Origin of the sequence: Streptomyces sp. NPDC002265 (assembly GCF_040296125.1) — a bacterium.
Taxonomy (GTDB): Bacteria; Actinomycetota; Actinomycetes; order Streptomycetales; family Streptomycetaceae; genus Streptomyces.
In genome coordinates this window covers 1-43841 of sequence record NZ_JBEOWS010000036.1, presented here as the reverse complement: position 1 = coordinate 43841, position 43841 = coordinate 1, and the positions used below count along the sequence as shown (strand labels likewise).

Annotated in this window: 42 protein-coding genes; 19 read left to right on the top strand and 23 right to left on the bottom strand. The window is 72.7% G+C overall.

Annotated features, from left to right (window positions below):
• Window positions 1-77: 77 nt before the first annotated feature.
• From ABT085_RS09610 to ABT085_RS09600, 3 genes are all read right to left on the bottom strand, one after another.
• A complete protein-coding gene (locus ABT085_RS09610) occupies window positions 78-701 on the bottom strand; it encodes a cytochrome b/b6 domain-containing protein (RefSeq protein WP_351604014.1) in 624 nt (207 codons plus the stop codon).
• Window positions 685-1419 (bottom strand): molybdopterin-dependent oxidoreductase, encoded by a 735-nt coding sequence (locus tag ABT085_RS09605; RefSeq protein ID WP_351604012.1) that lies wholly within the window; start codon window positions 1417-1419, stop codon window positions 685-687. The genes ABT085_RS09610 and ABT085_RS09605 overlap by 17 nt, the downstream gene beginning before the upstream one ends.
• A gap of 109 nt (window positions 1420-1528) precedes the next feature.
• Window positions 1529-2431 carry a hypothetical protein gene (locus ABT085_RS09600; RefSeq protein ID WP_351604018.1) on the bottom strand — a complete coding sequence of 301 codons (903 nt, stop codon included), beginning with the start codon at window positions 2429-2431 and terminating at the stop codon, window positions 1529-1531.
• Window positions 2432-3326: 895 nt separating this feature from the next.
• Here ABT085_RS09600 and ABT085_RS09595 point away from each other — a divergent pair.
• Genes ABT085_RS09595 through ABT085_RS09580 form a run of 4 tightly spaced genes read left to right on the top strand, consistent with a single transcriptional unit; the run spans window position 3327 to window position 5533 of the window.
• Window positions 3327-4220 (top strand): DMT family transporter, encoded by an 894-nt coding sequence (locus tag ABT085_RS09595; RefSeq protein ID WP_351604010.1) that lies wholly within the window; start codon window positions 3327-3329, stop codon window positions 4218-4220.
• Window positions 4221-4259: 39 nt separating this feature from the next.
• A complete protein-coding gene (locus tag ABT085_RS09590) occupies window positions 4260-4775 on the top strand; it encodes an NUDIX hydrolase (RefSeq protein ID WP_351604008.1) in 516 nt (171 codons plus the stop codon).
• Window positions 4776-4802: 27 nt separating this feature from the next.
• Window positions 4803-5195 (top strand): YidH family protein, encoded by a 393-nt coding sequence (locus ABT085_RS09585; RefSeq protein WP_351604006.1) that lies wholly within the window; start codon window positions 4803-4805, stop codon window positions 5193-5195.
• A complete protein-coding gene (locus ABT085_RS09580; RefSeq protein ID WP_351604004.1) occupies window positions 5192-5533 on the top strand; it encodes a DUF202 domain-containing protein in 342 nt (113 codons plus the stop codon). The genes ABT085_RS09585 and ABT085_RS09580 overlap by 4 nt, the downstream gene beginning before the upstream one ends.
• Before the next feature lie 40 nt (window positions 5534-5573).
• On the opposite strand, the gene ABT085_RS09575 is transcribed toward ABT085_RS09580, so the two are convergent.
• The gene (locus ABT085_RS09575) at window positions 5574-6518 is read right to left on the bottom strand and encodes an NADP-dependent oxidoreductase (protein WP_351604002.1); all 945 of its coding nucleotides are present in this window, start codon (window positions 6516-6518) and stop codon (window positions 5574-5576) included.
• Window positions 6519-6775: 257 nt separating this feature from the next.
• Here ABT085_RS09575 and ABT085_RS09570 point away from each other — a divergent pair, with 257 nt between their 5' ends.
• Both ABT085_RS09570 and ABT085_RS09565 read left to right on the top strand, forming a co-directional pair.
• The gene (locus ABT085_RS09570) at window positions 6776-7810 is read left to right on the top strand and encodes a phosphotransferase family protein (RefSeq protein ID WP_351604000.1); all 1035 of its coding nucleotides are present in this window, start codon (window positions 6776-6778) and stop codon (window positions 7808-7810) included.
• Between the two features lie 6 nt (window positions 7811-7816).
• Window positions 7817-9031 carry an acyl-CoA dehydrogenase family protein gene (locus tag ABT085_RS09565; RefSeq protein ID WP_351603998.1) on the top strand — a complete coding sequence of 405 codons (1215 nt, stop codon included), beginning with the start codon at window positions 7817-7819 and terminating at the stop codon, window positions 9029-9031.
• A 58-nt stretch (window positions 9032-9089) separates the two neighbouring features.
• On the opposite strand, the gene ABT085_RS09560 is transcribed toward ABT085_RS09565, so the two are convergent.
• The 3 genes from ABT085_RS09560 to ABT085_RS09550 form a co-directional block, all read right to left on the bottom strand.
• Window positions 9090-9683, bottom strand: coding sequence for a TetR-type transcription factor C-terminal domain-containing protein (locus ABT085_RS09560; protein WP_162468763.1), 594 nt, complete (start codon window positions 9681-9683; stop codon window positions 9090-9092).
• An 88-nt stretch (window positions 9684-9771) separates the two neighbouring features.
• Complete coding sequence (locus ABT085_RS09555) at window positions 9772-11442, bottom strand: class I adenylate-forming enzyme family protein (protein WP_351603997.1); 1671 nt, start codon at window positions 11440-11442, stop codon at window positions 9772-9774.
• Window positions 11439-12203 (bottom strand): SDR family oxidoreductase, encoded by a 765-nt coding sequence (locus ABT085_RS09550; RefSeq protein WP_351603995.1) that lies wholly within the window; start codon window positions 12201-12203, stop codon window positions 11439-11441. The genes ABT085_RS09555 and ABT085_RS09550 overlap by 4 nt, the downstream gene beginning before the upstream one ends.
• A 176-nt stretch (window positions 12204-12379) precedes the next feature.
• Between ABT085_RS09550 and ABT085_RS09545 the strand changes: the two genes are divergently transcribed.
• Window positions 12380-13633: an exo-beta-N-acetylmuramidase NamZ family protein gene (locus ABT085_RS09545; protein WP_351603991.1), complete on the top strand. Its 1254-nt coding sequence runs from the start codon at window positions 12380-12382 to the stop codon at window positions 13631-13633.
• An 81-nt stretch (window positions 13634-13714) separates the two neighbouring features.
• Complete coding sequence (locus ABT085_RS09540) at window positions 13715-15034, top strand: serine-threonine protein kinase (protein ID WP_351603989.1); 1320 nt, start codon at window positions 13715-13717, stop codon at window positions 15032-15034.
• A gap of 24 nt (window positions 15035-15058) precedes the next feature.
• Here ABT085_RS09540 and ABT085_RS09535 read toward each other — a convergent pair whose 3' ends face one another.
• Window positions 15059-17845, bottom strand: a complete 2787-nt coding sequence (locus ABT085_RS09535; protein ID WP_351603988.1) for a penicillin acylase family protein — start codon at window positions 17843-17845, stop codon at window positions 15059-15061.
• 221 nt (window positions 17846-18066) lie between these two features.
• Here ABT085_RS09535 and ABT085_RS09530 point away from each other — a divergent pair, with 221 nt between their 5' ends.
• Both ABT085_RS09530 and ABT085_RS09525 read left to right on the top strand, forming a co-directional pair.
• Window positions 18067-18672, top strand: a complete 606-nt coding sequence (locus tag ABT085_RS09530; protein ID WP_351603986.1) for a hypothetical protein — start codon at window positions 18067-18069, stop codon at window positions 18670-18672.
• 229 nt (window positions 18673-18901) lie between these two features.
• Window positions 18902-19969, top strand: a complete 1068-nt coding sequence (locus tag ABT085_RS09525; RefSeq protein ID WP_351603984.1) for an RNA ligase (ATP) — start codon at window positions 18902-18904, stop codon at window positions 19967-19969.
• Window positions 19970-19988: 19 nt separating this feature from the next.
• Here the strand turns inward: ABT085_RS09525 and soxR are convergent, their stop codons facing one another.
• Window positions 19989-20495: a redox-sensitive transcriptional activator SoxR gene (gene soxR / locus ABT085_RS09520; RefSeq protein WP_351603982.1), complete on the bottom strand. Its 507-nt coding sequence runs from the start codon at window positions 20493-20495 to the stop codon at window positions 19989-19991.
• 133 nt (window positions 20496-20628) lie between these two features.
• On the opposite strand from soxR, the gene ABT085_RS09515 reads away from it, so the two are divergent.
• Window positions 20629-21090 carry a MaoC family dehydratase gene (locus ABT085_RS09515; RefSeq protein ID WP_351603980.1) on the top strand — a complete coding sequence of 154 codons (462 nt, stop codon included), beginning with the start codon at window positions 20629-20631 and terminating at the stop codon, window positions 21088-21090.
• Here ABT085_RS09515 and ABT085_RS09510 read toward each other — a convergent pair.
• The 3 genes from ABT085_RS09510 to ABT085_RS09500 form a co-directional block, all read right to left on the bottom strand.
• Window positions 21081-21722, bottom strand: a complete 642-nt coding sequence (locus ABT085_RS09510; RefSeq protein ID WP_351603978.1) for a TetR/AcrR family transcriptional regulator — start codon at window positions 21720-21722, stop codon at window positions 21081-21083. The two genes, ABT085_RS09515 and ABT085_RS09510, sit on opposite strands and share 10 nt — an antisense overlap.
• Window positions 21723-21794: 72 nt before the next feature.
• The gene (locus ABT085_RS09505; protein WP_351603976.1) at window positions 21795-22040 is read right to left on the bottom strand and encodes a YiaA/YiaB family inner membrane protein; all 246 of its coding nucleotides are present in this window, start codon (window positions 22038-22040) and stop codon (window positions 21795-21797) included.
• A 69-nt stretch (window positions 22041-22109) separates the two neighbouring features.
• A complete protein-coding gene (locus ABT085_RS09500; protein WP_351603974.1) occupies window positions 22110-23261 on the bottom strand; it encodes an acyl-CoA dehydrogenase family protein in 1152 nt (383 codons plus the stop codon).
• Window positions 23262-23334: 73 nt separating this feature from the next.
• Between ABT085_RS09500 and ABT085_RS09495 the strand changes: the two genes are divergently transcribed.
• The 3 genes from ABT085_RS09495 (at window position 23335) to ABT085_RS09485 (ending at window position 25763) form a co-directional block, all read left to right on the top strand.
• Window positions 23335-23976, top strand: a complete 642-nt coding sequence (locus tag ABT085_RS09495) for a TetR/AcrR family transcriptional regulator (protein ID WP_351603972.1) — start codon at window positions 23335-23337, stop codon at window positions 23974-23976.
• Between the two features lie 36 nt (window positions 23977-24012).
• A complete protein-coding gene (locus ABT085_RS09490; protein WP_351603970.1) occupies window positions 24013-24735 on the top strand; it encodes an ArsR/SmtB family transcription factor in 723 nt (240 codons plus the stop codon).
• A gap of 74 nt (window positions 24736-24809) precedes the next feature.
• Window positions 24810-25763, top strand: coding sequence for a DMT family transporter (locus tag ABT085_RS09485; protein WP_502982703.1), 954 nt, complete (start codon window positions 24810-24812; stop codon window positions 25761-25763).
• Window positions 25764-25773: 10 nt separating this feature from the next.
• Here the strand turns inward: ABT085_RS09485 and ABT085_RS09480 are convergent, their stop codons facing one another.
• From ABT085_RS09480 to ABT085_RS09445, 8 genes are all read right to left on the bottom strand, one after another.
• Complete coding sequence (locus tag ABT085_RS09480) at window positions 25774-26856, bottom strand: Zn-dependent alcohol dehydrogenase (protein WP_351603968.1); 1083 nt, start codon at window positions 26854-26856, stop codon at window positions 25774-25776.
• 137 nt (window positions 26857-26993) lie between these two features.
• Window positions 26994-28382 carry an aldehyde dehydrogenase family protein gene (locus tag ABT085_RS09475; protein WP_351603966.1) on the bottom strand — a complete coding sequence of 463 codons (1389 nt, stop codon included), beginning with the start codon at window positions 28380-28382 and terminating at the stop codon, window positions 26994-26996.
• A gap of 106 nt (window positions 28383-28488) precedes the next feature.
• The gene (locus ABT085_RS09470; RefSeq protein ID WP_351603964.1) at window positions 28489-29886 is read right to left on the bottom strand and encodes an ABC transporter ATP-binding protein; all 1398 of its coding nucleotides are present in this window, start codon (window positions 29884-29886) and stop codon (window positions 28489-28491) included.
• 186 nt (window positions 29887-30072) lie between these two features.
• Window positions 30073-30465 (bottom strand): hypothetical protein, encoded by a 393-nt coding sequence (locus tag ABT085_RS09465; RefSeq protein ID WP_351603962.1) that lies wholly within the window; start codon window positions 30463-30465, stop codon window positions 30073-30075.
• Window positions 30458-31321: a heavy metal-binding domain-containing protein gene (locus ABT085_RS09460; protein WP_351603960.1), complete on the bottom strand. Its 864-nt coding sequence runs from the start codon at window positions 31319-31321 to the stop codon at window positions 30458-30460. The genes ABT085_RS09465 and ABT085_RS09460 overlap by 8 nt, the downstream gene beginning before the upstream one ends.
• A gap of 1 nt (window position 31322) precedes the next feature.
• Window positions 31323-32186, bottom strand: coding sequence for a heavy metal-binding domain-containing protein (locus ABT085_RS09455; RefSeq protein WP_351603958.1), 864 nt, complete (start codon window positions 32184-32186; stop codon window positions 31323-31325).
• A 163-nt stretch (window positions 32187-32349) separates the two neighbouring features.
• Window positions 32350-34581: a molybdopterin oxidoreductase family protein gene (locus ABT085_RS09450; protein WP_351603957.1), complete on the bottom strand. Its 2232-nt coding sequence runs from the start codon at window positions 34579-34581 to the stop codon at window positions 32350-32352.
• 144 nt (window positions 34582-34725) lie between these two features.
• Window positions 34726-35343 carry a TetR/AcrR family transcriptional regulator gene (locus tag ABT085_RS09445; protein WP_351603955.1) on the bottom strand — a complete coding sequence of 206 codons (618 nt, stop codon included), beginning with the start codon at window positions 35341-35343 and terminating at the stop codon, window positions 34726-34728.
• Between the two features lie 357 nt (window positions 35344-35700).
• Between ABT085_RS09445 and hmgA the strand changes: the two genes are divergently transcribed.
• The 4 genes from hmgA to ABT085_RS09425 all read left to right on the top strand — a co-directional run bounded on the left by hmgA (window position 35701) and on the right by ABT085_RS09425 (window position 40291).
• Window positions 35701-37017 carry a homogentisate 1,2-dioxygenase gene (gene hmgA, locus ABT085_RS09440; RefSeq protein WP_351603953.1) on the top strand — a complete coding sequence of 439 codons (1317 nt, stop codon included), beginning with the start codon at window positions 35701-35703 and terminating at the stop codon, window positions 37015-37017.
• Window positions 37018-37043: 26 nt separating this feature from the next.
• Window positions 37044-37793: a GntR family transcriptional regulator gene (locus ABT085_RS09435; protein ID WP_351603951.1), complete on the top strand. Its 750-nt coding sequence runs from the start codon at window positions 37044-37046 to the stop codon at window positions 37791-37793.
• Window positions 37794-37819: 26 nt separating this feature from the next.
• Complete coding sequence (locus ABT085_RS09430) at window positions 37820-38977, top strand: type ISP restriction/modification enzyme (protein WP_351603949.1); 1158 nt, start codon at window positions 37820-37822, stop codon at window positions 38975-38977.
• Between the two features lie 105 nt (window positions 38978-39082).
• Window positions 39083-40291: a CaiB/BaiF CoA transferase family protein gene (locus ABT085_RS09425; RefSeq protein ID WP_502982702.1), complete on the top strand. Its 1209-nt coding sequence runs from the start codon at window positions 39083-39085 to the stop codon at window positions 40289-40291.
• Between the two features lie 9 nt (window positions 40292-40300).
• On the opposite strand, the gene ABT085_RS09420 is transcribed toward ABT085_RS09425, so the two are convergent.
• The 3 genes from ABT085_RS09420 to ABT085_RS09410 form a co-directional block, all read right to left on the bottom strand.
• The gene (locus ABT085_RS09420; protein WP_351603944.1) at window positions 40301-40570 is read right to left on the bottom strand and encodes a hypothetical protein; all 270 of its coding nucleotides are present in this window, start codon (window positions 40568-40570) and stop codon (window positions 40301-40303) included.
• 115 nt (window positions 40571-40685) lie between these two features.
• Window positions 40686-41501 carry an anti-sigma factor gene (locus ABT085_RS09415; RefSeq protein ID WP_351603940.1) on the bottom strand — a complete coding sequence of 272 codons (816 nt, stop codon included), beginning with the start codon at window positions 41499-41501 and terminating at the stop codon, window positions 40686-40688.
• Window positions 41498-42040, bottom strand: a complete 543-nt coding sequence (locus ABT085_RS09410; RefSeq protein WP_162469923.1) for an ECF RNA polymerase sigma factor SigK — start codon at window positions 42038-42040, stop codon at window positions 41498-41500. The genes ABT085_RS09415 and ABT085_RS09410 overlap by 4 nt, the downstream gene beginning before the upstream one ends.
• Before the next feature lie 205 nt (window positions 42041-42245).
• Between ABT085_RS09410 and ABT085_RS09405 the strand changes: the two genes are divergently transcribed.
• Complete coding sequence (locus ABT085_RS09405) at window positions 42246-43781, top strand: DUF4331 domain-containing protein (protein ID WP_351603937.1); 1536 nt, start codon at window positions 42246-42248, stop codon at window positions 43779-43781.
• The last annotated feature ends 60 nt before the right edge of the window (window positions 43782-43841 follow it).

Below are 43841 nucleotides of genomic sequence, written 5' to 3'. Positions count from 1 at the left end.
CGGCACCGGTGCCAGCGCCGGCCGGCCGGGGAGCGGGCGGGCTCGCCGCGTTCACGCACCCGCGGCGTGTCCCGTCCTCAGGGCCGCCACAGCGGATGTTCCCGCTCCGCCCACTCCGGGCTCACCGATCCCGTGCGCATGCCGCGGCGGGCCTCCGGATCGCCCAGGGCCATGCCGATGTGGCCGGCCACGACGACGCCGAGGGTGAGGGCGAGCCAGTCGTGCACGAAGGTCGCGCTGGTTCGCCAGACCAACGGCGTGAGGTGGGTGAACCACATCAGCAGGCCCGTGCCCAGCATCACCAGCACCGCCCCGGCGATCCAGGCCGCGTAGATCTTCTGGCCGGCGTTGAACTTGTCCGCCGGACGGGACGCGCGGCGCCGGTCCCGGGCCAGCACCGCACGCAACCAGACCAGGTCGTGCGGTCCGAAGCGGTTCAGCCGGCCCAGGTCCGCCCGGAAGGCCCGGGAGGCCAGCGCGGCCAGGACGGGCACCGGCAGGGCGAGCCCGGCCCACTCGTGGACCCGGACCACCAGCTCGCGGCGGCCGACCAGCTCGGCGAACTCGGGGACGTACAGGAAGGACGCCGTCACCACGCAGACGCCCGTCAGCACGGCGGTGGCGCGGTGCGTCCACCGCTCGGCACGGGTGAAACGGTGCCGGCGGCCCGTGGCGAGCGCCGGGTCAGCTCGTAGGGGCATCGTCACGTCCGTTCGAACGGCCCACCCAGGCGTCGACGTCGTAGCCGCGGTCCTCCCAGTAGCCGGGGTGGACGTCCTCGGTGACGGTAATGCCGGAGAGCCACTTGGCCGACTTGTAGAAGTACATCGGCGCGACATAGAGGCGCACCGGGCCGCCGTGCTCGTGCCCCAGGTCCTTGTCCTGCATGCGCAGCGCCACCAGGATGTCGGCGCGGCGGGCCTGGTCGAGGGTGAGGCTCTCGGTGTACGTGCCGTCGAAGCAGCTGAAGCGCACGGCCCCGGCCTTCGCGCGCACCCCGGCCGCGTCCAGCAGATGGGACAGCCGTACGCCCTCGAAGGGCGTCCCGGGGACCCGCCAGCCGGTGACGCACTGGACGTCCCTGACCAGCCGGGTCTGGGGCAGGGCGCGCAGGTCGGCGAGGGTGTAGCCAGCCGGGCGGTCGACCAGGCCGTCGACGGTGAGGCGGTAGTCGGCGGCGCTCTTGTGCGGGACGGACGCGGCGACCGAGTAGTAGCGGAACCCGCCGCCGTTGGGGAGCAGGCCCGTCAGGCCCGTGGGGTCCTTGTCGGCCGCGCTGCCGAGGAAGGCCTCCAGGCCGCGTTGCAGGGTCGGCGCCGTGAGCACGCCGAAGGCGCCCAGGCCCAGGGTGCCCAGGAAGATCCGGCGGCCGATCGGCGTACCGCGTTCCCCGGGTGGTTCAGGTGGTTCGGAAGTCACCCCTTCATTCGAACACCGGCGACCCCGATGGGGCCAGGAATCCGCGGCCCCCGTCAGATTTCCGTAACCACTTCTCACCGTGCCCTCAGATACGGCCGGCCGGGCGGCCTCAGCCCGTGCCGAAGGCGCGGTCGCGGGCGGCCCGGAAGGCCGCGCGCGGGTCGCGGTCCGGGTACGTCCAGGGTGCGGGGGTGGCGTACGCCCCGATCCGCTGGAACAGGGCGGCCGCCTCGGCGGCACGGCCCGCGTGGTGCTTGGCGTGGGCGAGGAAGTTGAGGTCGACCAGGCAGCGCGGGTGGCCGTCGTGCTCCCACTCCAGCCACCACTCGAAGGCGGCCCGCGCCACCTGCCCGGCCCGGGGCCCGGTCCAGTGGTCAGAGGCGGCCGGGTCGGCGGGCTCGGCCCCGACGGCGGCCAGCACCCGGTAGCGCTCGGCGCGCGCGACCACCGGCAGCACGGCCAGCGGGGAGTCGGCGGGGGCGCGCCGGGCGGACGTCTCGGCGAAGTCGTAGACGGCGTGCCGCGGGTCGGGGCCCGCCTCGGCGCGGCGCTCGGCGAGCCGGGCGACCATCAGATGGTGGGCGTGGTGGTGCTCGGGGCAGCGCTTGCGCACCTCCTCGAAGGCCGCGGCCGTGTCCGCCTCGCCGCCGCGGGAGCGCTCCAGCATGAGCAGGCCGAGCCAGGGGGTGGGGTCGGCGGGCGCGAGCCCGGCGGCGGTGTGGCAGGCGTCGCGTACCCGGTCCTGCCGCTCCCGGCCGCGTACCGCACGCCTGACCAGGGCCAGGGCGAGCAGGACCGCGGCGTCGGCGGAGCCGGGTTCGGCGCTCAGCCAGTCGCGGGCCCGGGCGGCGCTGCTGGGATGCCGGGCGAGCACGGCGACGCGATGACCCCGGCGCTCCCAGTCGTCCCCCGTCCGGACCAGCAGCGAGCGGGCGGCCTGCCAGCGCCCCTCGGCCAGCGCGGCACGGGCGGCCGCGAGTTCGGTGTCGTCCAGGGCGGCGTCGAGGGCCAGGCGCGGGTGCGCGGCGCGGCGGCCTTCACCGGCACTGGAGCCGGGGCCGTGGGGGCCGAGGCCGGGACCGGGTTCGGTACCGGGGGCGGTTAAGCGGCCGGGACCATGGGGGCCAGGGTCGGGACCGGGTTGCGCGCCGGGGGCGGGTAAGCGACCGGGACCATGGAGGCGGGGCTCGGGGCCGGGTTCGGTACCGGGGGCGGACAAGCGGCCGGGACCATGGGAGCCAGGGTCGGGACCGGGTTGCGCGCCGGAAGCGGGTAAGCGACCGGTATCGGCGCCCGGGCCGGGACCGGCGCCGCGGCCGGGTTCGGCATAGGGGCCGGGATCGCGGCCGGGTGAGCGGCCGGAGTCGTCATCGGGGGGAGGCGGGGATAAAGGGGACACCGCGGGTCGTACCTCGTGCTCCTCTGGTCGCTCGCACGCCTTCGTGCAGCCTCGCACGCCGTCGTGCCGCCTCGCGCCGCCGCGCCCGCTTCCTCGCGCGGCACGGCCGGGTACCGGCACACCATCGGCCGATCGCCGACAGCAAACCCCCAGCCGACACGCACCGTCAAGCCGCTCGATCACACGGATTCATCAACCCGACCCGGCGCGGCGGCACTTGTGGCGCGGGCCGGCGGACGGCGCGGCCGGCGGACGGCGGGCGTCCGGTGGGCTCCGGCCCGTCCGACGTGGCACAAGCCATGGCGGGGCGGCACCCGGCGGCGCACGATGACGGTACGGCCGCGCCGCCACCCGTGCTCGACCGGGCGTCGCGGCCGCGTCCAGCGCCCGGTTCCGGGTCTCGCCGCAGGGCGATGTTCCGGGCGCTTCCCGGGGCGGCGGCTGCCCCGGACCGCTAGAGTCGGCCATCGACGACCCGTGGCCCGGCCGGATGATCGAGGTACGCAGCGTGTCGGTTCTGGTTCTGGTTCTCGCCGTCAGCGCCGCCTGCTGCCTGGGCTTAGGGTTCGTGCTCCAGCAGAACGCCGCCGCGCAGGCACCCCTCAGCGACTTCCTCTCCCCGCGACTGCTCCTGGACCTGATGCGGGTACCGCGCTGGCTGGGCGGGATCGCGCTGATGGTCGCCGGCATGGTCCTGGGCGCGACAGCCCTGGGCAAGGGCGAGATCTCCCTGGTCGAGCCGCTGCTCGCGACCAATCTGCTGTTCGCCCTCGCGCTCTCCCGCCGGCAGACCCGGCAGCCGCTGGGCCGCCAGGGCTGGGCGGGCCTCGGGCTGCTCGCGGGCGGGGTGACCGCGTTCATCGTGGCCGGCGAGCCACGCGGCGGCCACGCGGTCACCGATCCGGTACGGCACTGGCTGATCATCGGCGCCATGGTCGGCGTCGCCCTGCTGCTCACGACGTACGCGAAGCGCTCCAGGCTCAGCGCGGGCCCGGTGCTGCTGGCCGTGGCGGCCGGACTGCTGTACGGGGTGCAGGACGCGCTGACGCGGGTCAGCGGGCAGCGTTTCTCCGCGGGAGGCCTGGCCGAGGTGCTGTCCGGCTGGCAGCCGTACGCCGTGCTGGTGATCGGGGTGACCGGTCTCGTACTGGTCCAGAGCGCGTTCGAGACGGCGCCGCTGCGGATGTCCCTGCCCGCCCTGACCGCGGCCCAGCCGCTGGCCGGCATCCTCTGCGGGGTGGGCTTCCTCGGCGACCGGCTGCGCACCGACACGGGAGCGCTGGCCTGGGAGGCCGCGGGGCTCGCGGCGATCGTCGCGGGCATCGTGCTGCTGGGTCTGCACCCGGCGATGCCCGACGGCACCGGGAAGCCGGAGCAGCTGCGGGACCTGCAACCGCGCTGAGCTCCCCCCGGTCACCCCGGCCCCTGCTTGGATGGGCCCATGAGCGCTGCTGACGAAATCCTCGACATCGTCGACGAGAACGACCGGGTCGTGGGACAGTCCCCGCGCGGCGAGGCCTACGCTCAGGGCCTGCGCCACCGCTGCGTCTTCGTCCAGGCCCGCGACGCGACCGGCCGTCTCTTCGTCCATCGCCGCACCCCGACCAAGCTGGTCTTCCCCTCTTTCTACGACATGTTCGTCGGCGGGGTCGTCGGCACCGGCGAGGCGTACGACGACGCCGCCCTGCGCGAGGCCGAGGAGGAGCTGGGGGTGAGCGGACTGCCCCGCCCCGAGTTCCGCTTCAAGTTCCTGTACACCGACGGCTCCGGCCACAGCTGGTGGTCGGCCGTCTACGAGGTCCGCTGCGAACTGCCGGTGCAGCCCCAGGTGGAGGAGGTGGCCTGGTACGACTTCCTGCCCGAGGAGGAGGTCGAGGCGCGCCTGGACAGCTGGGAGTGGGTGCCGGACGGGCTGGCGGCGTACGAGCGGCTCAGGGCGTACCGTGCCGACGGCTGACCGGCGGCCCCGGGTAGTGTCCTTGGCGTGATCGAGTTCGTGCGCAACGTCCGCCTGTGGTTCGCACCCCAGCAGATCCGCGAGGAGGGCGGTACGCCCGACTACCGGTTCTCGCTGGCCAACGAGCGCACGTTCCTGGCCTGGCTGCGCACCTCCCTGGCACTGATCGGCGGCGGTTTCGCGGTCGACCAGTTCCTGCCGGACCTGCGCTGGGCCTGGCGGGTCGGGCTCGCGCTGGCGCTGCTCGCGGCGGGCGTGCTGTGCTCGCTGCGCGCGGTCAACCACTGGGTGCGGTGCGAGCAGGCGATGCGCCGGGGCGAGGACCTGCCCGTCTCCCGCTTCCCGGCCCTGCTCGCCGCCCTCGTCGCGGTGGTGGCCGTCGCGATGGTGATCGTCGTCCTGGTCGGCTGGGACGGATGACCGGCGCCCCGCCGCCACCTGCCCCGGTCCGCCGCCCGGAGCGCGATCCCGGGCTCCAGCCCGAGCGCACCCGGCTGGCCTGGCGGCGTACGACGCTGGCCAGCACCGTCGCGACCGTGCTCGCCGTCAAGGCCGCCCTGCACCAGGGCCGGAGCGCCGCCGCGATCACCGTCTGCATCCTGTGCTGTGTCCTCTGGCTGGCGTTCCTGTCCGTCGCCCACCGGCGCATCCGCGCCCTGGCGAGCCACCGCCCCAGGACGCTCGCCCCACGGCACGCCACGGCGGCGGTCCTGTGCATGGTCGCGATGGCCGTGTGCGCCGCGGCACTGATCGTCTAGGGCCTGCACATGCCGGCAGGACGGTCGGGCGTGGCGCGGCTCAGGCCTCCGCCGGCTCCTGGTCCACCGTCACCACGATCTTGCCTCGGGTCCGGCCCTCCTGGTTGAGCCGGTACGCCTGCTCCGCCTGCGCCAGCGGGAACGTCCGCGAGACATGCACCGAGACGACGCCCTGTTCGGCCAGTTCCGCGAGCTGCCGCAGGTCCTCGGCGTCGGGGCGCGTGAAGCAGTAGCGGCCGCCGTAGCCGGCGACGTCCGGGTCGGCGATCGAGGCCAGCCGGCCCTCGGGAGCCAGCAGGTTCGCGGAGGTACGGGTCGTGTCACCGCCGACGGTGTCGAAGACCGCGTCCAGGCCGTCGGGCACCAGGGCGCGTACCCGTTGGGCCAGGCCCTCGCCGTACGCGACCGGTTCGCCGCCCAGCCCGCGTACGAAGTCGTGGTTGGCCTCGCTCGCCGTACCGATCACCCGCGCCCCCAGATGGCGGCCCAGCTGGACCGCGAGCGAGCCGACTCCGCCCGCCGCCGCGTGCACCAGGAGGGTCTCGCCGTGCTTCACCTCCAGCGCCTTCGTCAGCACCTGGAAGGCGGTGAGCCCGGCCAGCGGCAGGCCGGCGGCCTCCTCGAAGGAGAGGTTGCGGGGCTTGCGGGCCAGGGTGCGCACCGGGGCGGCCACGTACTCGGCGAGGGTGCCGCGGGAGAGGAAGTCCTCCCGTACGTACCCCATGACCTCGTCGCCGACCAGGAACTCCGTGACGGCCGCTCCGGGTCGTACGACCACGCCCGAGACGTCCCAGCCGGGGATCACCGGGAAGACGGTGTCGAGGATCCCGTCGAGGTGGCCCTCGCGGCACTTCCAGTCGACCGGGTTGACGCCCACCGCACGTACCTTGACCAGGACCGTGTCGGGCCCGGGCTTGGGGTCGCGCACCTCCCCGTACGTCATGACCTCGGGACCGCCGTACCGGCTGTAGCTGATGCCCTTCATGGGACCGACCCTCGGGCCGCCCCGGACGCCACGCAAGCCGGATGACCCGATGGGCGGCGTTCGCGTGGCAGTCTGGCTGTGGCCCGGCAACGTCCTGCCGGCGGCCGAAAAGCCACCCCCGGCGGCTCCCCGTGGTCCGCCGCAGGGGGCTCTCGGCCTAGGGTGGCTCAGATCACCTTCGGCGCATCCACTGGACTACATACCGACCGGTCGGCATCATAAGTCGGGTCCCGTTCACGCGCCCGTAGGAGCGATGTATGAGCCCCGACCACCCGCCCGGACTCGATCTCGACCGGCTGCGCGACCTGCTCGACCGCGAGCGGCCCGGTCTGGTGCGCGGCCCCCTGACCGGCCGGCTGATCGAGGGCGGTCGGTCGAACCTGACGTACGAGGTCGCGGACGGCGAGTCGAAGTGGGTCGTACGGCGTCCCCCGCTCGGCCATGTCCTGGCCACCGCGCACGACATGCGACGCGAGCACCGCGTGATCAGCGCGCTGCACCCGACCGCGGTGCCGGTGCCGCGTCCGGTGCTGCTGTGCGAGGACGAGGACGTACTCGGATCGCCCTTCTACGTCATGGAGTTCGTGGCGGGCACCCCGTACCGCACCGCCGACCAGCTCGCCCCGCTCGGCGCCGAGCGCACCCGCAACGCCGTGCTGTCGCTGGTCGACACCCTCGTCGAGCTGCACGCGGTCGACCCGGCCGAGGTGGGCCTGGCGGACTTCGGCCGCCCCGAGGGCTTCCTGGACCGGCAGCTGCGGCGCTGGGGCAAGCAGCTCGACGCCTCCCGCAGCCGCGACCTGGCGGGCATCGACGAGCTGCACGCGGCTCTCGGCCGCGAGCTGCCGCGCTCCCCCGCGCCGGCCGTCGTGCACGGCGACTACCGGCTCGACAACGTCCTGATCGGCGAGGACGACACGATCAGGGCCGTCCTCGACTGGGAGATGTCGACGCTCGGCGACCCGCTGACCGACCTGGGCCTGCTGGTGATGTACAGCATGCGGCTCGGTCTGCCGCACTCGCCCGTCTCCACCACCGCCGAGGCCGCGGGCCACCCGGCGCCCGCCGAGCTGATCGAGCGGTACGCCGCCCGGTCGGGCCGCGACGTCTCGGCCGTCTCCTGGTACACCGCGTTCGCCTGGTTCAAGCTCGCGGTGATCCTGGAGGGCATCCACTACCGCTACACGCTGGGCCAGACCGTCGGCCGCGGCTTCGACCGCATCGGCGAACTCGTCCCGGTCTTCATCGAGCACGGCCTGACCACGCTGCACGACGGTCTCCAGGAGGGCTGATCCATCATGGACTTCGCGTTCGACGCACGCACCGAGGAACTGCGCGCCAGGCTCCTGGCCTTCATGGACGAGCACGTCTACCCGGCCGAGGCCGTCGCCGAGGAGCAGCGGGCCGCACTCGCCTCGCCGTGGGACACCCCGGCCGTGGTGGCGGAGCTGAAGGCCGAGGCGCGCAGGCAGGGGCTGTGGAACCTGTTCCTGCCCGACGCCGAGTACGGCGCCGGCCTGACCAACCTCCAGTACGCGCCGCTCGCCGAGATCACCGGCCGCTCGCCGCACCTGGCGCCGACCGCGCTGAACTGCGCCGCGCCGGACACCGGCAACATGGAGGTGCTCGCGCAGTTCGGCGACGAGCGGCAGAGGAAGCAGTGGCTGGAGCCGCTGCTCGCCGGTGAGATCCGCTCGGCGTTCGCGATGACCGAGCCGGAGGTGGCCTCCTCGGACGCCACCAACATCACCACCCGCATCGAGCGGGACGGCGACGAGTACGTCGTCACCGGCCGCAAGTGGTACATCTCCGGGGCGATGAACCCGGACTGCAAGATCTTCATCGTGATGGGCAAGACCGACCCGGACGGCGCGGACATCCGGCGCCAGCAGTCGATGGTGCTGGTCCCGCGCGACACCCCGGGTGTCACCGTGAAGCGCGCCATGCAGGTCTTCGGGTACGAGGACCACTCGCACGGCGGTCACGCCGAGGTGGTCTTCGACCACGCGCGCGTGCCGGTGTCGAACCTGGTCGGCGAGGAGGGCGGCGGTTTCGCCATCGCGCAGGCCCGGCTGGGCCCCGGCCGGATCCACCACTGCATGCGGCTGATCGGCATGGCGGAGCGGGCGATCGAGCTGATGTGCCGCCGGGCCGTCCAGCGCACCGCCTTCGGCAAGGCGCTGGCCCAGCAGGGTGTGGTCCACAACTGGATCGCGGACGCGCGCGTGCAGGTGGAGCAGCTGCGGCTGCTGGTGCTGAAGACGGCCTGGCTGATGGACACGGTCGGCAACCGGGGCGCCCACACGGAGATCCAGTCCATCAAGATCGCCACGCCTCGCGCGGTGGTCGGCATCATCGACCGGGCGATCCAGCTGTACGGCGCGGGCGGTGTCAGCCAGGACTTCCCGCTGGCCGAGCTGTACGCGGCGGCGCGCACGCTGATGATCGCCGACGGCCCGGACGAGGTGCACCAGCGGTCGCTGGCCCGCCGGGAGCTGAAGAAGTACCTGTAGCAGCCCCGCACAGCACGGAAGGCCCCGGCGGTGTCGCCGGGGCCTTCCGTGGTTCGCGTCAGGGGCGCAGCGCCCGCAGCAGCAGATCGGCCAGGTGGTCGGCGAGCTCCTGGGGACGCATCGGGCCGTCGGGGCGGTACCAGGTCGACAGGTGGTGGATCGAGCCGAAGTGGTAGTCCACGACCAGGTCGGCCGGGGTCGCGGTGGAGAACACCCCGGCGGCCTGGCCCTCCTCGACGAGCGCGCGGAAGCGTTCGTGGTACCGCCGCCGCTCGGCGCGCACCTGCTTGTTCTTCTCGGGGCTGAGGTGGTGCATCGAGCGGAAGAAGATCGACGCGTCGTCGAGGTTCTCGATCGTCGTGACGACGACGTCCGCCGCGGCGCCCCGCAGCCGCTTCTCGATCGGCTCGTCGGCGTCGGCGAAGGCGTCGAGCCGCTCCTGCTGGACCCGCAGCACGCGCGCGTACACCTCGTGCAGCAGGTCGTCCTTGGAGCCGAAGTAGTGGTAGAGCGCCCCCTTGGTGACGCCGGCCGCCTCGACGATCTCCTGGACCGAGGTGCGGTCGTACCCCTGCTCGGCGAAGAGCCGGGTGGCGGCGGCGAGCAGCCGCTGCGGTACGGGGGGCCCGTCGCCGTCCGTCGTCCTGGGCACTGCCGCCACCTGCCTTCCTCTATGCCTTGTCGGCCCTGCCTCGTCGGCGGGCCTTCACCGGCTGTCGTCCACTGACTGTCGTGCGCGTCTACTTGCCGTCGTGCGCGTCGCGGGAACGCAGTTCCCGACGGAGGATCTTCCCACTCGCCGTCTTGGGCAGTTCGGGCAGGATCTCCACCTGGCGCGGATACTTGTAGGCCGCCAGTCTGTCCTTGCAGTAGGCGGTGAGCGTATCCGCATCCGCGTCGGCACCGGGCCGCAGGCTGATGTACGCCTTCACCGTCTCCCCGCGGTAGCCGTCGGGCACCCCGACGACGGCCGCCTCGCGCACCGCGGGGTGCGTGTACAGGACGTCCTCGACCTCGCGCGGCCACACCTTGAAGCCGGACGCGTTGATCATGTCCTTCTTGCGGTCGACGACGTACAGCCAGCCCTGTTCGTCCATGAACCCGATGTCGCCGGTGCGCAGCTCGCCGTCGGGGAAGGTCTCGGCGGTGGCCTCGGGGCGCCGCCAGTAGCCGGGAACGACCTGCGGTCCGCGTACGACGATCTCGCCCTGCTCGCCGAAGGCCACCTCGGCGCCGGTGTCGTCGAGGATGCGTACGACCGTGTCGGGGCCCGGCACCCCGACGGCCAGCGTGCCGGAGACCGGGTCGACGGGCGCCTCCAGGCCGGGCGGCACGGAGGCGCAGGGCGCGGTGCACTCGGTGAGCCCGTAGCCGTTGCGGATGTACGGTCCGAAGCCGGCCCGGAACTTCTCCACCAGGGCGGGCGGCAGCGGGGCGCCGCCGGAGGAGATCTGCGCGAAGGAGGAGAAGTGGTCCGGGGTGGCGGCCGGGTGGGCGGCCAGCGCCATGAAGGCGGTCGACGGGCCGACGGTGTAGTGCGGCCGGTGCTCGGCGAACGCGTCCAGCACGACGCCCGGCTCGAAGCGGTAGGTCAGCACCAGGGTGCCCGCGCTGTCCAGGCAGGCGCCGAGCTGGCAGACCATCCCGGTGATGTGGAACAGGGGCGCCAGCGCGTAGTAGACGGGCACCCCGGGCAGGTCCAGGCCGGTGCGCTGGCGCTCGGCGTTGTACATGATGTTGCCGTGCGTGTTGGTGGCGCCCTTGGGGGTGCCGCTGGTGCCCGAGGTGTAGCTGATCAGCGCGATGTCGTCGGGGCCGGGCTCGCGGCCCTCGGGGGCCTTGTGGCCCTGCCGGGCGACGGTGGTGAGGTCGTCTGCGTCCGGGGCCTGCGCCGCCCGTTCGAAGGTCAGCACGCGGGTGTCGCCGCGGGTCTGGAAGTCCAGCTCGCAGGCGGTGAGCACGATCCGCACCGGGGAGCCGGCGGCCGTCTCGCGCAGGTACCCCTCCCAGGCCCGGTCGGCGCAGATCAGCGCGGTCACCTCGGCGTCCCGCAGGACGTGCGCGACCTCGCCGGACTTGTACATGGGGTTGACGGGTACGACGGTCGCGCCCGCCTTCCACGCGCCGAGCACCGCGATCACGAACTGCGGGGAGTTCTGGAGCAGGACGGCCACCCGGTCGCCGCGTTCCAGGCCGCGGGAGGCCAGATGGCCGGCGACGGAGTCGCTGAGCTCGTCGGCCTCGCGGTAGGTGAGCCGGCCGTCGAAGTAGGCGAGGAAGTCCCGTCCGGGTGTCTCGTCGGCGGCCCGGTGCAGGGCGTGCACCAGGGAGTCGGCCGGGTGGACGGGGGCGCGCTGGGCGTCGTTGAGGAGGGCGACCCAGGGCTTGCCGGCGTAGCGGGAGGCGGTCACTGTCCGGCCTCCCACTTCTGCTGGATGTGGTTCATGGTGGTCAGCCAGCGGTCCGGATCACCGGCCCGGCCCTGGTAGTAGGCGGCGACCTCGGGGTGCGGGAGGATCAGGAAGCGGTCCTCCTCGATGCCCTTGAAGAGGGCGTCCGCGACGGCCTGCGGCTCGATCGCGGTCGGCTGGAGGACCAGGTCGCCCGCGCTGCCGGTGGCGGCCAGCATGTCGGTGCGCACCCCCTGGGGGCAGATGGCGTGCACCTTGATCCCGCGGTGGCGGTAGGTGAGCGACAGCCACTCGGCGAAGGCGTACGCGCCGTGCTTGGTCACGCTGTACGGTGCGGCGCCGATCATGGTGAGCAGTCCGGCGGCGGAGACGGTGGAGACGAAGCGCCCGCGGCCGCGCTCCAGCCAGCCGGGGATCAGCGCCTCGGCCGCGCGGACGTGGGCCATCACGTTGACGTCCCAGGCCAGGGCCCACACCGGTTCGCCCGCCGCCTCCGAACCGCCGGAGCCGACCCCGGCGTTGGCGCAGTAGACGTCGACGGTGCCGCCGAGCGCGTCCCGGGCGTCGGCGACGATCGCGGAGGCGTCGCCGGGGATCGCGATGCCGCCGATCTCGTCGGCCACGGCCCGCGCCTTGTCCGCGTCCAGGTCGTTGACGACGACCCGGGCCCCCTCGGCGGCGAAGCGGCGGGCCAGCGCGGCCCCGATCCCGCCCCCCGCTCCGGTGACGACCACTCCGGCATCCTGCACGGCTTCCACCATCGGTCTCCTTCGACACGACGAGAATCGGCTCTGCGACACCAGACTAACCGGTCGGTATGTGCCAGAGGAAGGGCCGTTGCCGCACGCTGGGAGCGGCGGCGTTGCCGGGTGCGGCGTCCGCCGCCCGCACGATCCGCACCGGACGGCCCGTCACGTCACCCCCACGGAGGATCCGCATGCGCCTCTCCAGACGCACCGTACTCGCCGCGGCCACGGCGGCCACAGTGTCCACGGCGGCCACAGCATCTCTGACCCCCGCCACTGTCACAAAGTCGCCCCGAGAAAAACTGCGCACCGGCTTCGAGCGGCTCGCCGCGGACGGCTACGCACGGCTGAAGGGGCAGCGGGTCGGCATCGTCACCAACCCGACCGGCGTCACCCGGGACGCCCGGCACATCGTGGACGTGATGCATGCCGACGAACGGGTGAACCTGCGTGCCGTGTTCGGACCCGAGCACGGCTTCCGCGGCACGGCGCAGGCGGGCGGGTCCGAGGGCCGCTACGACGACCCGGCGACCGGGCTGCCGGTGTACGACACCTACCTCAAGAGCGGCCGGCCGCTGGCGGCCGTGTTCACCGCCTCCGGCGTCGACACGGTCGTCTTCGACATCCAGGACGCGGGCGCCCGCTTCTACACGTACATCTGGACCCTGTACGACTGCATGGAGGCCGCGCAGCTCGCGGGCAAGCGGTTCATGGTGCTGGACCGGCCCAATCCGCTGACCGGGCGGGCGGCGCTGGGGCCGGTGCTGCACAAGGAGTTCGCGACGTTCGTCGGCCGGCAGCCGATCGCGCAGGCGCACGGCATGACGGTCGCGGAGCTGGCGCGGCTGTTCAACGCCGAGTTCCTGACCGCGCCGGTCACCCTGGACACCGTGCTGATGAGCGACTGGAAGCGATCGCAGTGGTACGACGCGTCCGGGCTGCCCTGGGTGCCGCCGAGCCCGAACATGCCGACGCCCGACACCGCGCTGGCGTACGCGGGCACCTGTCTCTTCGAGGGCACGAACCTCTCGGAGGGGCGCGGCACCACCCGGCCCTTCGAACTGCTGGGCGCCGAGGGGATCGACGGGCGGTGGGCCGCCGCCGTGAACGCGCTGCGCCTGCCGGGCGTGCGCTTCCGTGAGGCGTACTTCGCGCCCACCTTCTCCAAGTTCCAGGGCAAGACGGTCGGGGGCGTGCAGATCCATGTGCACGACCGGGGCGGGTACGACCCGGTGCGCACCGGGATCGCGCTGCTGGTGACCGCCCGGCGGGTCTGGGACGGCTTCGCCTGGCGGTCCGACCACTGGATCGACAAGCTGACCGGCTCCGACCGGGTGCGCACCGCGATCGACGCGGGCGCGGACACCGACGCGGTGGTGGCGGGCTGGCACGAGGAGCTGGCGGCGTTCCGGCGGGTGCGGGAGAAGTATCTGTCCTACGGATGAGCCGTGACGTATGGCCAATGTCCCCCGTTGGCAGGACCATGCGCCCAGAGCGCACCGGCACGGGGGACGAAGGGGTCCGTGATGGCAGATCCGGCGATGAGTGTGACGCCGTACTGGGAGCTGACCTTCGACGCGGACGGTGACGTGTCCGGTCCGGAGCGGGACCGGCTGCTGGCCGAGGCGCCCCGGCGCGGGGTGCGCGACCTGGTGGTGTTCGCGCACGGCTGGAACAACGACCGCTCGGGCGCGACCCGGCTGTACAGCAGCTTCTTCGCCCCGTTCCCGCGGCTCGCGCCGTCGGCCCGGATCGGGTACGTGGGGGTGGTGTGGCCGTCGATGCGGTTCTGCGACGAGCCGATCCCGGACTTCCCGCGCTCGGCGGCGGCCGAGGTGCCCCGGCGTCCGGTGCTCGACAAGGACACCCGGCACGCGCTGCTGGAGACCTTCCCGGGCCGGGGGATCCTGGTGGAGCAGCTCGCGCGGCTGCTGGAGCAGCGGCCGCGCGAAGAGGCCGAACTGGCGGAGTTCGGGCGGCTGGTGCAGCTGCTGGTGGAGGTGGTGCCGCCCGGACCGCAGGCGCTCTTCGCCGCGGACACACTGGCGGAGGGGGTGCCGCAGGACGAGCCGGAGATGTTCACCGGGTCCGCGGCCGCGATGTGCGAGACGTTCGCGCAGGCCCTGGCCGGCCTCGAATCCCCGGACGCCCTGGCGCAGTTCACGATGCCCGACCCGTGGGACGGGGCGCTCGAACTGCTGCGGCAGGGCACGTACTACGCGATGAAGCGGCGGGCCGGGACGGTGGGCGAGCGCGGGCTCGGCCGGTTCCTGGGGCAACTGGCGGACGCGGCACCGCAGATGCGGGTGCATCTGGTCGGGCACAGCTTCGGCGGGCGGCTGGTGTCGTTCGCCCTGCGCGGGCTGCCCGAGGGCGTGCGCACGGTGAAGTCCGTGACCCTGCTGCAAGGGGCCTTCTCGCACTACGCGTTCGCCGCCCGGCTCCCCCACGACCCGCGTGCGGGCGGTGTGCTGCAGGGCCAGAACCAGCGCGTCGACGGACCCCTGGTGTGCTGCCACTCCGGCCACGACACGGCGCTGGGCACGCTGTACCCGCTGGCCTCCCGGATGGCGGGCGACGCGCAGGGCGTCGTCGAGGGCTTCGGCCTGGGCGGGCTGCTGGGCGACAAGTGGGGGGCGATGGGCCACGACGGGGTGCAGGCGGTGCCGGGCACGCGGGCGCTGACGCTCGCCGAGGCGCTGGCCGGTCCGCTGCCCGGGTCCGGATGCGTCAACGTCGACGCCTCGGCGGTGGTCTGCCGGGGCGGCCCGCCGAGCGGTGCGCACAGCGACATCGTGCACCCGGAGCTGGCGCGGGTGGTGCTGGCGGCGGGCCGTATCCGCTGAACCGGCCCGCCGCCGCTCAGGGCGTCACCGGTGCGAGGTGAACTCCACCACCTGCTGGTAGGTGGGCCGGTTCTGCCAGCTGATGTTGCCGTGCTTGATACCGCCGAGGGTGCGCTGGACGATCGAGTCCGCGCACCACTGGTTGCCCGCGGCGCACAGGTCGTCGCCGGGGTAGACCTGGGCCGCGGTCATGGCGGCCGCCTGCTTCAGGGTGCCGATGAGGATGTCCCGGCAGGAGGTCAGGCTGCCGCCGCCGCAGTACTTTTGCGCGAGCGGGCCCGCCACGGTGTCGCCGAGCACCGCCCGGACGTCCTTGTCGACATAGCTCCACCAGCCGTACTGGAAGGAGCTTCCGGCGTGCGAGCCGGTCGGGCCGTGCGCGGCCGACGGGGTCTCGTCGATGGGCAGGTTGGCGGTCAGGGCGGTGTAGAGCGGGGTGCCCAGGCCGGGTTCGAACTCGGCCTTGACCAGCAGCGGCCACCAGGCGTCCAGGATGCGGATCGCGTCGGCGTCGGCGTACGTCTTGGAGCCCGAGGAGGTCTCCGTGCGCTTGGCGCCGGCGGTCAGCCAGGTCTGGAGCTTGGTGACCGCCGCGGCGGCCGTGGTGTCGGTCACCGTGGAGCTGTTGACCACCCTGAGCAGGTCCGGCAGCACGTCCTCGGCCCGCAGGTCGGCGAGGGCCGCGTCCGCCATCGCCTTGACGAGGGCGACCCGGGTCACCCCGCCGGCCGCGACGAGCTTCTTCACCCGGTCGTCCAGCAGGTTGCCGCGGTGCACCGAGCCGTCGCCCCAGGAAGCGGTCGTGTAGTCCTTGGCCTGCTTGTTGTTCCAGGAGATGTAGTAGTCCTGGTCGACGGAGTTGGGGTGGGCGGAGGCGGGGGTGTAGTCGGCGGTGTTGGTCGCCGGGTCCCAGTTGCGCCACTCGTAGGCCGCCTGTGCCCACACCGGGAACTCGGCGTCGACGCCGCTCGCGCGCACCGGGTTGTCGCCGCTGTTGTAGTACGCGGTGTGCGTGGAGTCGGCGTAGAACCAGTTGAAGGTGTAGTTGATGTGCTGTGCCGCGGCCTGGAAGGCGGCCGGGCCGTTGACGTAGTCGGGGTCGTTGAGCATCTGGAAGCCGATGATCGAGTCGGCCTCGTGCAGGTAGGAGGAGCGCAGGGTGGTGTAGGCGACCTTCTTGCCGCCGACGGTCGCCCGGTACTCCACGGGGCCGTACTTCGTGCGGTAGACCCGCATCGTGTAGGAGCCGGCCGCGGTGCCGTCGGCGGTCGTCGGCTTCCAGGCGTTCTTCTGCTCGACCTTCTCCATCGCCGTGCAGGTGCCGTGGTAGAGGTAGTGGTAGTCGTCCTGGCACAGTTCGACGGCGTAGGTGTCGATGATGTCCTGGCCGGACGTCGTGGCGCTCCACGCGTAGTCCTGGCCGCGGCCCAGTTCGACGTACATGCTCAGGCCCGCGAAGGAGGCGCCGCGGGCGCTGATGCCGGGTCCCTGGATCTCCTGGAGCATCAACAGCTGTGGCGCGAAATAGCCGGTCTGCGGCCCGAACACGGCGATCGGGTGGCCGCTGGCGGTGGATCTGCCGCTGACCACGAGGGCGTTGGACATCCCGCGTCTGGCCGAGCCGAGCGCGGTGGCCGCCGCGGTGGTGGCGGTGGTCGCCGCCGTGGCGGTCGCCGCGCTGCCCGTACGGTCGTACACCAGCGGTTCCTGGGTCACCGTGCCGGTGTCGGGCAGGGCCTCGCCCTGCGGGTCGTCGGGCTTGGCGGCATAGGGGAAGCTCTCGCCGTCGTGGACGGTGAGGGCCGCCTCGGCGTCGTTGCGCTCACGGAAGGACTCCCAGAGCGCGGTACCGTCGGCCACCCCGTACTTGGCCTGGGCGGCGAGCAGGGAGACGGCGTTGTTGACCTCGCCGCCCCCGCCGGAGCCGAACAGCGAGCCGATCACGGAGGCCAGCGCCACCAGGTCGGTGATCTTGAAGTGGTCGATGGTGCCGGCGTTGGTGATGGAGTCCTTGTGGCCGGTCAGGACGTACTCGCCGGGGAAGTAGCGGCCGCTGTCGGAGGCGTCGATGTAGGAGTTGATGCCCGCCAGGTAGGCGTTGGCGTCGGCGAGGGCCTGCTGGCCACGGGTGCCGTTGTGGGCGACGGCGTTGTCGATCTGGGCCTGGAGGTCGGCCTCGGTGTACGGCGCGTTGCGGTAGAACTCCTGCTCCAGGCCCTGGTTGGAGGCCGCGCCGCCCGCGAACGTGGTGAGCTGGCCGCGTCCGACATGGCGGAAGACGTCCATCAGCCACAGCCGGTCCTCGGCCGCGGCGTAGCCGGCACCGAACTCCGTGCCGTAGCGGGTGGTGCCCGTGATGTGCGGTACGCCCGTCTTCTTGTCGCGCACGATCGTCACGTCGGTGCGGCCCGCGGGGCTCTCGGTGGAGGCGACCTGCCCGGAGGCGACACCGAACGACGCGTCGTTGAAGAACGTGTTGATCTTGTCGGTGGTCAGCGCCGAGTAGCCCTTGGCCAGGTTGGCGTAGGGGCCGAGCTGGTCCTCGGCGTGCGAAGGCTGGGTGCCGAAAGCCTGGTTGAGGAGGATCTGCGCGAGGGTGGCGTTGCCGTTCTCGCCCGGCGGCAGGATGTCGGAGCACTGTCCGCCGCAGTAGTCGGTGACGGTGGCGGTCTCGGCGGCGACCGCCATCTGGGAAAGCGGTGACAAAAGTCCGGCAATGAGGACGCATACGGATGCCGTCTTCAGGAACCCGGGAAATCTGCGGGGAGTTCTCAGTCTGTCGAGAGGTGCGCGTGGGGTGCGCCCAGGCATGGCAGCTCCTAAGGACGGGGATTGGCCGGAGGTTACCGCCGGTATCCCCGGGATTGAAGATGAACATGCGTCACTTTTTCGAGTCGTCGCTCCGGCTTATGGGAGGCGATCGGAAATCGGATGGAGCCGATTCGGGTGTCGACACGTCTATTCGGCGACGTCCGCACGACGACGCCGAAGTGACCGAAGTACAGGTGCAGATGTGACGGAGGTGCAAGGCGATGGCCGGTTTCCGGAGTCTGGCGAGACAGGTGCGCGATCCGCGCTGCGATCTGGCGCTGCGGCGCTACTCGCTGCGCAAGTGCCTTGAGCGGTTCGCTCCGTACGGGCACAGGGCGACCTGGGACCACCTGTGCTCCCGGTCGGGGTTCGGCCCCGAGGACCGCTCGCCCGATCCTGCGCGGCTCGTGGCCGCGTTGGACGAGCTGGAGGAGGCACGGGCGGTGTGGCTCGACTACGAGGGCGGGTTCGCCGAACGCCGCAGGAAGGAGAAGCACGACGGGCTGCGCAGGCCGGGCAGCGTGGACGACTGGCACCGGCTGACCTGGGGCGGATTCGGTGTCGCCTGGTGCGACAACCCCCGGCTGCACCCGCGTGCGCCGCTCGGTGAGGTACTGCGCAGTCTGATCGCCGCGCTGGAGCGCGCGCCGGGCTCGGCCTGCCCGGTGTGCGACGGGGAGCGCCTGTTCTGGAAGTACGACCTGGACCACGAACCGTCGTCGGGCCCGGTCTGCGCGGACTGCGGCATACTCGTCCCGCGGCCCGTCCTCACACCCGAGGCCCTGGCCTTCGCCAGGCGGGGCCGGGCGATGCTGATGTCGGCCTGAGAGCACGCCGGGGGTGCGCCGGGGATGCCGCACCCCCCTCATGTCCCCTACGTGGTCGCGCTCCGCGCCGTTCTGTCCCGCTCCGTCCCGTCCTGCGCCGCCGCGCCGGTCGCAGGCGGGGGCCGGGAGGCTAGCAGCTGCTAATCGGGTCGCTCCAGCGCTTTCCCGCGCGGAGAGTTGGGGGGCGAGGGGGCCCGTCAGGGGCGCCCCGGAGGCCCGAGGAGCCATCGTGTCGACGCTGCGCGTCACCGCCGAAGTGCTGACCGTCCACCCGCACCCGAACGCCGACGCTCTCGAACTGGCCCAGGTGGGCCTGTACCGGGCCGTTGTCGCCAAGGGCGCCTACCGCACCGGCGACGCGGCCGTCTACATCCCCGAGCAGTCCGTCCTTCCGGCCGCGCTGATCGAGGAGCTGGGGCTGACCGGCCGGCTCGCGGGCGGCAACCACGACCGGGTCCGGGCGGTGCGGCTGCGCGGCGAGCTGTCGCAGGGCCTCGTCTGCCGGCCGCGCGCGCTGGGGGACGTCGACCTGGCGCGCGCCGCGGCCGACCGCACCGACTTCGCCGAGCGGCTCGGCGTCGTCCAGTGGGTGCCGCCGGTCCCGCCGACGATGAGCGGGGAGGTCGAGTCCGCCCCCGAACTGATGCCCTGGGTGGACATCGAGAACATCCAGCGCTACCCGGACGTGTTCGCGCCGGGCGAGCCGGTGGTCCTGACGGAGAAGCTGCACGGCTCGGCCTGCCTGCTGACCTACCACGCCGAGGAGGACCGCACCTATGTCTCCTCCAAGGGCTTCGGCGCCAAGTCGCTGGCCCTGAAGGAGGATCCGCGCAACCTGTACTGGCGGGCCGTGCGCGCCCACGGCGTCGCCGAGGCGGCGGCCCGGCTCGCCGGACGGCTCGGGGCGCGCCGTGTGGGGATCTTCGGCGAGGTGTACGGGGCGGGCGTGCAGGATCTGACGTACGGCGCCGACGGCCGCCGGGAGAGCCTGGGATACGCCGTGTTCGACGTGTCCGCGGAGATCGACGGCACACTGGTCTGGCTGGACGCGGCCGGACTGCTGGCCGGGGAGCTGCCGTTGGTGCCACGGCTGTTCGAGGGGCCGTACGACGTCGGGCGGGTGCTGGAGGTCGCGACCGGGCGCGAGAGCGTGTCGGGGCGGGAACTGCACCTGCGGGAGGGCGTGGTGATCCGGCCGGCCACCGAGCGGTACAGCCCGGTGACCGGCGGGCGGGCGATCGCCAAGGCGGTGAGCCCGGCCTATCTGACCCGCAAGGGCGGCACGGAGTACGAGTGAGCCACGGCCGGGGGGCGGCTCAGGAGCAGGCCTTCGGCTCCTGAGCCGCCTCCCGGGCGGCCTCCCGGGACGGGCGTTCCACCATCAGGCGCGAACCCGTCTGCCGTTCACCGAACACGTCGTCCGGGTTGGACAGGACACAGGACTCCAGGGACAGACAGCCGCAGCCGATGCAGTCGGTGAGATGGTCGCGCAGCCGGTTCAGCTGCTTGATCCGCTCGTCCAGTTCGGCCCGCCAGGTCTCGGAGAGCCGCGCCCAGTCCTCTCGGGTCGGCGTGCGCTCCTCGGGGAGCTGGGCGAGGGCCTCGCGGATCGTGGCCAGCGGGATGCCCACCCGCTGGGCGGCCCGCACGAAGGCCACCCGGCGCAGGGCGTCGCGGGTGTAGCGACGCTGGTTGCCCGCGGTCCGGCGACTGCTGATCAGCCCCTTGGACTCGTAGAAGTGCAGCGCCGAGACGGCGGCGCCGCTACGGGCGGCGAGCTGGCCGACCGTGAGCTCGTGGATCTTCTCGGGAATCTGGGGCACTCCTCGGAGCCTACCCAAACCCGACACCCCGGTGGTCCGTTGACAGCCGCCCGGGACCCGACCATGCTAAGCAGTTGCTTAGACATAAGCGGGAACACCTCAACGGGACATCCGTGATGCGAGAGGCCGGGACATGGCAGAGCCGAGGATCTTCACGTCAGCCGACGAGCTGAAGGCTGCGGTGGGCGAGCAGCTGGGGTACACCGACTGGCTGGAGGTCGACCAGAAGCGGATCGACCTGTTCGCCGAGGCCACGGGCGACCACCAGTGGATCCACGTCGACCCGCAGAAGGCGGCCACGGGCCCCTTCGGGACCACCATCGCCCACGGGTATCTGACCCTGTCGCTGCTGCCGCTGTTCGGCCCTCAGCTGATCTCGGTCGAGGGCGTGAAGATGGGCGTCAACTACGGCACCAACAAGGTCCGCTTCCCCGCCCCCGTACCCGTCGGCTCGCGGCTGCGTGCGACGGCGACCATCACCGGCGTCGACGACGTGCCCGGTGGCGTACAGGTCGCCGTCGCCTTCATCGTGGAGCGCGAGGGCGGCGACAAGCCGGTGTGCGTGGCGGAGTCGGTGTCCCGGTACTACGTCTGAGCGGGCGGCTGCTTCGCCCCGACCATCCGCAGCACGAGGTCGGCGTACAGCGCGCCGACCTCGTCGGGCGTCTGCGGGCCGTCGACGTTGAACCAGCGGGCGACGTCGATGCAGAGGGAGAGCACGGCGATGGTGGTCCCGTGCACGTCCGGCACGTCGAACTCGCCGCTCGCCACCCCCTCCTCGACGATCCCGCGCACCTCCGCGTCGACCTGGCGGCGCAGGGCGAGGATCTCGGCACGGGCGTCCGGGCCGAGCGAGTCCAGTTCGTACTGCACGACGCGCGCGGTGGTGCGCCCCCCGGCGTGCCAGCGTACGAAGGAGCTCACGGCGTCGGCGAGCCTCCGGGTGGCACTGCCCTCGCCCCGGGCCGCCGTGCGCAGGATGTCGAGCGCCTTGTCGTGGCCGATCCGGCTGATCCGGTGGAGCAGCTCTTCCTTGGTCTTGTAGTGGATGTAGAGGGCGGCCGGGCTCATGCCCGCGCGGCCCGCGATGTCACGGGTCGTCGTCGCGTGGTAGCCGCGCTCGGCGAAAGCCTCCACGGCGGCCACCAGCAGCCGCCGGGCCGCGTCAGGGGTGACCTCGCCCCACGCCTCGGCCTCGCCGCCGGCCGTGTCCTGCGCCGTACTCATCGCTCGCTCGCCCCTCTCGGTACCGGAGCTACACCATACCGCCGAAGCTGAGCGCCCGCTTAGTGTGCCCGCTCAGAGCTTCTCGAAGGGGCTGTACGGCCGGGCCGCGGCCTCCTGCCGGTCGCGGACGACCTTGGCCAGGGTGAAGGCCGAAGTGACCAGATAAAGGACGGCGGTACCCAGAAAGGCCCGGACCCAGGGGTCGGCGTGCAGCTTGAAGATGCCGATCGCGGTGGCGGCCATGGCGAGGGAGAAGGAGGCGACGGCCTGGCCGTAGAAGGCGGCCGTGTTCTGCTGCTTGCCGGATGCGTCAGTCATACGACGAGCATCTGCGGACGTGGCCCACGCCACATCCGCCGGAGTACTCAGGGACGTACGGACAGGTACTCAGAAGGCCGAGACCCCGGTCAGGGACCGCCCGATGACCAGCTTCTGGATCTGGCTGGTGCCCTCGTAGAGGGTCATCACCCGGGCGTCGCGCAGCAGCTTGCCGGCCGGGTACTCGTCGATGTAGCCGTAGCCGCCGAAGACCTGGAGGGCGTTGTTCGCGGCGCGCACGGCCGCCTCCGAGGCGAACAGCTTGGCCTTGGAGGACTCGGTGGCGAAGGGCAGCCCGCGGTCGATCAGGTCGGCGACGCGCCAGGTCAGCAGCCGGGCGGCGTCCACGTCCACGGCGATGTCGCTGAGCAGCTCCTGGACGAGCTGGTGGTGGGCGATGGTCCTGCCGAACTGCTCGCGCTCACCGGCGTACCTCACCGCGACGTCCAGCGCCGCCTGGGCTATGCCGACACAGCCCGCCGCGACCGACATCCGGCCCTTGGCGAGCGCGGACATGGCGACCGCGAAGCCCTTGCCCTCCGGCCCGAGCATCGCGGACGCGGGGACGCGGACGTCCTCCAGCACCAGCTCGGCGGTGGCCTGGCCGCGCAGACCGAGCTTGCCGTGGACCGGGCGCCGGGTCAGGCCGGGGGCGTCGGCCGGCACCAGGAAGGCGGAGACGCCGTGGTGGCCGGGGGCGTCGGTGGAGCGGGCGAAGAGCAGGACGACATCGGCCCAGGTGCCGTTGGTGATGAACATCTTGGTGCCGTTGACGACGTACTCGTCGCCGTCGCGGACCGCGCGGGTGGCGAGGTTCCCGGCGTCGGAGCCGGTGCCGGGCTCGGTCAGCCCGAAGCAGCCCACGTACGCGCCGGAGGTCAGCCCCGGCAGCCAGCGCCGCTTCTGCTCCTCGTCGCCCCAGGCGGCGATGGTCTTGGCGACCAGGCCGAGCGAGACCGAGACGATCCCGCGCACCGACGAGTCGCCGCGGCCGAGCTCCTCGGTCACCAGGCAGTACGCGAGATGGTCGCCGCCCGAGCCGCCGTACTCCTCGTCGATCGTCAGTCCCAGGAAGCCGACCTCGCCGAGCTTCTTCACGATGCCCCGGTCGACCTCCTCGGCCCGGTCCCAGGCGATCGCGTGCGGGGCGACCTCGCGCTCCACGAAGTCCCGGGCGAGCCGCCGGACCGCGGTCTGCTCCTCGCTGAGCTCCAGGTTCACGCCGAGTCACTCCCCATCACAGACATTTAAATTAGCACTGCTAGTTTAAGGTTGCAGCCCTACTATGTGCGCCATGGCCCGACCGCGCAAGCCCCTCCTCAGCACCGACCGGATCGTCGGGGCGGCCCGCACGCTCGTGGACGCAGAGGGCCTGGCCGCCGTCTCCACCCGGCGCCTCGCCGCCGAACTGGGGGTGAGCGGGCCTTCCCTCTACAACCACTTCCGCACCAAGGACGAGATCCTGGAGGCGGTCGCCGACTCGGTCAGCGCCCAGGTCGACCTGTCGATGTTCGAGGACGGCCGGGACTGGCGGACCGCCCTGCACGACTGGGCCGTCTCCTACCGGGCCGCCCTGCGCGCGCACCCGAACATCGTCCCCGTACTGGCTCACGGCCCCGGCCGCCGCCCGGCCGGTCTGCGGCTCGCGGACGCGGTCTACGGCGCGATGGTCGCGGCGGGCTGGCCGCCCGCGCAGGCCACCTCGATCGGCGCGCTGATGCGGTACTTCGTCATGGGCTCCGCGCTCGGCTCGTTCGCCGGCGGCTTCGTGGACGACGCCAGCGCCTACGACCCGGCCGACTACCCCCACCTCGGCCAGGCCCATCTCCTCGCCGAACAGCAGGAGAAGATCGACGAACGGGCCTTCGAGACCGGCCTGACGGCCCTGCTGGACGGCCTGGCGCAGCAGTACGCGCAGGTACGGCAGAGCGTGTAGCGGACAGTTCGGCGGGCGCCGAAACGTGCGTGTCCCATGCTGGAACGCATGACCACCACCGACCGGCAGGCCGCGGCACTGGCCCGGTTCGCCGCGCTGATCGCCGACGAGACCCGGGCCTCCTGTCTGCTCGCGCTGCTCGACGGGCGCGCGTGGACCGCCGGGGAACTGGCCCGGCACGCGGGCGTCGCCGCGTCGACGCTGAGCGAGCATCTGAGCCGCCTGGTCGCGGGCGGGCTGCTCACCGAGGAACGGCAGGGGCGGCACCGCTATGTCCGGCTGGCCGACGCCCGGGTCGCCCACCTGGTGGAGGATCTGGCGGCCTCCCTCGCGCCCCGCGCCGCCCGGCGGCCGCGCAGTCTGCGCGAGTCGAGCGCCGGGTCCGCGATGGCCCGCGGCCGCACCTGCTACGACCATCTCGCCGGGCGGCTGGGCATCGTGGTCACCGACGCGCTGACCGCGCGCGGGCTGCTGCTCCAGGACACCGGGTTCGCCCTCACGGACGCGGGTGTGCACTGGTTCGCCGCCGCGGGCATCGGCCTGGACCGGCACGGCCGACGGCCGCTGGCCCGCGCCTGCCTCGACTGGACCGAGCGCCGCCCGCACCTCGCCGGGGTCGCGGGCGCGGCCCTGTGCCGGCACGCCCTGGACACGGGCTGGTGCGTGCGCATCGGCACCGAACGGGCCGTGAAGGTGACGGCGGCGGGCGAGCGCGCACTGTCCGAACTGCTGGGCATCGAGGCGTCGGCACTGCGCTGAGCGGCGCCCGCGCACCCGGCTCCCCGTCCGGAATCCGCCGGTCGGGCCATCCGTCCCCACCTACTCTCAGGAGCATGATGAACACCTCACCGCCTGCCCGTACGGGGCTGCTCGCCGCCGGGGCGGCCACGATCACCGTCGTGCTGTGGGCCTCCGCCTTCGTCTCGATCCGCAGCGCGGGCGCCGCGTACTCGCCGGGCGCGCTGGCGCTCGGACGGCTGCTGACGGGCGTGCTCGCACTGGGTGCGCTCTGGGCCGTACGGCGGGAGGGGCTGCCGCCGCGGTCGGCCTGGCGCCGGATAGCGGTGTCCGGGGTGCTGTGGTTCGGGTTCTACATGGTGGTGCTCAACTGGGGCGAGCAGCAGGTCGACGCGGGCACGGCGGCGCTGGTCGTGAACATCGGCCCGCTGCTGATCGCCGTGCTCGGCGCGCGGCTGCTCGGCGACGCGCTGCCGCCACGGCTGATCGCGGGCATGGCGGTGTCGTTCGCGGGTGCGGTGACCGTGGGCCTGTCGATGTCGGGCGGGGGCGGCTCCTCGGCCCTCGGGGTGGTGCTGTGCCTGCTGGCCGCGATCGCCTACGCGGGCGGGGTGGTGACCCAGAAGCCGGCCCTGGAGCGGGCGAGCGCGCTCCAGGTGACGACGTTCGGGTGCCTGGTCGGTGCGGTGGTCTGCCTGCCGTTCGCCGGACAGCTGGTGCGGGAGGCGGGCGAGGCCCCGATGTCCGCCACGCTGAACATGGTCTACCTGGGCCTGTTCCCGACCGCGCTCGCCTTCACGACCTGGGCGTACGCCCTGGCCCGTACGACGGCGGGCCGCATGGGCGCGACGACGTACGCGGTGCCCGCGCTGGTCGTCCTGATGTCCTGGCTGGTCCTGGGCGAGGTCCCGGGCGTGCTCACGCTGGCCGGCGGGGCACTGTGCCTGGCGGGCGTGGCGGTGTCGCGGTCGCGGTCGCGGCGGCCCGCCGTCGCACCCGCTGCCGCTCCGGCCGCCGCGCCACGGCCGGAGCAGGAGCAGGTGTCCTGAGCCGCGGGCCTCAGAACACCACCAGCGCCCGGCCGCCCTTGCCCGCCAGCATGTTCTCGAACGCCGCCGGGATGCCGTCCAGGCCGATCCGTTCGGTGACCAGGGCGCCCAGGTCGAGGCGGCCCGCGCGGACGTGCTCGGCCAGGACGGGCAGGTCGACCGCCGGGTTCGCGTTGCCGTAGACGCAGCCGGAGAGGGTGCGGCCCCAGTGGAAGAGCTCCAGGGCGTTGAAGGTGACCTGCTGGTCCTTGCCGCCGATGCCGACGACCGTGGTGCGCCCGCCGCGGCGGGTGGACTCCCAGGCGGTGCGGATGGTGACGGCCCGGCCCACGCACTCGACGGCGACGTCGACGCCCGCCCGGCCGGTCAGGGCGCGGATCTCGCGGGCGGTGGTGTCGGAGGCGACGACGTAGTCGGTGGCGCCCGCCGCGCGCGCCAGTTCCTCCTTCGCCGGGGAGACGTCGACGGCGATGATCCGTGAGGCGCCGGCGATCCGGGCCGCCTGGAGCGCGGCGAGGCCCACTCCCCCGGCGCCGAACACCGCCACCGTCTCGCCGCGCCGCACCTGCGCCGAGTGGTGGACGGCTCCGTAACCGGTGAGGACCGCGCAGCCGAGGAGGGCCGCGTCGGCGAGCGGCACGCCCGGCGGGGCCGGCAGCAGGCAGGACTCGGGCACCACGGTCTCCTCGGCGAACGCGGCGACGTTGAGACCGGGATGCAGTGCGACGCCGTCCACGGTACGGGCGTACACGTCCCCGGCGCCGTTCAGGGCGTTGGCGCACAGCCAGACCTCACCGAGTGAGCAGGCGTGACAACTTCCGCAGGCGGGCGCCCAGTTGAGGACGACCTCGGCGCCGGCCGAGAATCCGGTCACCCCCTCGCCGACGGCTACGACCGTGCCCGCGCCCTCGTGGCCGAGGACCGCGGGGACCGGCACCCGCATGGTGCCGTCGGACAGGGACAGGTCGGAGTGGCAGACCCCGGCGGCGGCGAGCCGCACCCGGACCCGGCCGGGGCCGGGCTCGGGCAGCTCGATCTCGGTGATCTCCAGTGCGGATCCGATGGCGGGCAGGACGGCGGCACGGACAGCCATGACGGGTGACTCCCCTGGAACTGGACGGACGGGAACTGGACGGACCGGAACCGGATGGACCGGGACGGGAACCGGGCGGGCCGGGACGGGAACCGGGCGGGCCGGGACGGGAACCGGGCGGGCCGGGACCGAAATGCCTAGAACTGGAGGGACTTGGTCTGGAGGTACTCGGACAGGCCGTGCGTGCCGAGTTCACGGCCGACGCCCGACTGCTTGTAGCCGCCGAAGGGGGCCAGCGGGTTGAACCGCCCTCCGTTGATGTCGACCTGGCCGGTCTCCATCCGGCGGGCGAAGGCCACCGCCTCCTCCTCGTCCCCGGCCCAGACGGCGCCCGCGAGACCGTAGACCGTGCCGTTGGCGATCCGCAGCGCCTCCTCCTCGTCCTCGTAGCGCAGGATCGACAGGACCGGCCCGAAGATCTCCTCCTGCGCGATCGCCATGTCCGGGGTGACGTCGGCGAAGACCGTGGGAGCGACGAAGTACCCCCGTTCGCGCGGGGACTCGCTGCCGCCGGCGACCAGCCGCGCGCCCTCCGCCACACCCTTGTCGATGTAACCGCGCACCCGCTCCTGCTGCTTGGCGTTGACGAGCGGGCCGATCCGGTCGCCGTACTTGGCGGCGGCCTCGGCGGCGAGCGCGACCGCCTCCTCGTACTGCTCGGTGTGCACCAGCATGCGGGTCCACGCGCTGCACGTCTGACCGGAGTTGGACATCACGTTGGCGACGCCGACCTTCACCGCCCTGGCGAGGTCGGCGCCGGGCAGGATGACGTTGGCGGACTTGCCGCCGAGCTCCAGGGCCACTTTCTTGACGGCGGCACCGGCCGCGGCACCGATCCGCCTGCCGACGGCCGTCGATCCGGTGAAGGAGACGAGGTCGACGCCCGGGTGCTCGGCGAGCGCCTGTCCGGCCACCGGTCCGAGGCCGGTGACGAGGTTGAAGACGCCCGCGGGGACCCCGGCCTCGTGCACCGCCTCGGCGAAGAGCTGGGCGGTGAGGGGGGTGTCCTCGGCGGGCTTCAGGACGACCGTGCAACCCGCCGCGAGGGCCGGGGCGACCTTGGCGACGATCTGGTGGAGGGGGTAGTTCCAGGGGGTGATCGCGCCGACCACGCCGACCGGCTCGTGGTGGACGGTGGAGTTGCCGACCTTCTCCTCGAAGGCGTACGTCGCCGCGAGGTCGGCGTACGAGCCCGCGACCGCGACCGGGACGCCCGCGTGGACGGCCCGCGAGAACTCCAGGGGCGAGCCGAGTTCCGCGGTGACGGTCGCGGCGATCTCCTCCGCGCGGGTCACCAGGACGTCCCGCAGGGCGCCCAGCCGGGCGGCCCGCTCGGCGGGCGCGGTGGCGGCCCAGCCCGGCAGGGCGGCGCGGGCGGCCCGTACGGCGGTGTCGACGTCCAGGGCGGTACCCGCGGGGACCGTGCCGAGGACCTGCTCGTCGGCCGGGTTCACGACCTCGATCACGTCCTGGCCGGCGGCGGGGCGCCAGGCGCCGTCGATGTACATGCCGTCGTGTGCCTTCATCGTGCTTCCTCCCGGGCGGGCGGCGACTCTTCGTCTTCCGGCACACAAACTAGCGGTGATAGTTTTTGGGCGCCAGACACCACTCGCCCAGGATGCCGCAACGGCCTCATTCCTCCAGGTCCGGCAGCCGGTCCGGGGCCGGACAGATCCGGTCGCCGTGCTGGTCGAACACGAACAGGTGAGCCAGGTCGACCAGGAGCGGGACGTGCATACCGTGCCGGAGGTCGAAGTCGGGGGTGGTGCGCACGACGAGGTCGCCGGGCAGGCGCCCGTCCGGCGAGGTCACCGCGGCACCCTGCGGCGCGGAGCCGTGCGGCGCGGAGCCCTGGGAGGGAAGGCCGCGGGAGACGGAGCCGTGCGGCTCGGGGTCGTCCGCGGCGAGGACCGGTCCGGCCCGCAGGGCTCCCGCCCGCCCCCGCAGCCGGTCCAGGACCGTTCCCTCCCGGCGTCTGCGGCGGACCGGCCGGACGGCGGCCCGCGGAGCCTCCAGATCGGGTACGACGGCGGGCCGCGACCCGGTGTTGAAGTGGACCAGCACCTCGTGCCCCTGGAACTCGACGTGCTCCACCAGGCCGGTGATCGGCACCTCGCCGGGCCGGGCCTCGGCGCGCGAGGCGATCCGCACCGCCTCCGAACGCAGCCCGACGATCACCTCGCGGCCCTGCTGCACCCGCAGCAACTGGTGGTCCAGGCACAGGGGTTCGGGCAGCCGGAGGAACTGCTTGCCGAGACTGAGGGTCATCGCCCCGTCGAGCGGCGCGCGGACCAGGCCGCGCAGCAGATTGATGCGGGGGGTGCCGATGAAGGCCGCCACGAAGACGTTGCGGGGCAGCGCGTAGACCGAGCGCGGGGTGGCGACCTGCTGGAGCACCCCGCCGCGCAGCACGGCGACCCGGTCACCGAGCGACATGGCCTCGGCCTGGTCGTGGGTGACGTAGACCGTGGTGACGCCCAGCTCCCGGGTGAGCTTGGAGATCTCCGCCCGCAGGTGGTTGCGCAGTTTCGCGTCGAGGTTGGACAGCGGCTCGTCCATCAGGAACGCCGACGGATGCCGGGCGATGGCCCGGCCCATGGCGACCCGCTGGCGCTCCCCGCCGGACAACTGGCCCGGAAACCGGTCCAGGAGGTCCTCGATGCCCAGCATGCGGGCGGTGGCGTCCACCCGCGGACGGGGGTCCGCGCCGGGCGCCTCGATGCGCAGCGGGAAGCCGATGTTGTCCCGGCCGGTCATGCTCGGATAGAGGGCGAAGTTCTGGAAGACCATGGCGATGTCCCGCTCGGACGGCGGCAGGTCGTTGCCGTGCTTGCCGTCGAGGAGCAGCACGCCCTCGTCGATGTCCTCCAGGCCGGCGATCATTCTGAGCACCGTGGACTTGCCGCAGCCGGACGGTCCCAGCAGGACCAGGAACTCACCGGGCGCGATGTCCAGCGAGAGCCGGTCCACCACCCGGACGCCTCGCGTGTAGGCCTTGCTCACGTCGTGCAGGGAGATGGCGCGTGTCATGAAGGTGTCCCTGGGGGCTCACTCGGGCGCTGGTGCTCCGCGGTCGATTGTCCCGTGCGTGTCGTACGGGGCTGTGAGTCACGGAAGTTAACGGACCGTGCCTGGCAGGGGGAAGACACCTGACGTGATCGGGGTGATCCGTCCACTGGGTGAGAAAGTGGACGATCGCGTTCAGGTCAACGGCGGTCAGGCCAGGAAGCGTTCCACGGCCTCGCGGGCGCGGGCGTTCGAGGCCGCGGCGTCGGCCAGGGCGGCGGCCAGGGCGTCGATCCACTCGTCCAGGCCCACCTGACGCCGGGAGAGCGTGATGTTGCGCACCTCGTGGCAGATCTCCCCGGTCACCCGGCCCCGGTCGTTGCGCAGCGAGAGCCGCCGCTCCCCGAGCGTGACGTCCAGCGCGGCGACCGAACCCTCGTGACCGGCCAGCCGTTCCGCGAGGGAACGCCTGCGCTCGGCCCGTACGGCGCCGGGCGGCAGCGAGTCCGCCAGGTTCACCGCGAGCACGTTGACATAGAGGTTCAGGTCCGCGCTGTCCCGGCGCAGCGCCGCGGCCAGCAGTTCCACGTCGGGCTCAGGCATCGAGGCTCAGCACCATGGTCGGCCGGTCGATGATGTGGTCGTCGCGCAGCGGGCGCACGGCCGTCCCGATGGCGAAGAACTCGGTGGTGTGCGCGCCCCAGGTGTGCGAGTGCTGCCTCAGCTGGACCGCCACGATCCCCTCGGCCTCCAGCGCCTGCCCCTCCGCCTGCATACGGCTCATCGCCAGCTCGCGCGCGTCGTAGAGGGCCTGGGTGAACTGCTCGATCTCGACGTTGCGGCCCGTGGTGCTCAGCGTCTGGGCGAAGCGCTGGTGCGCGACATGGTAGACACACGACCCCATGACCATGTCCAGCGGCGCGTACCCGGCCCGGATCAGGGTCCAGAAGTCCTGGCCGGACAGGTTCGAGGTGAAGGGCTTGCCCTTGTTGTTGAGCCAGGTCCCGGTCTCGCCCGGGTCGGCGCCGTCCGCCTTCACCGCCGTACCGACCGCGATGAACTCGGCGATGTCCGAACCGAACTCCTTGAACTCGATGTCCAGCCGCACGCCCACGATCCCGTCGGCCCCCAGGGCGCTCGCCTCCGCCTCCATACGGCTCATCGCCAGCTCGCGCGCGTGGTACATGGCCTGGGAGAGCTTGGTCAGCTCCTGGTTCTTCGACCACCGGCCGAACTGGATGCCCACGTGGTAGACCGAGGAGCCGAGGACCAGACCGAGCGGCCGGAAGCCGGCCTCGCGCACCAGCAGGAACTCGTTCACCGTCAGATCCGAGGTGAAGAGCGAGCCCTTCTCTCCCGGGCGGAGCTGCGCGAGCCGCCGCATCGCGTCCTCGGGTACGCCTTCCGCGACCGGCCCCATGGCTTCCCCGGCCGGTTCCCGTCCTGTTCGCTCGGTCATGTCAGTGTTCGCGCTCCAGTCTCATGATGGTCAGTGGTCCGGGGCCGGTGGGCTGCCTCGAGCGGGCGAAGCGGGTGAGGGAGGTGCCGACGAGAACCGCCTCGGCGGTGAGGTCGCGCGCGTTCCCGGGCGCGGGGCACTCGCTCTCCCACAGGTTCAGTTGCATCGCGTCCACCACCACCCCGTCCCCGCCGTGCCTCGCGGCGCCGAGGCCCAGCCGTTCCCGGGCGACATGACGCACGTGGTTGATCAGCCGGGTGTAGCCGTCGACCTCCTGGTTCCTGGTCATCCGGCCGAAGGCACGCCAGTCGTCGTGCCGGATCGCGAGGGCGACACCGAAGGCGAGTCCGACGGGAACCCATCCGGAGTGCAGGAGCTTGGCGAAGTCCTGGCCGCTCAGATGGGAGGTGAAGGGCCGGGCCGGCCGGATGCGCGAGCGGGCCCGGACCGCGGTTCCCAGCGCGGTGAACTCCACGCCTCCTGCCGAGAACCCACCGGTCCGCAGCCTCACCCCTACGATCCCGTCGCCGCCGAGGGCGCGGCACTCGCTCTCCGCACGCCGCAGCGCCAGCCTGCGCGCCGTGTACATCGTCCATTCCAACGGCTCGTAGGACGAGGCCCAGTGCGAAGAGGCGGCGCCCGGGCCGTCCGTGGCCGACCACGCGCCTGGGCAGCCCCAGACGCCGGTGTAGCCGATGTTGAAGACGGCCGTGCCGAGGACCTGCCCGACCGGTTCGAACCCGGCGCCCTCGATCGCCGCGAACTCCCTGGCGGTCAGCGCCGAGTCCCAGGTAGGGCCGACCGGGGGCCGTGCCGCCCAGTCGGCGGCGGCCTCCGGCGGACCGACGTCCCATCGGTGTGTCATCGGCCCCCGTACCTTCGCCCTTCCGGCTCGGCGCGCGGATCGCGTCGGCATTCGGCAGCGTATGCCATCGGGTTGCCCGACGAGACGTCCGGTACTGGGTTCAACTGGCCTTTTCCCAGGGGCGTTTGGCGAGCGGCGGCACCGGGCGCGGGCGTCCCGCACCTCAGCTGACCGGGGCGACCTCCACCGGGATGCCGTTGAGGACCGCGTTGCCCGAGAGCGGGTCGAGCAGGGTGCCGTCGAGGAGCTGGTTGACGTTGACGCCGGGGTCGGTGGCGGCGTGGGCGAGGCGGGTGCCGGGCCGGTCGTGGCCCCAGCCGTGCGGCAGGCTCACCACCCCCGTGCGCACGCCGTCCGTGACCTCCGCCCGGGCGGTCACCTCGCCTCCGGCGCCCTTGACACGCACCGGCTCGCCGTCCCGTACGCCGAGCCGTCCGGCGTCCTCGGGGTGGATGTGCAGGGTGCAGCGGTTGGTGCCGCCGGTGAGGGCGGGGACGTTGTGCATCCAGCTGTTGTTGGAGCGCAGATGGCGGCGGCCGACCAGGACGAGCCCGTCGGCCCGCTCGCCGAGGGCCCGCCGCAGCCGGGGCAGGTCGGCGGCTATGGGCTCCGGCAGCAGCTCGATCCGCCCGCTCCTGGTCTTCAGCGGCTGCGGCAGCCGGGGGCGCAGCGGTCCGAGGTCGATGCCGTGCGGGTGGTCCAGCAGCCGCCCCAGGCCCAGTCCTTCGGGCCGGGCGCCGAAGCTGTCGCCGTAGGGGCCCAGGCGCAGCATCATGTCCAGCCGCCGTTCGGGCCCGGTGTCACCGGTGAGCGCGGCGGCCAGCTCGCGCGGGTCGCGGCCGTGCACCGGGGAGGCGGGGTCCTTGACGGCCTTGCCCAGGGTCTGGTCGATGACGAGCGTGTCGACGGCGGCGGGGTCGGCGCCGTGCATGCCGGTCACGGCGAGGGTGAGCCGGGCCAGGATCTCGGTCTCGGCCATCCGGCCGGGTTCGAGGGGGACGGCGGGGCGGGTGTAGCGGACCTGGTTGCGTACCGCGAGGGTGTTGAAGGCGAAGTCGTGGTGCGGGCTCTGCGACGGCGGGGGCGGCGGCAGCACGACGTCGGCGTGGCGGGAGGTCTCGTTGAGGTAGGGGTCGACGCTGACCATGAAGTCCAGCGAGTCCAGGGCCTTGTCGAGCCGGTCGCCGTCGGGGGCGGAGAGCACGGGGTTGGCGGCGACGGCGATCAGCGCGCGGACCGGCTCGCCCTCGGCGGTGGCGGTGTCGATCTCCTCGGCGAGCGCGGAGAGCGGCAACTCGTCCTTCGCCTCGGGGTGCCGGCTGACCCGGGAGTGCCAGCGCCCGAGCGCGAAGCCGTGTCCGGGGCCGGCCGGGCGGGGTGTGCGGTCGGTGGCGGCCTGCGGGAAGAGGGCGCCGCCGGGGCGGTCGAGGTTGCCGGTGAGGATGTTGAGGACGTCGACGAGCCAGCTCGCCAGGGTGCCGTGCGGGACCGTGCAGCTGCCGATGCGGCCGTACACGGCGGCGGTGGGGGCGGCGGCGAGTTCCCGGGCCAGCGTGCGGATGACGGCGGCCTCGACGTCACAGGACTCCGCGACCGCCTCGGGGGTGAAGTCCCGCATGGCCGCGCGGAGTTCCGGCACGTCCTGGACGTGGGGCGCGAGCCGCCCGAGGTCGACGAGGTCCTCCTCGAACAGGACGTGCGCCATCGCCGCGAGCAGCAGGGCGTCGGTGCCCGGCCGGATCGCGAGGTGCCGGTCGGCGAGCTTGGCGGTGCGGGTGCGGCGCGGGTCGACGACGGTGAGGGTGCCGCCGCGGGCCTTGAGCGCCTTGAGCTTGCCGGGGAAGTCGGGGGCGGTGCACAGACTCCCGTTGGACTCCAGCGGGTTGGCACCCAGCAGCAGCAGATGGCCGGTGTGGTCCAGGTCGGGTACGGGGATGGCGTTGGCGTCGCCGTACAGCAGCCCGCTGGAGACGTGCTTGGGCATCTGGTCGACCGTGGAGGCGGTGAACAGGCTGCGGGTGCCGAGGCCGGCGATCAGGACGGTCGGGTAGAGGGCGCCGGCCATGGTGTGGACGTTGGGGTTGCCGAGGACGACACCGACGGCGTGCGGGCGGTACCGCTCGACGACGGGCCGGATCCCGGCCGCGACCGCGTCGAACGCCTCCTGCCAGGTGGCCTCGCGCAGCTCTCCGTCCCGGCGGACGAGCGGGGTGCGCAGCCGGTCGGGGTCGCCGTCGACGGCTCCGAAGGAGGCTCCCTTGGGGCAGATGAACCCGCGGCTGAACACGTCGTCGCGGTCGCCGCGGGCCCCGGTCACCCGGGTGCCCTCGATGGTCAGGGTCAGGCCGCAGGTGGCCTCGCACAGAGGGCAGATGCGCAGAGCGGTGCGGGACACGGGTCCTCCCGGAGGGTGGCGGCGACGGTGACGCACGCGGACGCCGCCGAGCATACCGACCGGTATGCACGAGCGGGAGGGCCTTGGCCCGCCGGACAGTCCGCCGGGCCGCCGGGCCGGCACCCCCGACAGCCCCTCGGGCCGTCAGTCCAGCACCCGCCCCAGATAAGCCCGCAGCAGCTCCCGCGCCTCCGTGATGATCTTCTCGTCGCCCTCCGGGTCCATCCGGAAGGCGAGGTGGACCAGGGTGTCGGCGGTCTCCACCGCGATCAGGAACGTGCGGCGCAGGTCCTCGTCCGGGGTGCGGTCCAGATAGCCCGAGAGCAGGTCGGTGAGACGGTCGGCCACGCGGTGGTTGGGTTCGGCGTCGCGGGCGCCGACCGGGATCTGGTTGCCGAAGTCGACGAGCGTGAAGCCGGGCGCGGTGCGCTTCATGGCCAGGTACTCGTCCAGTACGGCGTCCACGGCCGCGCGCCAGTCGCCCCGCCGCGCCCCCTTCAGCCGCCGGGTGACGCGCTCGGAGTAGCGTTCGAGATTGCGCTGGGCGAGGGCGTCGGCCATCTGGCGCTTGTTGCCGAAGAACCGGTAGACGGAACCGATGGGAACACCTGCGCGCTGGGCGACGGCACGGGTGCTCAGGTCGTCGTAGCCGACCTCGTCGAGGAGATCGGCACAGGCGTCGAGGATCCTGGTCAGCCGTTCGGCGCTGCGCCGCTGCACGGGCGCACGGCGCAGCGAGGTCGCGTGGGGCACGGGTTTCATGATGCCTCTCCGCCGGGGTCCGGTGAACGTCGCCCCCCTGTACGCGGATTGGTGCCCTGTGCACTCATCGCGGCCGGTGCACCGCCTGGCCGGCGGCCCGCGGCGGGGCCGCCCCGGCCGACGGCCGTGCCCGCGCCGGTGCGCGCGGGAACGCCGAGCACGCCGAGAAGGTCGCATCCGTCCGACATGCCCCGGAGCGTAGAGCACGACCCCGCGGTACGGATCCCCTCGCAGGTCGGCCCGTACGCGACCCGGCCTCCGCCGCCCCGGGAGGGAAGCGGGTCCCGGGTCCCTCTTGCGCGCGGGAAACCGCAATCCTACGGTGTCCCATAGGAATGAGTTCGCAAGGGAGCGATCATGAGCGGGGACGCACGGAAGACCGCCGAGGGGCTGGCCTATCTCTCCGGTTTCGGCAACGAGCACGGCTCCGAGGCCGAGCCGGGAGCGCTGCCCGAGGGCCGCAACTCACCGCAGCGCGCCCCGCTGGGCCTGTACGCGGAACAGCTCAGCGGTACGGCGTTCACCGAGCCCAGAGCGCACAACCGCCGCTCGTGGCTGTACCGGATCCACCCCTCGGCCGCTCACCCGGCGTTCGTCCGCACCGGCAACGGCGCGCTGCGGACCGGCCCCTTCACCGAGACCCCGCCCGACCCCAACCGGCTGCGCTGGAACCCGTTGCCGGCCCCCGCGGAGGGGACCGATTTCCTGGCGGGGCTGTGGACCCTCGGCGGCAACGGCGACGCGGCCCAGCGCGCCGGCATGGCCGTGCACCTGTACCACGCGAACTCCTCCATGGACCGCGTCTTCAGCGACGCCGACGGTGAGCTGCTGATCGTCCCGGAGCGCGGCGGGCTGCTGCTGCACACGGAGTTCGGCAGGCTGCACGCCGAGCCCGGGCACATGGCGCTGATCCCGCGCGGTGTCCGTTTCCGGGTGGAACTCCTGGACGCCTCCGCCCGCGGCTATGTCTGCGAGAACTACGGCGCCCCCTTCCGCCTGCCCGACCTCGGCCCCATCGGCGCCAACGGACTGGCCAACGCCCGTGACTTCCGGGCGCCGACCGCCGCGTACGAGGACGTCGAGGGGCCGGTGGAGGTGGTGAACAAGTTCTGCGGCAACCTCTGGACGGCCGTCTACGACCACTCGCCGCTCGACGTGGTGGCCTGGCACGGCAACTACGTGCCGTACGTGTACGACCTGCACCGCTTCAACGTGATCGGCTCGATCTCCTACGACCACCCCGACCCGTCGATCTTCACGGTGCTGACCTCGCCGTCGGACACGCCGGGCCTGGCGGGCGTCGACTTCGTGGTGTTCGCGCCGCGCTGGCTGGTGGGCGAGGACACCTTCCGGCCGCCGTACTTCCACCGCAACGTGATGAGCGAGTACATGGGGCTCGTCGAGGGCGCGTACGACGCGAAGGCGGAGGGCTTCGTGCCGGGCGGCGGCTCGCTGCACAACATGATGTCGGCACACGGTCCGGACCGGGAGACGTTCGACCGGGCGAGCGCCGCCGAACTGCGTCCGCAGAAGATCGACGACGGACTGGCCTTCATGTTCGAGACCCGCTGGCCGCTCACCCTCACCCCGCAGGCGGCGGGGGCGGAGCACCTCCAACAGCGCTACGACGACGTGTGGCAGGGCCTCGAACGGCACTTCCGCCCGTTGCACTGACCGGTTTCGACAGGTACGGATAGCCCGTGACCTCCTTCGCCCCGGACTCGATCGTCCTGAACCGCAAGCTGCCGCTGTGGTACCAGGTGTCGCAGTCGCTCCGTGCCTCCATACTCGGCCGCTCGCCCCACGACCCGCTGCGGCTGCCCACCGAGGAGCAGTTGGCGGGGCACTACGGCGTGAGCGTGCTGACCATGCGGCAGGCGCTGAAGGAGCTGGAGGACGAGGGGCTCATCTCCCGTCACCGCAGGCGCGGGACGTTCATCGAGCCGGACGCCCTGCGCAGCACGCCGGTGCGGCTGCTGGGCTCGGTGGACGCGATCGTGGCCCAGCAGTCCGGCATGACGACCGAGCTGCTGGAGCACGGGCCGGCGCAGGTGCCGGCCGAACTCGCCGAGTTCTTCCCGGATCTGGCACGGGTGGCGGGCTACCACCGGCTGCGCAGCGACGAGAAGACCGGCGAGCCGACCAACCACGCCCGCAACTGGGTCCGTCCGGATCTGGCCGAGCGCATCGATCCGGCGGATCTGGTCCGCTGGCCGATGACGAAGGTGCTGCGGGACGTGGTGGGCGCGGACATCAGCCGCATCACGGACACCGTGGAGGCGCGGCTCGCGGACCCGGAGACGGCGCGGCTGCTCCAGGTCCCGCTGCTCAGCCCGATCCTGCACTACACGGGCATCACCTACGACACGGCCGGGCGGCCGCTGGACGTGGCGGTCATCCACTACCGGGGCGACCGCTTCTCCTTCACGGTGACGCTCGACGCCACCTGACCCGCCCCGCCCCGGCCCGTCGTACGATGCCCAGCGTGACGCCCGACGACGCTCCGCCGCTGGCGGACCTCATGCCGTGGTCCGTCGCACCGCCGCGGCTCGGCCGGAGGTGGCCGACGGCCCCCGACCCGGCGTCCCTGAAGGCGCGCTGGGACACGCTGATGAAGGCCGAGGGGGCCGACCGGGAGGCGCTGTTCGAGCCGACGCGCTCGCGCACCCTGCGCTCGGCGGTGGGCGGACTGCCCGGCCAGACCAGCGGCACCCAGCGGCTGGCCCGCGCCTCGGGCCCGTGTCCGGAGCCGGTACGCGTGCTGCACGCGCCCTTCGACGAGCAGTGGCTGATCCCCGACCACCGCCTGCTCGACGCGGCCCGGCCCGAGCTGTGGCGGGTGAGCGACGAACGGCAGATCCTCGTCGTGGAGACCGCGGAGGGGCCGGGGCCGCGTCTGCTCGCCACCTCGCTGGTGCCGCTGCTGCGCCCCGGCAGGGTCCGCCCGCTCTACCGCCGGCCCGGCGGCACGGAACCGAACCTGGCCCCGGGCCTGCTGGAGCATCTCGCCGGACGGCTCGGCCATCTCCCCACCCCCGAGGACTTCCTGGCCTGGACCCTGGCCGCGGTCCGCCCCGACCTCACCGTGCCGCTCACCGGGGACGCCGGGCTCTGGTCCCGGGGCGTCGAACTGGGCCGCCGCTCGCTGTGGCTGATGCGCCGCGACGGCGACCGCCCCAAACTCCCCGGCGGCCGCCGCCCCTACGTCCGCGCCCCGCTCCCCACCCGGCCCCTGGACGTCCGCTACGACCGGGACGAGGAGACCCTGCACCTCGACGAGGGCCGGATCGCCCCGGTGCCGCCGCAGGCGTGGGACTTCGAGGCGGCCGGTGTCAGGGTGCTGGAACAGTGGATCGCGACGAGGACGGCCGAGGGCGAACCGGGTTCCCTGACGGCGATCCGCCCGCCGGCCTGGCTCCAGACGTGGACGTCGGAGCTGCTGGAACTGATCACGGTCCTCGCCCTGCTGGCGGAACTGGAGCCACGGCGGGCGGAGCTGGAGACGCTCCGTCCGGTCCCGGCCGCCGAGCTGCGCGCGGCGGGGGTCCTGCCGGTGCCGGAGGCGGCCCGCCGCCCGGCGACGGTCCTGGACCACCACGAGGAGGGCCCCGAGGGACAGTTCGCCCTCGTCTGATCCGGCCACTCCACTCCCCCACCGGTCACGGGACGGTCGCCGCGCGGGGCCGGAGGTGAGCCGGTGCACGTGCCCGCACGCATGACAACGGGGCGTGCGCAGGACATGATCCAGCGCATGAGGCCACTTCCCCCGCCCCTGGAGGGCATCACCGTCGTCGCCGTGGAGCAGGCCGTCGCGGCCCCCTTCGCCACCCGGCAGCTCGCCGATCTCGGCGCCCGGGTCATCAAGGTGGAGCGGATCGACGGCGGCGACTTCGCCCGGGGCTACGACACCGCCGCCGGCGGCCTCGCCTCGCACTTCGTGTGGTGCAACCGCGGCAAGGAGTCGATCGCCCTCGACCTCAAGGACGGGCGGGGCCTGGACGTCGTACGGCGACTGGTCGCGGACGCGGACGTCTTCGTGCAGAACCTGGCCCAGGGGGCCGCCGCCCGGCTCGGCCTGGACGCGGCCACCCTGTGCGCCGCGCATCCGCGGCTGATCGGCGTCGACATCTCGGGCTACGGATCGTCCGGCCCGTACGCGGACAAACGGGCGTACGACATGCTCGTGCAGTGCGAGGCCGGGCTGGTGTCGGTGACGGGGACGCCGGAGCAGCCGGTGAAGGCGGGGATCCCGGCGGCCGACATCGCGGCGGCCATGTACGCGTTCTCCGGGGTGCTGGCGGCGCTGGTGCGGCGGGGCACCACGGGGTGCGGCGGGCCGGTGGAGGTGTCGATGCTGGAGGCGCTCGCGGAGTGGATGGGGCATCCGCTGCACCATGCGATGCACGGAGGCACTCCCCCGGCGCGCACCGGGCTCGCGCACGCCGTCATCGCGCCCTACGACTCCTACCCGACGGCGGACGGCGGACGGGTGCTGCTGTCGGTGCAGAACGACCGGGAGTGGCGGCGACTGGCCGAACAGGTGCTCGGGCAGCCGGAGTTGGGGGCGGACCCGGCGTACGCCACGAACGCCGCCCGGGTCGCGAACCGGGGCGGCACGGACGCCCACGTGGCGAAGGCGCTGGGCGCGCTGGGCGCCGACGAGGCCGTCGCACGGCTGGAGGAGGCGGGCATCGCGTGTGCACGCCTGAGGGACCTGCACGAGGTCGCGGAGCATCCGCAGCTGGCGGCTCGGGAGCGGTGGCGGGAGGTGGGGACGCCGGTCGGGCCGCTGCGGACACTGCTGCCACCGATCACACTGCCGGGCGGAGCGGAGGCGGACCTGGGGGACGTGCCCGCGCTCGGGGAGCACACCGAGGCACTGCTGCGCGCCGTGGGGATGACGGACGAGCTGATCGCAGCGCTGCGCCGGGACGGTGTGGCCGCCTGAGCGCGGGCCTCAGTTCCCGCCGAACAGGGAACGGCTCAGCCGGCGCAGCGGCGCGAAGAGCGAGACGCGACGCACGCGCGCGACCCTGCTGGTGGTGTCGCGCCGGGGGTCACGTGCCGTCAGTTCGAGCATGAGCGAGGTCGCCTCGGCCGCATCCCGCTGCGGTATGGCGGGCCCCGCCAGCACCGACAGATGACGGTCGAGGCGCGAACTCGTCGCGCTGCTCCCGCAGGTGATCGCAGGGACCCTCGCCCTGCTCCGCACTGTTATCTGTTCCATGTCACTCCCCACCCGTACGAGTCCACCCGGCTCGGGCAGAGTAACCCTATCGTCCCTTTGCGGCACTCGTGTATCGCGATCACAGGATTCACCTGTCCCGCAAGGGGGTTGACGATTACTCTCCGAATCCGAGCGATTTCAGGGCGAGTTGGACAATCGGCTGGGTAGTGGGCTGCTCAGATCCCCCGTCGGGCTCGACGGTGACAGCGAGTGACGTGGCGGACTTGTCAAGACCTGATGTGACCAAGGGCGTGTCGCCGTCGAAGAGGCCGAGGGAACGCGGCCGCTCGGCGGGGCGCATGAGCCACAACTGGTGCACGTGCCCGCTCGCCAGACCGTCGTATCCGCTCAGGGTGACGATCGCCCGCCCCTGCGAGGCCGAGGCGATCACACCGATGCTGCGCCCCTGGGCGTCCCGGTCGGTGGTCGCGCGGGTGTCCGGGGCGCCGAGCACCCGGGCGATCTCGCGCGACTGGGCCCGCTCGGCGTCCAGCCGGTCCTGCGCCTGGCCGGCCTGGACGGCGAAGAGCGAGGCGACGACGAGGGCCGCGGCGGCCGTCGCCGTGGCGAACGGGACGAACAGCGGACGCGGACGGGACACCCGGACACGGGCCGGCGGCGGCCGGGTCCCCCAGACGTGCGGCGGCAGTTGGGCCGCCATGCGCTCCGGCTCGGGAGCCGACATCTGCGGAGTCGTCCGTACGGCGGCCAGGACCCGGTCGCGCATCGCGGCCGGCGGCGGGGCGGCGGTGGACCAGGCGAGCCGGACGGCGTCCTCGGACAGGGCGCGGACCTCGGCGGCACAGACGTCGCAGCCGTCGAGGTGCCGCTCGAAGCGCAGCCGCTCGGCGGGCTCCAGCGCGTCGAGGGCGTAGGGGGCCGCGAGCGAGTGCAGGTCCTCGCGTCGCAGCAGTCGGTCCAGGACGCTCATGCGACGCCTCCCAGGCATTTGCGCAGGCTGGTGAGTCCGTCGCGCATTCGGGTCTTGACCGTGCCCAGCGGGAGCGAGAGCCGCTCGGCCACTTCACGGTAGGTGTATCCGTCGTAATAGGCGAGAGTGACGGACTGTCGTTGCAGGGCCGTCAGCCGGTCCAGGCAGCGGCGCACCCACTCGCGCTCCAGGCCCGCCTCGACCTCCTCGGTGACCTGGTCGAAGGCGGGGTGGTGGGCGCGGCGCGCCTCGCGCTGCTCGCGTTCACCGGCCGCCCGGACGCTGCGCACCCGGTCGACGGCGCGACGGTGGGCGAGGGTGAGGATCCAGGACAGCGCGCTGCCCCGGCCGGGGTCGAAGCGGGCGGCGGAGCGCCACAGTTCGAGCAGCACCTCCTGGGACACCTCCTCCGACTGCGCGGGATCGCGCACCACGCGCCGCACGAGCCCGAACACCGGCCCGGACACCAGGGCGTACAGATCCTCGAAGGCCTTCTGGTCGCCACCCGCCACGAGCACCAGAAGCTCGTCCGCCTCCACGCGGTTCCCCTCTCCCCGGCCACAGCCGGCCCGTCCCGTCACACCAGGCATTCGCAACGAACACACCTCCGGATGGGGTTACGGATCAGGGTGCCCGAAACGCGGGTGGAGCAGGGAGAAAAGAAATTTCCCGATCGACCAATCCGATCGGTGCCTCCGCGCCGTATACCCGTCCGTCAAGCAAGTTGGACTGAGGACGGACGGCATGACACCTATCTCCAGGACCGGTACGGGACGCCGAGGCGTCGCGGCCCTCATATGTGCTGCGCTGGCCGCCGGGGGGCTCACAGCCGCCGGTGTGGCCCTGCTGGAGCCCGGGGCGGCCTCCGCCTCCAGCCACCGCGAGGCGCCGCTGATCTCGGGGACTCCCCAGTACGACAACACGGACGTGTACGCCTTCGTGAGCCCGGACAAGCCGGACACGACGACGATCATCGCGAACTGGATCCCCTTCGAGGAGCCGGCCGGCGGACCGAACTTCTACACGTTCGCGGACGACGCCCAGTACGACCTCCACATCGACAACGACGGTGACGCGCAGGGCGATCTGCTCTTCCGCTACACCTTCAAGACGCACGTCAAGAACAAGAACACGTTCCTCTACAACACGGGCGCGGTCGAGAGTCTCGACGACCCCGACCTCAACATCACGCAGACGTACGACATCGACCTGATCCGGCTGAAGCACCAGCACCAGGTGTCGAAGACGAAGATCGCGCACGATGTCCCGGTCGCGCCGTCGGACGTGGGCAAGGCGTCGATGCCGGACTACGGCAAGCTGCGCTACCAGGCGATCCACAAACTCTCCAGCGGTGCGCAGACGTTCGCCGGGCAGGCCGACGACCCGTTCTTCCTGGACCTGCGCGTCTTCGACCTCCTCTACGGCGGGAACCTGTCCGAGGTCGGCCGGGACACCCTCAAGGGCTACAACGTCAACTCGATCGCCCTCCAGATCCCGAACAAGATGATCACGGAGGCGGCCCACCAGCCGATCGTGGGCATCTGGTCGACGACCCAGCGCAAGACCGCGGGCGGCTACTACACGCAGGTGTCGCGCCTGGGCAACCCGCTCGTCAACGAGGTCGTCAACCCGCAGAAGGACAAGGACAAGTTCAACGCGTCCTCGCCCTGGCAGGACGCGCAGTTCCTGAAGAACGTCACCAACCCCGAGCTGCCGAAGCTCATCGAGGGGATCTACAAGATCAAGGCGCCGGCCGAGCCGCGCAACGACCTGGTCGACGTGTTCCTGAAGGGCGTCAAGGGCCTCAACCAGCCGCCGAAGGTGACGCCGGCCGAGGAACTGCGCCTCAACACCTCGATCAAGCCGGCCGCCCACCCCAAGCGGCTGGGCGTGCTGGACGGCGACAACGCGGGCTTCCCGAACGGCCGTCGGCTCACCGACGACGTGATCGACGAGGCGCTCCAGGTCGTCGAGGGCGAACTGGTCGGCTCCAAGAACGACCTGGGCGACGCGGTCGACGCCAACGACAAGAAGTTCGGGCACTCCTTCCCCTACCTGGCCAACCCGACCTCGGGCTCGCGCGGCGCGCTCGCCAAGGGCACGACCAGCGGCGCGGACGTGCGCAGCCAGCTCGGTGACGCGCTCCAGCCGACCGGCACCTCGGGCAGCGGCACCGACACCACCCTGATCGCCGCCTCCGCGGCCTCGGGCGCCGCCGGTGTCCTGCTGATCGGCACGGGCCTGGCCTGGTGGCGCCGCCGTTCGCAGCGGCCCTACTAGACCGCACCCCACAGACCGGCGCGGCCCGCACCTCCACACACCCCCCACGGTGCGGGCCGC

Coding starts and splice junctions, on each gene's coding strand:
- ABT085_RS09465 (WP_351603962.1), bottom strand. CDS start 30,465: ATGCCTGAGCCCGACGTGGAACTGCTGGCCGCGGCGCTGCGCCGGGAC.
- ABT085_RS09570 (WP_351604000.1), top strand. CDS start 6,776: ATGAGCCCCGACCACCCGCCCGGACTCGATCTCGACCGGCTGCGCGAC.
- ABT085_RS09405 (WP_351603937.1), top strand. CDS start 42,246: ATGACACCTATCTCCAGGACCGGTACGGGACGCCGAGGCGTCGCGGCC.
- ABT085_RS09530 (WP_351603986.1), top strand. CDS start 18,067: ATGGCCGGTTTCCGGAGTCTGGCGAGACAGGTGCGCGATCCGCGCTGC.
- ABT085_RS09495 (WP_351603972.1), top strand. CDS start 23,335: ATGGCCCGACCGCGCAAGCCCCTCCTCAGCACCGACCGGATCGTCGGG.
- ABT085_RS09420 (WP_351603944.1), bottom strand. CDS start 40,570: ATGGAACAGATAACAGTGCGGAGCAGGGCGAGGGTCCCTGCGATCACC.
- ABT085_RS09545 (WP_351603991.1), top strand. CDS start 12,380: ATGCGCCTCTCCAGACGCACCGTACTCGCCGCGGCCACGGCGGCCACA.
- ABT085_RS09415 (WP_351603940.1), bottom strand. CDS start 41,501: ATGAGCGTCCTGGACCGACTGCTGCGACGCGAGGACCTGCACTCGCTC.
- ABT085_RS09590 (WP_351604008.1), top strand. CDS start 4,260: ATGAGCGCTGCTGACGAAATCCTCGACATCGTCGACGAGAACGACCGG.
- ABT085_RS09565 (WP_351603998.1), top strand. CDS start 7,817: ATGGACTTCGCGTTCGACGCACGCACCGAGGAACTGCGCGCCAGGCTC.
- ABT085_RS09460 (WP_351603960.1), bottom strand. CDS start 31,321: ATGACCGAGCGAACAGGACGGGAACCGGCCGGGGAAGCCATGGGGCCG.
- ABT085_RS09490 (WP_351603970.1), top strand. CDS start 24,013: ATGCTGGAACGCATGACCACCACCGACCGGCAGGCCGCGGCACTGGCC.
- ABT085_RS09425 (WP_502982702.1), top strand. CDS start 39,083: ATGATCCAGCGCATGAGGCCACTTCCCCCGCCCCTGGAGGGCATCACC.
- ABT085_RS09610 (WP_351604014.1), bottom strand. CDS start 701: ATGCCCCTACGAGCTGACCCGGCGCTCGCCACGGGCCGCCGGCACCGT.
- ABT085_RS09580 (WP_351604004.1), top strand. CDS start 5,192: ATGACCGGCGCCCCGCCGCCACCTGCCCCGGTCCGCCGCCCGGAGCGC.
- ABT085_RS09575 (WP_351604002.1), bottom strand. CDS start 6,518: ATGAAGGGCATCAGCTACAGCCGGTACGGCGGTCCCGAGGTCATGACG.
- ABT085_RS09480 (WP_351603968.1), bottom strand. CDS start 26,856: ATGGCTGTCCGTGCCGCCGTCCTGCCCGCCATCGGATCCGCACTGGAG.
- ABT085_RS09485 (WP_502982703.1), top strand. CDS start 24,810: ATGATGAACACCTCACCGCCTGCCCGTACGGGGCTGCTCGCCGCCGGG.
- ABT085_RS09430 (WP_351603949.1), top strand. CDS start 37,820: ATGCCCAGCGTGACGCCCGACGACGCTCCGCCGCTGGCGGACCTCATG.
- hmgA (WP_351603953.1), top strand. CDS start 35,701: ATGAGCGGGGACGCACGGAAGACCGCCGAGGGGCTGGCCTATCTCTCC.
- ABT085_RS09470 (WP_351603964.1), bottom strand. CDS start 29,886: ATGACACGCGCCATCTCCCTGCACGACGTGAGCAAGGCCTACACGCGA.
- ABT085_RS09475 (WP_351603966.1), bottom strand. CDS start 28,382: ATGAAGGCACACGACGGCATGTACATCGACGGCGCCTGGCGCCCCGCC.
- ABT085_RS09535 (WP_351603988.1), bottom strand. CDS start 17,845: ATGCCTGGGCGCACCCCACGCGCACCTCTCGACAGACTGAGAACTCCC.
- ABT085_RS09550 (WP_351603995.1), bottom strand. CDS start 12,203: ATGGTGGAAGCCGTGCAGGATGCCGGAGTGGTCGTCACCGGAGCGGGG.
- ABT085_RS09505 (WP_351603976.1), bottom strand. CDS start 22,040: ATGACTGACGCATCCGGCAAGCAGCAGAACACGGCCGCCTTCTACGGC.
- ABT085_RS09515 (WP_351603980.1), top strand. CDS start 20,629: ATGGCAGAGCCGAGGATCTTCACGTCAGCCGACGAGCTGAAGGCTGCG.
- ABT085_RS09510 (WP_351603978.1), bottom strand. CDS start 21,722: ATGAGTACGGCGCAGGACACGGCCGGCGGCGAGGCCGAGGCGTGGGGC.
- ABT085_RS09455 (WP_351603958.1), bottom strand. CDS start 32,186: ATGACACACCGATGGGACGTCGGTCCGCCGGAGGCCGCCGCCGACTGG.
- ABT085_RS09445 (WP_351603955.1), bottom strand. CDS start 35,343: ATGAAACCCGTGCCCCACGCGACCTCGCTGCGCCGTGCGCCCGTGCAG.
- ABT085_RS09540 (WP_351603989.1), top strand. CDS start 13,715: ATGGCAGATCCGGCGATGAGTGTGACGCCGTACTGGGAGCTGACCTTC.